The sequence below is a fragment of the Nitrospira sp. genome, from assembly GCA_029194675.1.
GTDB lineage: Bacteria > Nitrospirota > Nitrospiria > Nitrospirales > Nitrospiraceae > Nitrospira_D.
On the sequence record JARFXP010000002.1, the window covers coordinates 288,019 to 345,689 of the forward strand.

A 57,671-nucleotide genomic window follows, 5' to 3' on the forward strand; every position below is an offset into this window, starting at 1 on the left:
GCAATGGATGCAGGAATATTTCGGCCTGACGCCGGCCGACCGCGTGTTGCAGAAGACGCCGTTCAGCTTCGACGTGTCGGTGTGGGAGTTGTTCTGGCCCTTGATGACCGGCGCGGAGTTAGTGCTGGCTCTGCCGGAGGAACACAAGGACGGACTGCGACTCAAAGAGCGGATCCTCAAGCAGCAGATCACGACGCTGCACTTCGTACCGCCGATGCTGCAGGCGTTTCTGGAGACACCAGGGGTGGAGGTTTGTGCCGGAACGTTGCGGCGAGTGGTCTGCAGCGGGGAAGCGCTGAGCGAAGCGGTCCAGCGGCAGTGTTGGGCGCGGCTGCCGGGGGTGGAACTGCACAATCTCTATGGCCCGACGGAAGCGGCGATCGATGTGACGGTATGGTCGTGTGATCCGACAGTTCCAGCCGATCCAGTCCCGATCGGGCGACCGATCGCCAACACCCAAATTTATATCTTGGATGATCGAGGCGAGCCGATCCCAATCGGCGTCCCGGGGGAAGTGCATATCGGGGGCGTGAACGTGGCGCGTGGCTATCACCGGCGACCGGCGTTGACAGCGGAGCGGTTCGTGCCGGATGCGTTCAGCGCGGAGCCGGGTCGGCGCATGTACCGGACGGGTGATCTGGCGCGGTACCGGCCGGATGGCGCGATCGAGTATCTGGGCCGGCTGGACCATCAGGTGAAGATCCGAGGCGTACGCATCGAACTGGGCGAGGTCGACAGCTGCCTGCTCCAACATTCGGCGGTGCAAGAGGCAATCGTCGTGGCGCAGGACACAGTGGCGGGGAACAAACGGTTGGTCGGCTATGTGGTTCTCCGATCGGGTCACGAGGTGTCGGTCGAGGTTTTACGGCAATGGGTCGGGGAGCGGCTGCCGGATGCGTTCGTCCCAAGCGTCGTGCTGGCGCTCGCAGCTCTGCCGCTAACGCCCAACGGCAAGGTCGATCGCAAGACGTTGCCGGTTCCGGATCTGCTGGCACGGCGGACGCAGGCCTATGAAGAGCCGATCACAGAATTTGAACGAAATCTGGCTGCTATTTGGGCCGAAGTGCTTGGACAGCCGCGTGTGAGCCGGTTCGACAACTTCTTCGAGCTCGGCGGTGATTCGATCAACACGCTGCAAGTATTGGCACGCGCCCATCAGCGCGGCTTGAAACTGACTCCCAAGCAATTGTTCGAGCATCCGACGGTGGCGGCAGCCGCCGCAGTGGCGGTGCCGATAGAGGCGACTTCCGAAGTGGAGATATCGGGAAAAGACACAGAAATCGGCGGGCTCGTGGGCATTGGGCTGTCCGACGAAGACATGAGTAATCTGTTGGAAGAATTGAAATAGGAGACGGAGTGACGAAGTCCGCATTACCCGATCACATCGACTCGATCTATCCTCTCTCTCCGATGCAGGAGGGGATGCTGTTTCATACGCTCATGAATCCCGGCACCGGGATTTATCTGATGCAGAACCGGTATCTCCTCGAGGGCGACCTGAATTATGACGCGTTCGTGCGAGCGTGGAATGTCGTGCTCGACCGACATCCGGTGCTCCGAACCTCGTTCGTGTGGAAGAACCAAAAGCGTCCGCTGCAAGCGGTGCACAAACGGGTGGATGTGCCGATCGTCTCGCTGGATTGGAGAGGTCAGACCCGCCGCGAGCAGATCGCGCGGTTGGACGCCGAGCTGGAAGCCGAACTCCGGGAAGGATTCGATTTCGCAAAGGCGCCGCTTATGCGGCTGTGGCTGATCCGGCTGGCGGATGACCGTTACCAGTTCGTGCACAGCTTCCACCATATTCTCCTCGACGAATGGTGCATCTCTCTCCTCTTAATGGATTTCCTCGGTCACTATGGATCGCTTGTGCGGGGTGAGCGACTCACGCGCGAGAAACCGCGTCCCTATCGCGATTACATCGCGTGGTTGCAGAAACAGGACATCACTGCTTCGGAATCCTTCTGGCGGGGGTACCTCAAAAACTTCCCCACGCCGACGCCGCTGCCTTATGACCGGTTGCCGGAAGGCCTCGCCGACCAAAACGAAGACGCGGCGGATCACTGTTTGTACCTGAGTGCCGACACCTCGGCGACGCTCGTGGATCTGGCCCAGCGGCATCGTCTGACGGTAAACACGTTCTTTCAGGGCGCGTGGGCGCTATTGCTCAGCTACTACAGCAGCGAACGCGAGGTCCTCTTCGGGGTTACGGTGGCCGGCCGTCCGACCGAATTGCTGGGCGTCGAGTCGATCCTTGGTCTGTTCATCAATACTCTGCCGCTTCGAATCTCCATGCAGCCGGACCGTCCCCTGACGGATTGGTTGAAGGACCTGTTGGCGGAGAACGTGCGCGTGCGGCAGTACGACTATGCACCGCTCGTCCAGATGCAGCGATGGAGTGAGGTGCCGCGGGGGGAGGCGCTATTCCACAGTCTGTTCGTCTTTGAAAACGCACCGGTGGATCGGGAACTTAGCGAGGGACGGATCATTTTCAAGGGCGAAGAGGAACAGTACCGAGTCCACACGAACTATCCCCTTACCGTCATGGGATGGCCGGGACGAGAATTGGGGCTGAAGATTTCCTACGACAAGCGGCTGTTCGACCCCGATACGACCGGCCGCATGATCAGGCATTTCAAGACACTGCTCGAAGTGATGGCGGAACAGCCGACTGCTCGGCTCGCCGACCTATCGCCGCTCAAACAGGATGAGCGGCTGCAACTGTTGACCGAATGGAATCCTGAAGCCGTGGCTGCCTGCGAGGAACAGTCCGAAAGCCTCCCGCGGCTGTTCGAAGCACAGGTCGAGCGTCGTCCGGATGCGGTGGCGGTTGAATGCCTCGAAGAGAAGGCGACGTATCGTGAATTGAATCGGCGGGTCAACCGAGTCGCGCATGCGTTGGCCGAAGCGGGGGTGCAGCCGGACACCGTCGTGGCGCTGCTGGACGATCGTGGCATCGATCTGCTCACGATGATGCTGGGAGTCTTCAAGGCAGGCGGCGCGTATTTGCCTCTCGACCCACATCATCCTGTGTCGCGTCTGATACAGGTTGTGAAATTGAGCCGCTCCTCAGTCGTGCTCACGTCGCAGAAGTATCTTGCGCGACTGCAGGAAGCGGTCGTGGTGATCGATGAAGCGTCACGTCCCAGGCTCATGGCGATCGAACGGATTCTCGATGAAGCCTGTCGTGAAGATAACCCAGGCGATCGAGGACAATCCGAACATCTGGCCTACGTCATCTATACCTCCGGTTCCACCGGAGTGCCGAAGGGAGCGATGGTCACAAGGCGCGGCATGCTCAACAATATCCGCAGCAAGGTATCGGGGTTGGCGCTTGGGCCTGCCGACGTTATCGCGCAGACCGCCTCGCAATGTTTCGACATTTCCGTCTGGCAGTTCCTGACGGCGCTCACATGCGGAGCCAGGACGAGCATCGTTCCTGACGATACATCACAAGATCCATTTCAGCTACTCACGCATCTTGAACGGGTGGACATCACAATTCTGGAAACCGTCCCGGCTCTCCTCCAGGGCCTGTTGGATGCGGCATCGGAAGTACGATCCGATGCCGCGCCTCGGCTTCAAAGGCTTCGATGGGTCCTGCCGACCGGCGAGGCCCTTCCGCCGCCGGTGTGTCGCCAGTGGCTGGCCCGCTATCCGACAATTCCATTGCTGAACGCCTACGGACCAGCGGAATGCGCGGACGATGTGGCCGTCCATCCCATCCTTGAGCCGCCGGCGGCCGACATGACGCATATGCCGATCGGATGCCCGATCGAAGGGACCCGCCTGCACATTTTGAACGCCTGGTTGGAGCCGGTGCCGCCGGGGGTTTGCGGTGAACTCTATGTGGCGGGGATCGGGGTCGGTCGTGGATATTTGCAAGATCCCGCCCGAACTGCCGAAGTCTTTCTGCCGGACCGGTTCGGATCCGAGCCGGGCGCACGGATGTATCGGACCGGTGATCTGGCCCGTTATCGGAGAGATGGAGCTATCGAATTCGTCGGACGCGTCGATCAGCAGATCAAGCTGCGCGGGTTTCGGATCGAATTGGGCGAAATCGAAACGCATCTGTTGTCGAGCCCGCTCGTCCGCGAAGCGGCCGTGTTGCTGCATACCGACGCACGAGGCGAGAAACGATTGGCGGCCTATCTCGTCGGTCATGAGGAGGGAGGCCTGAGCGTGCCCGCATTGCGCGAACTCTTACTGCCGCAGCTCCCCGAATACATGGTGCCGACGGCGTTTGTGCCGTTGCCGGTGCTTCCTCGTACGCCGAACGGCAAGATCGATCGCCTCGCGCTGGAGGCGTTGGATCTGGGCGATCAGTTCGCCCGTTCCTATACGGCGCCGCGCACGGCGACGGAGGAAATTCTGGCAGGCATCTGGTCTGATGTGCTGGGTGTCGAGCGGGTCGGCGTTCACGACGACTTCTTCGAGTTGGGAGGGCATTCGCTGCTGGCGACGCAGATCATGTCCCGGCTCCGCAGCACGTTCCACGTTGAGCTTTCGCTGCGGACCGTGTTCGAGTCCACCAGCGTCGCGGCCTTGGCTGCAGCCGTGGATCGTGCGCGGGAAGACGTCGCGGCCATCCAGGCACCACCATTAGTACCGGTCGACCGCACCGGCCCGCTGCCCGCGTCCTTCGCCCAACAGCGTCTTTGGTTCCTCGCGCAGCTGGAGCCGGACAGCCCCTTCTACAATCTTCCGGCCGGGTTCCGCCTGCTGGGCAGGTTGGATGTGGATCTGTTGACGGCCGGTCTCAATCAAGTGATCGGGCGGCACGAAGCCTTACGGACGGTGTTTCAGGAAACCGACGGACAACCGACGCAGGTCGTGCTGTCATCGATGATGGTCGAGATTCCCGTCGTCGATCTCCGCGAGATCCCTGAGGAAAAGCGGACGGACGAGTTGACCAAGCAGACCGAAGCGGAAGCACAGCGAATTTTCGATCTGACGCGCGGGCCGCTGGTGCGCGCGCGAGTCTGGCGCATCGGGGAAGAGGAGTACGTGTTGCTGATGACCCTTCATCACATCGTCTCCGACGGCTGGGCGATGGACGTCTTGATCAGGGAATTGGTGACGTACTATCAGGCCGGTTTCTCGGGACAACCGTCAGCGTTGCCGCCGTTGTCCATCCAGTATGCCGATTATGCGGTCTGGCAGCGTGACTGGATGCAGGGGGCCGTGCTGGAGACTCAGCTGGCCTATTGGAAAGACCGCTTGGGGGATGCGCCGGCCGCCTTGGAGTTACCGACCGATCGACCTCGTCCCACGGTGCAGACCTATCGTGGCGCATGCTGCGAGTTTGCGGTACCGGGCGAGTTGGTGCAGCAGATCACAGGCTTTAGCCGACGGCAGGGCCTCACCCTCTATATGACCCTGCTCACGGCGTTCACGGCGTTGCTGCACCATTATAGTGGCCGAACCAGCATTCTGGTCGGCAGTCCTGTCGCGAACCGGCTCCGAATCGAGGTGGAAGAGCTGATCGGACTCTTCGTCAACACGCTCGTGTTGCGAACGGATATTCCGGACAACCCGCGCTGGATCGATCTGTTAGATCGTGTCAGAAAGGAAGTACTGGATGCCCAGACCCATCAAGATCTTCCCTTCGAACATCTGGTGGACGCGCTGCGGCCGGAGCGGAATTTGAGCCATTCTCCGCTCTTTCAGGTCATGTTCACCGTGCAGACGCCGGCGGAACAATCCATGGAACCCCCGGGACTTCGGGTGGACAACATGGAGATCGATCCAGGTACCGCGCTGTTCGACCTGTCACTGGACATGGTCGTCGAGCCGGACCGGCTGTCCGGGTCCTTCGAATACAATACGGATCTTTTCGATGAAAGCACCGTCCGAGAGTTTGCGGACGGCTTCCTGAAGATTCTGGCTTCCATAATCGCCAAGCCGGAAGGACGACTACACGATACGTCTCCCTTGACGGAACGCGAGCGTCACCTACAACTCGTCGAGTGGAACAATGTTCCGGGTCCGGATTTGACGCTCGACTATGTCGCGCGGTTCGCCGCGCAAGTTGAGCGCACGCCCGAATCTACGGCAGTCGTATGTCGGGAACAGAGTTGGACCTATCGGGAGCTCCATCAACGGGCGAGCAAGACGGCGGACGCGTTGGCGGCAGCCGGAGTCGGTCCGGACTCGGTCGTGGCCTTGCTCGGAGAACGGGGCCCTGGGCTGCTGGCGATGATCCTCGGAGTCCTGGAGGCGGGGGGCGCCTATCTGCCGTTGGATCCGCGGCACCCCAAACAGCGCATGGCGCAGATCGGGGAACTCAGCCGTCCGCTCGTTCTGTTGGTGACGCGGGAATGGGAGGCTCGAGCCACCGACCTGGTGAACGAACTTCCGGCGGACAGGCGGCCGCGGATGCTGACGATCGAACAGGTGATGGAGCGGGATATTGATCCGGCCGGTCTCAGACCGATCCGCGCAGCCGGACGCTTGGCCTATCTCATCTATACATCGGGCTCGACCGGCACGCCCAAAGGGGTGATGGTCGCGCAGGAGGGCATGCTCAACAATATCTTGTACAAGCTGGACAGTCTGGAGATGAGCGCCGACGATGTCGTCGCGCAGACCGCCTCGCAATGTTTCGACATCTCCGTCTGGCAGTTTCTGGCGGCCCTGTTGTGCGGCGCGAGGGTACACATCGTTCTGGACGACGTGGCCCATGATCCAACGGCGTTGTTGTATCACTTGGACGAGGCCGGCATCACCATCGTCGAGCCGGTTCCTGCGGTGCTGCAGGGGCTTCTTGCCGTTGATGGGAGCGTGCCTGCTTTGGCAAGAGTACGGTGGGTCCTGCCGACGGGGGAGGCCCTATCCTCGGCCCTCTGTCGTCGATGGTTCGCGCGCTACCCGACTATTCCATTGATGAACGTGTACGGACCGGCCGAATGTTCGGACGACGTCGCCACTCACGCGATGTATGCGCCTCCGGACGATGGGGACCGTCCGGTGCCGATCGGTCGGCCCGTTCCAGGCCTGCGTCTCTACATTCTGAATCGCCATCTGTCCCCTGTGCCGGTCGGCACAGCCGGAGAACTCTGTGTCGGAGGTGTGGGAGTGGGACGCGGCTATCTCCACGATTCCAAGCGGACGGCGGCGGCTTTCGTACCGGATCCCTTTGGACCGGATGCGGGAGCGAGGCTGTATCGCACAGGGGACCTCGCCCGCTATCGGCCGGACGGGGCCATCGAGTTTGTAGGACGCGTGGATCACCAGGTCAAGATACGCGGCTACCGCATCGAGCCGGGTGAGATCGAGGCCAGAGTGCTGGAGCAGCCGGGGGTTCTGGAAGCTGTGGTGATGGCGCGTGAAGATCAGCCCGGACAGCGGCGGCTGGTCGCATACGTGATACCGGATGGCCCGGAAGCGTTGGATCTCCAAGAAGTGCGGCGTCGGCTCCAAGACAGGTTGCCGGACTATATGATTCCGAGTTCGTTCGTCCTCATGGATACCTTGCCGCGGAGCTCAAACGGAAAGATCGACCGCCGAGCGCTGCCGGCTCCGGACCTCGCCGGACAGGCGGAACGCTCCTACCGGCCTCCGGCTACGCCGGCAGAGGCGGCACTCACGAAAATTTGGGAAGAAGTATTGGGGTTGGCGCAGGTCGGCACGCAGGACAATTTTTTCGAACTGGGCGGCGATTCCATCGTAAGCCTACAAGTGATTGCCCGGGCCAAACAGGTTGGATTGTTGCTCAGCCCCCGCCAGATCTTTCAACACCAAACGGTGGCCGAGCTTGCGGCGGTGGCCGGACGGGAAGCAGTGGTCGCGCTGGAAGCGGAGCAGGGAGCGGTCACGGGAGAGGCGCCATTGACGCCTATTCAACGCGCGTTCTTCGAATTGCCGCTGGTCAATCCTCACCACTGGAATCAATCGGTCTTGCTGGAAGCGAAAGAGCCGCTCGCGGAGTCGGCCTTGGAGACCGCGGTGGCGGCGCTCATCGCACACCATGACGCGCTACGGCTTCGATTCGTGCAGACGGATGGCGGTTGGCGCCAATCGCACGCGCCGATTCCGCAGGGGCCGCTTGTCCGCCGTGTGAATCTTGCCGCGCTCTCCGACTCGGAACGCTGTGCGTCGTTCGAAGCGCAGGCCACGCAGTGGCAGGGGAGTTTAAATATCTCGGAAGGGCCGCTCTTGCACGTAGTCTGGTTCGAGATGGGGGACGGTTCGTCTGATCGGTTGTTGATTGCGGTGCATCATCTTGCGGTGGACGGTGTTTCCTGGAGAATCTTCTTGGAGGATCTGCAGACCCTCTACCGGCAGGCCGTGGAAAACCGTCCGATACCATTGGCGCCCAAAACGACTTCTTTCCGCCAGTGGGCCGAACGGTTACGGCGGTATGCCGAAACCGAAGTCACGAAAGATCCGTCTTCCGCCGTCTGGCTGACGACAGAGGGAGAGCGATCGATCGTGCTGCCCGTCGACGATCCAACCGGCAGTGATCGGGAGGCCGCCTCCGAGACGCTGACTGTGTCATTGGACGAACGGGATACGCAGGCGCTGTTACATGATATCTCTGCCGCGTACGGAACGCAGATCAACGATGCGCTGTTGACGGCGTTGGTCCAGACGCTTGGTCGATGGATCGGTCTCGATCGTGTGACGATCGATCTCGAAGGGCACGGGCGGGAGGATTTGTTTCCAGAACTGGATATCTCGCGCACGGTCGGGTGGTTCACCAGCGTCTTCCCAGTGACCTTGGACTTGACACACTCGGATTCGCCCGGAGAAGCGCTCAAGACGGTGAAAGAACAACTGCGGAAAATTCCAGGCCGCGGTGTCGGTTACGGGATCGTTCGATATCTGACGAAGCACGGTCTCGAGGCAGCCGGGGCGCGCCCTGCCCCGCGGGTTCCGGTGGGATTCAACTATCTCGGACAGTTCGATGCGGTCGCCACGGAAGAGTCGTCCTTCGTTCTGTCTACAGAATCGGTCGGCAAGGAGCACGATCCCCGCAATCCGATGGAATATGAACTGGATATCAATGCGTCAGTCGTGAACGGATGCCTGGAGGTCATGTGGACATACAGCCGCGAACGCTATCGTTCTGGCACGATCACGTCCCTGGCGACGGCATATCAAAGAGATTTGCGAAGGTTGATCGCCCATTGTCTGTCCACCGACGCAGGCGGTTACACGCCGTCCGATTTTCCAAATGTGGATTTGGAACAGGACGCGCTGGACGCGATCTTAGAGCAAATGAACTGACTTGGAGCAGGCATGAGTAAGAAAAAGGATATCGAGTCGATTCATTATCTCTCTCCACTGCAAGAAGGACTGCTCTTCCATGCCGTGTCCGACGCGGATGCGGATCCATATTTCACGCAGACCGGCTTCATCATCGACGGAGAGCTGGACATCAAGCCGTTCGAGCAGGCCTGGCAAAAGGTGGTGGAGCGTCATCCCATTCTCAGGACCGGCTTCGTTTGGGACGGCCTCAAGAAACCCATGCAGGTTGCGCGGCGTGGCGTGCGGGTTCCGCTGCAACTCCTCGACTGGCGGGCCCATCACAGCCGCCGGCGGGACGAAGCGCTGGCGATGTTTCTACGCGAAGATCGCCGGAAACCGTTCGATTTGCTGACGCCGCCCATGATGCGGCTCACGCTGATCCAGATGGAGAATAATCGCTGGTATTTCATCAACAGCCACCACCACATTCTATTGGATGGTTGGAGCGTGGCGCTGCTCCTGCGCGAGGTGCTGAACTGTTACGACGCGCTGGCGCACGGGCGACAGCCGGTGCTACCACCCGTGAGACCCTATGCGGAGTATTTAACTTGGCTGAGGAGCCGCAATCTGGAGTCCGCCGAGATATTCTGGCGGAACGGCCTGGCGGAATTTTCGACACCGACCGCGTTGCCGCTGGAGATGCCGCAACGCGTGGCTTCCGACGAACTGAAATCCCTGCCGTACGCGGAGCAGGAAGTGCGCCTGTCGAAGGCGGAAGTCGAAACATTGACCGCCGCCGCCAAACGCCGCCGCCTTACGTTGAACACTTTGGCGCAAGGGGCATGGTCGATCCTATTGCACCGGTGCACCGGGGCGCGCGAGGTGCTGTTCGGTGCGACCGTCTCGGGCAGACCGGCGGAACTTCCCGGGTCGGACGTCATGGTCGGACTGTTCATCAACACGCTGCCGGTTCGGGTCACCCTGCCCCCTGATGTAAAACTGGAAGACTGGCTTGCTTCGCTACAGGAACAGAATAGCCTGCTGCGGCAATACGAGTGGACGCCTTTGTCACGGATTCAACGCTGGAGCGACACACCGGGCGGGCGGCCGTTGTTCGACAGTATCATCGTTTTTGAAAGCTACCCGGAAGATGGGAGCGACAGGGATCAGCTCGGTTTGCGGATCACTCCCTTGGCTTCTCACCGGCAAGATGCCGAGTATGTCCTGACGGCCGGTCGCAACAACTATCCGCTGTCACTGATGGTGGAGCCGGCCGCGGAGCTACGGTTGATTCTCTCCTATGCGCGCGAGCGGTTTGCACATGGAGACATTGCGCGCCTCCTTGGTTATTACCGCACGCTCCTGATGGCGATGGCGGAACGGCCGGAGGTCCGCCTGGGCGAACTGTCTCCGCTGAACGAGGCGGAGCGTGGCCGTCTTCTGATGGACTGGAACCGCACCATGGTTCCCGTGAAGAGCGAACGTATCCATGAACGGATTGCACGAGTTGCGCACGAACGATCCGATGCCGTGGCCGTCGTCTATGAGGGGCAGTCCTTGACCTATGGAGAACTGGACGCCCGGGCGAACCGGCTTGCGCAGTACTTGCAAAAACTCGGTATCGGTCCGGACATGAGGGTCGGTCTCTGTGTGGAACGATCGCTCGACTTGATCGTCGGATTGCTCGGGGTGCTCAAAGCAGGCGGCGCGTATGTGGCGCTCGATCCCAAGCTTCCGAAAGAACGGCTGGCTTTTATGCTGTCGGACAGCGGCGCACGGGTAGTCCTCACGCAGGCCGCATCCGGTGACCTGTCCAGCGATTCGATGTTGCGGCAAGTTTATCTTGACCGCGATTGGCCGGAAATCGTGGCTGGGACCGATGAGCCGCTGCGGCGTCACGTGCGACCGGAAAACTTGGCCTACGTCATCTACACTTCCGGTTCGACCGGGCGGCCGAAGGGAGTCACCGTCGAGCATCGTCAGGTCGTCAACTACGTTTCCGGACTCCTGTCGCGCCTCTCGCTCGATGAAGCGACCAGTTTCGCGACCCTGTCCACGGTGGCGGCAGATCTCGGCAACACCTCGATCTTCGGTGCACTCTGTTCCGGTCGCACACTGCACATGCTGTCGGTCGATCGGGGATTCGATCCCGACGCCGTCGCGGACTACATGGCCGGCCACCGGATCGACGTGCTGAAAATCGTGCCGAGCCATCTGACCGGCCTACTTGAAGCGGGACGGCCGGAGCATGTGCTTCCGCGGCGTTGCCTGATCCTGGGCGGTGAGGCAGTTCATAGCAGCCTTGTCGAACGGATCCGGACGCTCGCACCGGACTTGGAGATCATCAATCACTATGGACCTACGGAAACGACGGTCGGAGTCCTCACCCATCGAATCGATGCGGAACCGGACCGGCATGCGGCTATTCCAATCGGACGACCCTTGGCAAACAGCCAAGTCTTCATTTTGAATCCTGACGGTCAGCCGACGCCGGTGGGAGTCTCCGGCGAATTGTATGTTGGCGGTGACGGGCTGGCGAGAGGTTATCTCGCTCGTCCGGACCTGACTGCGGAGCGGTTTGTGCCGAATCCCTTCAGCGGGCGGGGCGGGCGTCTGTACCGCACCGGTGACCGGGCACGGTATCGACCGGACGGCACCGTTGAGTTCCACGGCCGCTTGGACAATCAAGTAAAGGTGCGCGGATTTCGGATCGAGTTGGGAGAAATCGAAACGCAGTTGCGGGGAGACGGCAGATTGAAGGACGCCGTCGTGATCGTGCGAGAAGCAGCCGACGGCACGAAGCAGCTTGCAGCCTATGTCGCGGGGCCGGCCGATCTCGACCTAGACTCAGTTCGGTCCCATCTGGCGGTTCATTTGCCGGATTATATGATTCCTTCCACCCTTACCGTACTGGATGCGCTTCCCCTGACCGCCAACGGCAAGATCGATCGAGCGGCGCTTCCTGACCCCGAGCAGGCACAGACGCCGCAGCGTGACGCCTACGCCGCTCCACGGAACGACGTCGAAACGACGCTTGCGCAAATCTGGGCCGATGTCTTGCATGTTGATCGGGTCGGAATTCACGACAACTTCTTTGCGATCGGCGGCGATTCCATCCTCTGTCTACAGATTGTTGCCAAGGCTCACCGCGCGGGCATCAAGCTAACGCCCAAACTGGTGTTTCAACATCATACGATCGCCGCTCTGGTGGCTTCTCTCGATGAACAAGTTCCCCTCACGGGAGCAGAAGAACCGCGCCCGGATACCGCGTCGATCGAACCGTTTGCTCTTGCGAGGGTCGATAAAAGTCAGTTGGACTCCATCCTTGCCCGATTCGGAGCGGATGTCGAAGACGTGTACCCGAGTTCTCCAATGCAACAGGGCATGCTGCTTCATTCCTTTCAAGGGGATAAGACGGGCGTTTATCACAACCAGCTGACATATACGTTCTCTGCTGACTTTGACGACCGTGCCTTCACGCAAGCCTGGCAACGGATGATCGAAGACCATGCCATTCTGCGGACCGGATTTCTGTGGAACGTCGCACCGGAACCACTGCAAATAGTTTTTCGCAGCATCCCTGTTCCGATCGAACGTCGTGATTGGCGAGGATTGTCAGATGAGAGGGAACGGGAAACTGCATTGCGTGAATACTTGGCGCAGGACCGGATACGCGGATTTGACGTTGCGAAACCACCGCTCATGCGGTTGTGTATCATCCGCATGAGGGAACAGCTATGGTGCATCGTGTGGAGCCTCCATCATGCAATCCTCGATGGATGGTGCCAGGCCCTGTTGCTTAAGGAAGTGCTGGAAACTTATTACCTGCTTCGGAGTGGGCAGGTCCCCAGGAAGCACTCCACATCATCCTACCGAAACTATATTCAGTGGCTCCTGCGGCAGGACATGACAGCGGCGGAAGCGTTCTGGAGGCAGTTTCTACATTCCTTCCACACGCCAACTAGATTGATTTACTCGACGAAGCCTGTTCGGCCTCTTGATCGCCGCTATGGAGAGCACCGAGTCGAGTTTTCACAAGGGCGCACCGCTGGAATCCATCGGCTCGCTCAATCCCTGCACGTGACGGTGAACACGGTGATTCAGGGGGCCTGGGCGATCCTCCTGTCTCGCTACAGCGGTGAGCAGGATGTCCTCTTCGGTATTACAGTTTCCGGTCGTCCTCCCGATCTACCAGGTGGACAGGCGATCATCGGGCTGTTCATCAATACGCTGCCTCTTCGGGTGCAGGTCGCCCCAGAGGCCAACTTGGAGAATTGGCTGCGCGACATTCAGGCAACTAATGTGGAGTTGCGAGGATACGAATACAGTCCCTTGCTCCGGGTGCAGGGATGGAGCGGGATCAAACGAGGAGTTCCACTTTTTGATAGCGTGCTCGTTTTTCAGAACTATGTGATCGACGATGCTATCGAGAAGCACAGTCAAGAGCTCGGCATTGATCTACTCGATGGCGAAGAAGGGTGGACCGACTTTCCACTGACCGTCACAGTCGTTCCAGATCAGCAATTATCACTGATCTTTTCGTATGACAGGCAGTGCATAGACGATCGATCGGTGGAATGCATAGCGGAGCATTGGGGACTATTGCTCGACAGCATGGTCGCAAATTCCGCATCCAGACTGACCGAGTTGTCGATTGTCTCGACTGGCGATCAGCAGCGACTGTTGGTCGACTGGAATGCGACCGAGCGGTCTTATCCTTCCCGTTGCCTGCACGAAATATTCGAATCCCAGGTTGAACACACACCAGATGCCATTGCGGTAATCTCCGAAGAGATTGCTTTAACGTACCGAGAACTGAACACCCGCGCCAACCAGCTGGCTCGGGTATTACGAGAAGAAGGTGTTGGGTCGGATGTCCTGATAGCCCTATGCCTTGAACGTTCTCATGACCTGCTTGTCGCGATGCTTGGGATCCTGAAGGCAGGAGGTGCTTATGTGCCGCTCGATCCGACGTATCCTAAGGAACGTTTGAAATACATGCTAAGGGATTCCATGGCACCAATAGCGCTAACGCACAGGAAACTGCTTGAGGGGATGAAGCTGGACGGCGTTCAGTTAATCGACATGGATGATTGGGGTCGAATGGTCGGTCAATCCGATCAGAACTTGCCGGTAACGCAATCGCCTGATCACTTAGCTTATGTCATCTACACCTCCGGATCGACAGGCAAGCCGAAAGGGGTCATGGTCCGGCATTGCAGCGTGGTGAACTTCCTCCTGTCAATGATCGAGGCTCTGCGTCCGTGCAATGACGAAGTTGTTGCGGCCACAACATCGGTTTCCTTCGACATTGCGGTCTTGGAATTGTTCTTGCCCTTGGTGATCGGAGCTAAAACGGTCATTGTAAGCCGCGACGTGGTGGTCGAAGGTCCTAGATTGGTTGCGGAACTCGAGCGGGTCGGCGCAACCTTCATGCAGGCGACCCCATCGGGATGGAGGTTGTTGCTCAGTGCCAAGCGTCTTCCAAAGCTGAAAGTATTGTGCGGTGGCGAGGTGTTTCCGCGGGAACTGGCTCGTGAATTCCTAGCCAATCAATTGAATCCCTACAATCTATATGGCCCAACCGAAACAACTGTCTGGTCAATGATAGCTTCTGTGACCCATGCCGATGATACCGTCCCAATCGGTCTTCCAATTGGCAATACTCAGGTGTACTTACTCGATGCTTCGTTCTGCCTAGTTCCGATAGGTGTTCCCGGTGAAGTCTATATCGGTGGTGATGGCTTAGCCAGAGGTTATTGGCAGAGACCAGAACTAACGGCGGAACGATTTATTCCGAATCCGTTCAGTCGGCAACCTGGTGGCCGGCTCTATAGAACCGGTGATCAGGCCCGTTATCGTCCGGATGGGACAGTGGAATTCCTTGGGCGTGTCGACCATCAGGTCAAGATCCGAGGGTATCGAATTGAATTGGGAGAAATCGAAGCGCGGATGATGCAGCATCCACACGTTCGGGAAGCCGTCGTGGTCGTCAGGGAAGACCGTCCGGGAGACAAGCGGCTGATTGCCTACATCGTGAGCGAGAGTCCCGCATGCGACGCAGCAGCCATCCGATCATTCACGGCCGAAACGCTGCCGGACTACATGGTCCCTTCCGTGGTGATGTTCCTGGATACATTGCCATTGACGCCGAACGGAAAGGTTGATCGGAAGGCCTTGCCGGTGCCGGATGACGATCAACTGTCGCCGCGCGACGGAGCCCCGGGCACCGCGACCGAAGAGATTCTGGCCGGGATCTGGGCCGAGATCCTCGGCCTCAAGCACCTCGGCGTCCACGATAACTTTTTCGAGCTGGGCGGCCATTCGCTCCTCGCGACACAGGTGGTATCACGGGTTCGCTCGGTCTTTCATATTGAATTGCCGTTGCGCGCTTTATTCGATCATCCCACCGTTGAAGAGTTTGCCGCTGCTGTCGACCGTTCTGTGGCAGCAGAAGGAGGTAGACAACTTCCGCCGCTTGTGCTTACGCCGAGAATCGAATCCATGCCGTTATCATTTGCGCAGCAGCGGCTCTGGTTTCTATGGCAACTCGCCCCGGACAGTCCGATGTATAACGTTCCCGTGGCTCTGCGAATCACCGGCTCCTTGGATGAAGCGGCGCTGGCAAACAGTTTCTATCAATTGGCGTGCCGCCATGAGGTAGTACGTACAACGTTTCCCATGAGCGGAGGTCAGCCGATACAGGTCATCGCCCCGGAACCCATACATTCGATGTCCGTATCCGACCTCAGGGATGTGTCGACGGACGAACGCGAGGCAATCGTTCAATCGCTGACGCGGGAAGAAGCACTAAAGCTATTTGATCTGTCGAGCGGACCATTACTGCGCGTGCACTTGTTGCGAATAGACGACCAAGAACAGGTCCTGCTCGTCACCATGCACCATATTATTTCAGATGCTTGGTCAATGACTGTACTTATTGATGAGATAACGAAGTTATACGCCGCATCTGTGACCGGACAGGCATGCTCGTTGTCGCCGCTGTCGGCGCAATACGCAGATTATGCGGTATGGCAGCGGACATGGCTGGCGGGAGATGTACTGGACAGACAATTGGCGTATTGGAAACAACAGTTGAAAGATGTTCCCGTGATTGCCTTGCCGACGGATCGGCCGAGACCAACTGTCCAGACCTACCGAGGTGCCATTCATTCTATGAGCATATCCAATGGTGTGGTGGACCGGCTCAGAACCTTGGGGCGAAGGCGTGGGGCGACGTTGTTTATGACCCTCCTGACTGTGCTGAAGGTGCTGCTTAGATATGAGACCGGTCAGCGGGACATCGTGGTGGGGACCGACGTGACCAATCGCAACCTGCTAGAAGTTGAAAACCTCATAGGCTTCTTTGTCAATCAAATCGTACTGCGTGTGGCTGTCGATTCTACGCTCTCATTCCAAGAGCTGCTTGATCGGGTTCGTGATGTGACGCTGGCGGGGCATGCTCATCAGGATGTACCGTTTGAAATGCTGGTCGCTTCCCTCAAGGTGAAGCGCGAGCTTCAGTACTCGCCCTTGTTTCAAATCAAACTGATTCTGCAACAAGCCCCTCCACCGGCAGACGAGCCTCCGGGCTTGTCGCTCAGCGTCATGGACAATGAAAAGACAACCGCCGAATTGGATATGTTACTCAATTTTGAAGAGAGCGCCGATGGATTGAGTGGATGGGTTGAGTACAACATCGATCTCTTCGATGCCGGGAGCATCGCTCGGCTTGCGAGATATTTCTCAGTGATTGTCGAGCAGGTTGCAACGAATCCCCACGTCACGGTTGAAGAACTCGAACGCATGCTGGCGGAGCACGACAATCTCCAGCGAACCAGATTCCGGCAAGAACATCACCAAGCGACCAGTAGGAATCTCAAGAGCATCCGGCGAAGGGCAATGAGCCCGCCCCCTATAAACCTCTCAAGCATGAGGACCGATCGATGAACGATTCAAATCAGAAAACCGAGACCATGCCAAGATTGAGAGGCATACGCCGGAAGGCCATCAGCTTATCCCAGGAGCACCTTGTGACGGCGGAACCGCTTCTCCCCGGGAAAGTGCTTCCCTTGCTGGTTCAGCCAACTGTAACAGGACTCAGCATAGTGGGTTGGGCCGAGCAACAACGAGAATGGGTGCAGACGCGGCTTCTGTATCACGGTGCCATCTTGTTTCGAAACTTTCAGGTCAACGGGGTCACAGATTTTGAGCAGTGTGTGACGGCCCTATCCGGAGGTGCGCTGGAGTATCGTTTCCGGGCCTCACCGCGCACGCAAGTGGGTGCGAATGTGTATACGGCTACCGATTATCCGCCGGACCAGAGCATTTTCCCCCACAACGAGCACGCGTACTCTCCGGTCTTCCCGCTTCAGCTGTTCTTTTATTGCGCTGTTCCGGCGCAAAACGGCGGAGAAACTCCGATTGGGGATACGCGCGAGGTTCATCGGAGTATCGATCCAGAAATCAAGCGACGATTCCTCAAGAAGCAAATCATGTATGTGCGTAATTATGGCGACGGTTTCGGCCTTCCATGGCCGACGGTCTTTCAGACTGAGGATAGATCTCAAGTGGAGGCATACTGCCGAAGCGTGGGAATAGAAGTGGAATGGAAGACAGGGAACCGACTGAGGACCAGGCAAGTGGGGCCGGCCGTCATGCGTCATCCACGAACCCAGGAGCCCATTTGGTTCAACCATGGAACATTCTTTCACGTCTCAACATTGGAACCAACCATACGAGAAGCGCTTCTGAAAGAATTCACTGAAGAGGATTTGCCTCAGAACACATACTACGGAGATGGGCAGCCAATCGAGCCGGACGTTCTTGAACATCTTCGGTCGATCTATCAGGAAGCCATGGTTGTGTTTCCATGGCAACAGGGGGATGTGTTGCTATTGGACAACATGCTGGCCCTTCACGGGCGCAGGCCGTTCAGCGGACCGCGCAAAATCTTGGTGGCGATGGCAGAAGCCTGCCGCGGAGCCGATTTTCGCCTAGTGGCGGAGGAGATGTGATCATGTCAGGGAGCGACGCACCGAATAGTATGGTCCAAGGGTATCGCCTGTCACCCCAACAAGAACGTGTGTGGTTGTTAGAGCGCGGTGCGCAGTCAATACGTCTTTTCGCCCGATGCCGCGTGATGCTCGAGGGCTCGCTTGATGCAGCGGTGTTGAAAATGGCGCTTGAGGATATCCTGCAACGTCATGAGATTCTCCGCACCACACTCCAATGTATTCCGGGCATGACGTTGCCTGTGCAGGTGATCGCAGAACAGAGTGCGTTGTCGCATCAGGAGTATGATTTGACGGGACGGATGCCTAGCGACCAGGAGTGTCAGATCGAAACGCTCCTGCAAGGATTGCAAGAGGAACGGGCCGATTCGATGAGCAGTTCGTCGATGCATACGATCTTGATAAAGCTCAGTGACGTCAAGCATCTGTTGATGATCGACTTGCCCGGCTATTGTGTAGATGGGGTGACATTCAAGAATCTCATCCGCGAACTCGAAGCAACCCACGAGGCCTATGCTCAAGGCGTCAGTGCTGTTCTCGATGATCCGTTGCAGTACGCGGACTTTGCAGAATGGCAGCACTCGTTATTGTCGGATGAAGCGGGGCAGGTTGGGCGTACGCATTGGCGCAAGCAGGCAGAGGGGATCGTCGGTCCGCTTGGAAATCGGTTGCCCTTCGAGCGGGCGCTCAGCGACGGTGTGAATCTCACTCTCAAGCGAATACCCATTGCCATATCGAAGAAGTGCTTGGCTCAAGTCAATTCCCTTGTCGAACAGAAGGCGAGTGCAAGCTCGACGTTTTTCTTGGCATGTTGGCGCATCTTGCTCCAACGGCTCATCGGACGAGAAGACATCGTGGTTGGTGTGGCCTGTGACGGCCGGACGCATGACGAAATGCGGAATGCCTTCGGGCCTTTTGCAAGATATCTCCCAGTACTGACCACTCTCGATCAGAACCTCCCATTTAGCACGGCTCTCGAGCGGCTCCAACAAGCTGTGGCTGAGGCTCATGAATGGCAAGAGTATTTCGCGTGGGAGGACATCCAGAACGCGCCAATACGCGGCGATGGTTCTTACTTTCCATTTTGTTTCGAATTCGAGGAAGAACAATCATCCTGCTCGAATGCCACGCTTTCATTCAGAATCGAGAGCAAAGAAACGTACCTCGATCGATTCAAAATTCGACTCGTCTGTCATCGAAAAGACGGTTTCATCGATGCCATATTGCAATACGACGAATCGTGCTATCCGGATGAAGTGATGGCATGCCTTGCGAAACAGTTGGAGACGCTTGTGAGTCAAGCTGCATGCCAACCAGAGGCAGCCATCGGTGACATCGAGACATTGGGCGAGCTGGAATGCCACCAAGTGTTGCACACCTTCAATGTCTGTCCCCCTCAAGAGCGGTGCGATCAATGCCTACATCACTTATTTGAGGCACAGTCCGCGCATGCACCGGACAATATTGCTCTGGTATATGAGGAGCAATCAGTCACGTATCGCGAGCTTGATAGGCGGGCCAACCAATTGGCCCACTATCTGAAAAGTCAGGGAGTTGGACCTGAAACAGCGGTTGGGATTTGTGTGGAGCGCTCCCCGGAATTGATCGTGGGGCTACTGGGGATTCTCAAGGCAGGCGGAGCCTATGTACCGATTGATCCATCGTATCCGAAGGATCGAAGGGACTATCTCCTCCACGATTCACGAGCTCCCATTCTGTTGATTCAGAATCGGTTTCGGGAGGAATTCCTCGGAACGCCGGTCTCCATCGTGAGTATTGATTCGGAGACTCAGCCATTCGAGGAATACAGCGAGCTGAAACCATCGACTCATGAGACTCCGGCCGGAGTGGCCTATATCATCTACACTTCGGGTTCGACCGGTCGCCCCAAAGGTGTGCTGGTCACTCATCGTAATGCGGTTCACTCTACAAAGGCACGGCGAGCTTACTACAAGAAGCCCGTGACCAGCTTTCTCTTATTGTCTTCGTTTGCGTTCGATAGCTCGGTGGCGGGAATTTTTTGGACGTTGAGCCAGGGTGGCAGGCTCTGTCTTGTCCGGGAGGGAGTTCAGAAGGCTCCATCTGAACTTGGGGCGTTGATCGAACAGGCGCAAGTGACCCATTTGTTGTGTTTGCCCTCGCTGTATTCCGTATTGCTCGAACAAGTACCTGTCGCACAGCTGAACTCGCTCCACACCATCATTGTCGCGGGAGAATCCTGTCCGAAGGACTTGGTGGCTAGACACCAGGCGAATCTACCTCTTGCGCTGCTTTTTAATGAGTATGGGCCAACTGAGGGGACCGTTTGGAGCACAGTGCATCGGACCAGTGTTTCAGATGAGGGGGCAACCGTATCGATCGGCCGACCGATTGCCGGTGTGAGGATCTACATTTTGGATGCCCACATGAGACCTGTGTCTATCGGCATGCTGGGTGAATTGTTCATAGCCGGAGAGGGACTGGCTCGTGCGTATCACGACCGGCCGGACCTGACTGCGATGAAATTTATTCCAGACCCCTTTTCTCCAGTAGAGGGTGGCCGGTTGTATCGAACCGGTGATCTGGCTCGCTATAGACCAGACGGCACTATCGAGTTCGCGGGCCGAGGTGACCAGCAAGTAAAAATTCGCGGCTACCGCATCGAGCCGGGTGAGATCGAAGCACGACTTCTCGAACATCCTGCTGTACAGGACGCCATCGTTCTAGCGCGGGAAGCTGTTACAGGGGACATGCTCATGGTGGCGTACGTCGTCCAGCGGGAAAACGCCCAGGACACGACTGCATTGCGAGAATTCCTCAAGGAGCGTCTGCCTGAATACATGATTCCGTCAGCGACGATCGTGTTGACAGGGTTTCCGCTGACGCCAAACGGGAAGGTCGATCGTAAGGCGTTGCCGATGCCGGATGTGACCGGGCAATTGGCGCATCAATATGTCGCGCCTCGATCGCCGACAGAAGAACTATTATGTGGGATTTGGGCGAATGTGTTGCAGGTGGCGCAGGTGGGTGTTCACGATAACTTCTTTGATTTAGGCGGACACTCCTTGCTGGCGACACAGGTGATGGTGAGGTTGCGTGATGTGTTTCGCGTAGATCTGCCGATGCGAGTCTTGTTCGAGACCGCAACGGTGGCCAAACTGGCCGAAGCAGTGGAATCGGCCCGTCTTCTGGACGGAAGCATGGACGCGCCGTCGATCTCGCGAGTGGAACGTGACGGACCGGTTCCGTTGTCCTTCGCCCAGCAGCGTCTATGGGTATTGACGCAACTGGAACCGCATGGAGCTTCCTACAATCTTCCGATTGCGCTGCGGCTATCGGGAAGGCTCGATGTAGCGGCCCTGGAACGGAGTGTCAACGAACTGGTCCGTCGGCATGAAGTGCTGCAGACTATAGTGTCTCTGTCGGACGGACAACCGGTACAAACCGTGACGCCGGCATCGACGATGTCAGTGCCTCTTGTCGCACTCGATCATTTGTCTGGATCGGAGCGGGAGGCGGCTGTATTGCGGCTTGCGACGGACGAAGCTCAGCGTCCATTCGAGCTGGCCTATGGCCCCATGCTGCGTGTCACGCTGCTTAAACTCGACGCGGAGGAACACGTTCTGCTCTTGACGATGCACCACATCGTGTCCGACGCGTGGTCCTCACACATTCTGGTGCGGGAAATGACCGAGCTGTATATCGCTCAGGTTCAAGGCAGACCGGCGTCCCTGCCCGAACTGCCGGCTCAATACGCGGATTTCGCGATATGGCAACGACAATGGTTGTCCGGCGCGCGCTTGGATCGCCAAGTCGATTACTGGAAGGAGCGGCTGGCCGGTGCGCTCGAGCCGTTGAATCTTCCGATGGATCGTGCGCGATCACCGGTTCAGACTTCCCGCGGCGCGTCGCTGACGCTTTTGTTGTCCTCTGAATTGTCCGCAGCCATGACCGAGCTCAGCCGGCGCGAGGGTGTGACCATGTTCATGACCCTACTGGCGGGGTTCTATACGTTGCTGTTCAGGTATACGGGCCGGACGGACCTTATCGTCGGGTCTCCGATCGCCAACCGCACCCGTAGCGAGATCGAAGGGCTCATCGGGTTCTTCGTGAACACGCTGGCGTTGCGGGCCGATCTGTCGGGAAGACAGACCGTTCGCGAGCTCCTCGCGCTGGTTCGGCAGGTGTGCCTCGGCGCCTACACACATCAGGACGTGCCGTTCGAAAAACTGGTAGAAGTGCTGCAGCCAGTGCGCGACGTCAGCTACTCGCCGATCTTCCAGGTCATGTTCGAGCTGCAAAACGCCCCTGCATCGGAACTGGACATACCCGGACTTCGCATCGATACAGTGGATGTAGAATCGCTGACAGCCAAGTTCGATCTGACCCTGACGCTGTGCGAAACCGACAGTGGGCTGACCGCATCGATGGAATACAACACCGACCTGTTTTCCGCTGATCGCGTCATGCGTATGCTTCGGCACTATGAATTGATTCTTCAGAATATGGCTGCGAGGCCCGATGCGGCGATCGAGGAATTGCGCCTGTTGACCGGTGAGGAAGAGCAGCGCTTGTTGACGGACTGGAACGTGGGACCCAGCCTTCCGGTGCCGGATCGGTCATTTTCCCGGTTGTTCGAAGCGCAGACGTCGGCGACACCGGACAGCGTGGCGGCCGTCTGGTTGGATCGGCGTGTGACCTATCACGAATTGAATCGCCGGGCCAACCGAGTCGCCCACGCGTTGCTGCTCAAAGGAGTGGGGCCCGAAACGGCCGTGGCGCTTTTAGGCGACCGAGATTTGGACTTTCTCACGATGCTGCTGGGAATTCTCAAGGCAGGGGGTATTTATCTACCGCTCGACGCGGGGCACCCGGATCATCGGCTGGCGCATATGCTCGGCGAAAGCCGCGCGCCTGTGCTGTTGACCACGGAGGCCTATCGGCAGCGTGTGAAGCCACTGACGGAAGGGCTTGCAGAGAACTCAAAGCAGATCCTGCTGACGATGGAGGAAATTCAGTCGTCGGTGGAGCAGGACAGCAATCCCAGTACGCCGTGGCATGCCGCGCAGACCGTCTATGTGATCTATACCTCCGGCTCCACGGGACTGCCCAAAGGCGCGATGGTCGAACATCGAGGGATGCTCAATCACCTGTGGGGAAAAGTGACGACGCTTCGGCTGACCGCCACTGACGTGATTGCTCAGACGGCGTCCCAGTGCTTCGATATTTCCGTCTGGCAATTTTTGGCCCCGCTCTTGTGCGGGGGACGCGTCTGCATCGTTCCCGACGACATCGCTCATGACCCAGCGCGGCTATTGCGCCACGTGGAAGCGGCTGGCGTCACGGTTTTCGAGACCGTGCCAGCGTTGCTGCAGGGCATGCTCGATATGGCGGCCGATGCGGACGATCGTGAGCCTGAACTCAAACGGCTGCGGATGGTTCTGCCGACTGGAGAGGCGCTGTCCGGGCAACTGTGCCGCCGCTGGCTCGGCCGCTATCCGTCGATTCCGCTGGTCAATGCCTATGGCCCGGCGGAATGTGCGGACGACGTGGCTCTGCATCAGATTATCGAGAGTCCGGACGGGGAGGCCGCCTTTATGCCGATCGGCATGCCGGTGCCCAATCTCGATCTCTATGTGTTGTCGCCGTCTCTCAAGCCGCTGCCGGTCGGAGTGGCGGGAGAATTATGCGTGGCGGGAGTCGGCGTTGGGCGGGGATACCTGTTGAATCCGGCCAAGACGGCCGAAGTATTTGTGCCCCATCCCTTCGCGAAAGAGCCGGGCGCCCGTCTGTACCGGACCGGGGATATGGCCCACTATCTGCCGAACGGTGTCATCCAATTCATCGGCCGGATGGATCATCAGGTCAAAGTGCGGGGGTTCAGGATGGAACTGGGAGAAATCGAGTCACAACTCCTGGCCCATCCGGACGTGCATGAGGCCGCGGTCGTCACCAGGGAAGATGCCAGGGGAGATAAACGGCTCGTCGCCTATGCGGCTGGAGGCGCGTCCAGCGAAGCACTTCGCGAGTTCTTGCGCGGACGATTGCCGGACTATATGGTGCCGTCCGTCCTTGTCGTGTTGGAATCCCTGCCCCGCAATGGCAACGGCAAGCTCGATCGCCGCTCGTTGCCTGAACCAGCCGGCCGGGATCCGCAACAGACGTTCGTGGCGCCCCGTACGGACATGGAAACGAGGCTTGCGCGCGAATGGGCAGAGGTGCTCGGCCTGCCGCAAGTGGGAATTCACGACAATTTTTTTGATCTCGGCGGCCACTCGTTGACCGCAGTCCAGCTTGTGTCTCGCATCCAACGGATGATCGGGAATCCCGTCGCACTGCTCGATCTTTTCCAGGCTCCGACGGTCGCGGGCTTGGCGCACCGGATTTCCGGTCAAGCCGAGGCGGCGTCTTCTCCGTTTGTGGTACTTCAGGTCGGACGTGGGGGCGCGCCGCTCTTCTGTTTTGATCCGACGGGAACGCATGTCTCGGCCTATCAATCACTCGCCTATGCGTTGGGTGAAGACCGGCCCGTCTACGGATTGACGTTGAGCTGGATCTTCTCGGAACCATGGAATGCGCTGTCGATGGATAGGATTGCCGAACACTACGCCACTATCATCCGCGAGCGGCAGCCGGATGGGCCGTATCATCTGCTCGGATGGTCCAACGGAGGGGCCGTCGCCTTGGCTGTGGGGCGACTGCTCGAACAGCAGGGGCGATCACTCGCATTTCTGGGCATTCTGGATACACAACCCCAGACGGCATCGGAATCTAGGGCTTCGGTCGGCGAGGAACTTAATCATTATATACAGGGCGATCGCAGGGAGGCCTTCCTGGCTTTGCCCGAGACCGAGCGGAAGGCGCTGAAGGACGGGCTGGCGCAGTTGAACGAGGAAGAGCGGGTGGAACATGCGATCGGATGGGCTCAAGCCCGCAACCTGCTGTCTCGCGAGGAGTCCGACGCGTCCGTCGCCGCACTGAAGGTCGCCTATGCCTTGGACCGGGAGACGGTCAGGATTCTGAACGCTGTTACGCAGAATCCCTTGCGGGCGTCGATTCATGCCTGGTGGACCAGCGCAACCCTAGACAAGTGCGGAGGAGCGCCGATCGATTGGTCACGATGCACGAGAGGTCCCGTGGAAACCGGAACGGTACTCGGCGAACACACGGATGCGGTCCGAAGTATTCAAGTCCATCAGCAGATCGGTGAAATTCTATCGCGATTCGAGAGGGTCCCGCAGCGTCGCTGACGGCAGGTCCGTTGCGTAACAACGAGTCGACGGCAAAGGCACGATGGCGCCGCGGGAGCACGAAAGGAGCCATATGCAGTACGAGCCAAATACCAACGAGAAATTCAAGATTGTGATGAACACCTACCAGGTATTCGGATTCTGGGAAACAGTCAAGGAGGTCATCCTGTACCTTCTCAGCCAAAAGCCGGCCGATGATTTCGACCGGAAGTACGGGGTCGCGACCTCGGGAGTCACCGAATCCTCAGAGGCCGGCATCGCCGATGAAACGGCAAGGAGCTTGGCGGTCGGGTATGTGCCGACGAGAGAGGTCGTGATCCGGCATATTCTGGAGAACACGACGAAGGGATTCGATCTCAAGGAATATTCCTTCGTGGACCTGGGATGTGGAAAGGGCCGTGCGTTGATCGTAGCCGCTCAATTGCCGTTCAAAGAAGTGATCGGTGTCGAGCTGTCTCCATTGCATTGCGAGGTGGCGACGGCCAATGTCGAGGGATATGTGTCGAACGGAAGACATCCCGTGTTGTGCCGGAATATCAGGGTAGACTGCATCAATGCGGCGGAGTTCAAGTTTCCGGACACTGATCTGCTCATTTACATGTACCGACCTTTCCTCGGGCCCGTGTTTAAAGAGGTCGCCGATAACATGCGCCGGTTCCAAGCCGTGACCGGACACCGCGTCTTGATCGCCTACTCCTGTCCGGTCGAGGAGCTGATGCTTCAGGAATACTCGGGGTTTGTAAAAAGAACCGAGTATCAAGTGATCTCAATGGACTACTCGTGGAGTCTGTGGGAATGCCAGGCTGAACAAACGCAGGCTGTGCTTATCTGATTCGGGCATCGCTGCCTCTCATGTAATTTGTGCCCAGATTTTCTACGCGCATACTTCCTGCCACGCCGTACGAGTTCCAGCGAAAAGGGTTGCCTCCGAAGTGGCTACCCACACCCAGTCTGAAAACCCTTCTGCGTATGCCGTCACGCCATTTAGCCTCGATCCGGCAGGTGAGGTTTCGCGCGGTTCATCCGTCATATATACGTCTGGGGTCAGTGTACCAACCTGAACAGTATGGGACTCTGTCAGGTGGCGAGAAACAATCTTGCGTATGAGATCGAAAAACCTCGTGGCAGTGGTCGCAATTTGTGCCTTGCTTGCCGCCATAGGTGCCAAACTCGGAGGTTGGTCGACGAGTGAGTCTTCGACGGGAGTACCGGCATCAGAACCGAACGTTATGGTGGAAGTCGCACCCGTCATCGTCGGTTCAGTTACAGAATCGATCCAGGCCGTGGGGACGCTGGAAGCAATCGCCTCGATCACGGTGAGACCAGAGATCGCCGGTGTGATTCGCCGGATCCATTTTCAGGACGGACAGGTTATCGAACGCGCGGCTCCGCTGTTGGAATTGGAGCCGGAAGAGCTCCAATCACAGGTCAATCAGGCGACGGCGCAGGAAAAAATGGCACTGCTGACGTACGAGCGACTGAAGCGGCTGAACGATCAGCAAGATGTCATTGTGCCGACCCAACAGATCGATGAAGCGAGAATGGCCTGGCACGCGGCGGCGGCGAACAGCCTTCTTTACACGACGCGCCTGAAGAAAACCGTCATCCGCGCGCCGTTCGGTGGAACGCTGGGACTTCGTCGCGTCTCGGTCGGGGATTACGTGCAGCCCGGACAAAATATCGTTAATTTGGAGGATTTGAGTACCCTGCATGTGGATTTCAAGGTGGCGGAAGTATGGTTGAGTCGCATCCATGTCGGCCAAAAACTGATTGTGATGACCGATGCGTTCCCGCACACGACGTTTGACGGACAGGTGACGGCAATCGATCCGAGAGTCGATGCGACCAACCGGACGGTCGCGGTTCGCGCCGCGATTCCGAATCCGGCCGGCACACTGCGTCCCGGTCTCTTTGTCACCGTGCGGTTGCACCTGGGCGAGAATACCCATGCGCTCCTAATCCCGGAAGAGGCCGGGTTGCTTCGGCAAGACAAGGCGATGGTGTTTCGGCTGGAGGAACGAACCGCCCGACTTACTGAAGTCACCCTAGGTCTGCGTGAGCGGGGGCTGGTCCAGGTTCGATCCGGATTGAAGGAGGGCGACCATGTGGTCCGAACCGGCACCCACAAATTGCACGACGGCGAACGTGTTTCGATCAAATCATCCGAGTAGAAAGGGATAATCTTTCCCCCTATGAACGTCAGCTGCCGCTCCCATCGAGTGTGGACGTGAGTTTGTCCGAGACCTGTCTCCATCGGCCGGTGTTCGCCGTCGTCATGACGCTCCTGCTGATGTTATTCGGCCTCCTGAGTTTTTTCCGGTTGCCGGTTCGTGAGTACCCCGACATCAAGCCACCGATTGTCTCGGTCCAAACGGTGTATCCGGGGGCCGGCGCATCCGTCATCGAGTCGGATGTGACGACACCGCTCGAGGACTCGCTCAGCGGCATTCAGGGGCTCAGGACGATCACGTCGTCCAGCCGCGAAGAAGTGTCATTGATCACGCTCGAATTTGAATTGGGGCGTGACCTGGATGGAGCGACCAACGATGTCCGCGATCGGGTTTCTCAGATTCGTCCATTGCTGCCGCTGGGCATTCTTGAGCCCTATGTCGAGAAGGCCGCGGCGGAGAACACCGAAATTCTATGGATTGCCGTATCCAGCGACCGTCATTCCGAATTGGAACTCACCGACGTCGCCGATCGATTTATCAGGGCACGGCTGGCCATGATCCCCGGAGTATCCGAAACCTACCTCGACGGCGAACGTCGCTATGCCATGCGGATTTGGTTGGATCCAGACCGACTCGCTGCTCGCCGCCTGACCGTTGAGGACGTGGAAGACGCTATCCGAAATCAGAACGCCTCGATCCCGACCGGTCGGATCGAGAGCAATCACATGGAATTCGGCGTCTCGCTGAAGGGCACCTTAGAGACGTCGAAGCAATTCGAATCGCTCATCGTGGCCTACCGCGACGGCTATCCGGTGCGCCTGGAGGATATTGCTCGCGTCGAACTCGGCGCGGAGGATATCCGAAAGCTTGGACGTTTCGACGGCAAGCCGTCCTTGGGCATTTCCGTGTCCCGGCAGTCCAGAGCCAATACGCTGGCAGTGGCACGCACGGTGAAGGAGCAACTTCCTGCTATTGCGGCGGGACTGCCCGGCGGCATGCAGATGACGCTCGCGTGGGACAGTTCGACGCCGATCGAACAGTCGCTGCACGAAGTGTATGTAGCCTTGGGGCTTTCGTTGGCCCTCGTCGTGCTGGTGATCTTCTGTTTCTTGGGGAGCGTACGCGCGACGCTCGTGCCCGCTGTCGCCATCCCGGCATCGATCATCGGGGCCTTCACGGTCATGGCGGTGACCGGGTGCTCGCTGAACGTGCTGACCTTGCTCGGGCTCGTACTCGCCATGGGGCTTGTGGTGGATGACGCGATCATCGTGCTGGAGAACATTCATCGCCGGATCGTCGCCGGTGTGCCGCCCATACGGGCGGCGATCGAGGGCACGAACGAAATCGCCTTTGCCGTCATCGCAACGACCATCTCGCTGGTGGCGGTCTTCGTCCCGATCGCCTTTCTAACCGGAATCGTGGGTCAACTGTTCGCCGAATTGGCCATCGCCGTCACGTCCGCCGTGCTGCTGTCGGGCTTCGTTGCGCTGACATTGACACCGATCATGTGCGGCTGGTTGCTACGCCAAGAAATTAGCTTCACCCGGTTTCGATCAGCCGCCCGAACCGCAGAAGGCGTGGCCCGACGCTATCGCCATGGGCTCGTATGGGCGCTTCATGCTAGGACGGCGGTTGTCGTCGTGGCGATCGGAGCTAGCCTGGTCGGCCTCTCCATCCTGACGCGGCTCCCGTCCGAATTGGCTCCCCTCGAAGACGCTGGGTGGTTCTCCGGCTTCCTCACCGCGCCTCAGGGCGCCACCCTTCGCTATACCGATACCTACGCCAAAGAATTGGAATCGTTGTTCAAGACGGTCCCTGAGATTACACACATTTATACAGTGGTGGCGCGAGGAGAGCGTCCGACGAGGGTTAACCGCGCCGAGAGTTGGGTCACGTTGAAGGATTGGAACGATCGCGCCAGGAGTCAGCAGGAAATTGTGGCAGGCTTGAATCAACAACTCGGCAAGTTGACCGGTGTGAAGGCCTATTTGTTGAATCCTCCCTCTATTGGAGACTGGTCAGATAAGACGCCCGTACAGTTTGTCCTCGGAGGATTGGACTATCAGGGGTTGCAGCAGGCCGCTGAAAGGTTGATGGCACGACTGGCCGACCATCCCGGCTTCGTCACGCCGGAAATAGATTTAGCGTTGAATACGCCGCATCTTGTCGTCGAAACACATCGCGACAAGGTTGCGGATCTCGGCCTGTCCGTCACCACCATTGGGCGAACGCTGGAGACGTTGCTCAGCGGAAGGCCGGTCGGCACGTTCGTACAGAACGGGCGTCAGTATAAGGTGATTGTGAAAGTGGACGATCGACATCGAGAAAAACCCTCGGATATCAGTCGGCTCTATGTGCGTGGGAATAAAGGTGAATTCGTGCAACTCAACAATGTCGTGACAGTCAAGGAAGTGCCGGCCCCGGAAGCATTGAACCATTTCGATCGCATGCGCGCCATCACCGTCAGCGCGGGGCTGACGGACGGGTTCACGCTGGGGCAGGCCTTGACCTATTTGGACGAGACCGCAAAAGACCTGATCGAGCCTGGCATGCGGACGGCCTATGCGGGAGAAACCAAGACGTTCGCCGAAAGCAATCGAAACCTCTATCTGACGTTCGGGCTGGCCTTGGCAGTGATCTTCTTGGTGCTTGCAGCCCAGTTCGAGAGTTTCCGGCATCCCTGGACGATCCTACTCACGGTGCCTCCGGCTCTGTCGGGATCATTGTTGTCTTTGGCCGTGATCAATGGAACTCTCACCATCTATAGCCAAATCGGTTTGGTGATTTTGATCGGGCTCGTGACAAAGAACGCCATTCTGATTGTGGAGTTCGCCAATCAGCTTCGCGAACGGGGGTTCGACGTGTCCCAGGCGGTGACTGAAGCGGCGACGTTGCGCCTTCGTCCAATTCTCATGACGACCTGCGCGACGATCCTCGGGGCCCTGCCGCTTGCGCTGGCCACCGGGGCGGGAGCAGCCGGCCGCCGTCAGATCGGTGTCGTGCTCATCGGAGGGCTGCTGGTTTCAACGCTCGTGACGCTCGTATTGGTTCCAGCCGGCTATGCCATTCTGTCGAAACGCATGAGGATTTCCGATGATCATGGAGCGAAGCAGCCATATGGCCTTCATGGCACACAGCTCATGATGGACTCGCGGTCCGCTGATCACAACTGACGGTCTGCTGAAGACGATCAGCGATCAGAATCGAGCAGGTCACAGCTGGCTCACAGCTGTATGTGAGGAACAAGTAGGGTTGTCTCGTCATAATAACTGGATGATCTCTATCTGGAGATAGCGGTCTATCCATCCTCGTTCTGTTAATAGCATGGCAGCTCTTGTCGGAGACTCTGTCTATGGAAGGAATGTTATGGATTGCAGACAGTCGGCTCACGACAGAGTCGTAGCTATGATGCTCATCGGTTTGTGGTGCCTCTCGTCACCGGCTGAGGGCTGGAGCTTGGATGCGACACAACCGATCTCCATGGAACGGCGAGAGGCTATCTCGATGGCGGACGCAGCGATTCGCGCGCTGCAGAACAACCTCGACATCACTATCAGCCGCTATGCCAAAGAGGGTCGGTTAGCCGACATCGTCGTCGAACAAGCCAAGTTCGATCCGACCCTGAGCGTGGACGGTCGATTAGCTCGGACCGTGGATCCGCTCAATCAACCCCTGTTCGGCGGAACGGGACCGAATCTTAATCAGATCACGATTTTCGACCAGCGACATTATTCCTTTGCCATCGACGCGACCAAGAACTTGATGACCGGGGGCATGCTCGACGTGAGGTACAACCCCGCAAGGAACAATTACAATCAGGCAGTCTCCCAAGGCTTTCTCTTCAATCCGGAGTGGACCGGCGGGCTGACCTTCACCCTGACCCAGCCGTTGCTCAAGAACGCGGGGATCGCCCTCAATAAAACCTTCATCAAGGTGGCTCAAAACAATGCGGAAGTCGAACAGCATGTCTTTCGAGACCGGGTCATGACCGTCATCGCCACGGTCGAACAAACCTACTGGGAACTGGTATTTACGATTGAGAACTTGATGGTGGCACAAGCCGCCTTGAAGGCAGCCGAAGAACTCTTGGCGAGCAACCGTGCCAAGGCCAAAGCCGGCGTGATGTCCACCGTCGATGTGCTCCAAGCCGAGGCTGCCGTTGCATCCAGGGTCGAGCAGGTCTTGGTGGCCGAGAAAGCCATTCGCGACCAGGAAGATCAACTGCGACGTCTGTTGAATCCTGGTGAAGCGGCCCTGAGGAAGGATATGCATCTCACACCCCTCGATGCTCCCGTCACGGTTCTTGAACCCATCAGCCTGGAGGCAGCGATCGATACCGCGATTGAGTTGCGTCCTGAAATCGTCCAGGCGAAAAAGCATGTCGAGTCCGGCGAACTGAATACACAATATGCCCGCAACCAATTACTTCCCACCCTATCGTTTCAAGGGACCATGGGGCTCACCGGGATAGGAAGCGATTTTAACAGTTCTTTCAACAGAAACTTCAGCGGCGATTTCTACAATTATGGGGCGGGCCTGCTGTTCAGCTATCCGATCGGGAACCGCTCTGCCATCAGCACCTACAACAAGCGCCGACTCGAGGCCAGAAGTGCAGAAGCGGCACTCGCCAGCGTCCGCCACGAGATTATTGTCGGCGTCCGTGAAGCGGTGCGCCGGGTCCAGACAGACTTTAAACGTATCGAGACCACGCAGTCGGCGCGCATTTTGGCGGAAAAACAGTTGAAGACGGAGCAGGAACGGTTGAAGGTGGGACTCAGCACGACTCGTTTTGTGCTCGATTTTCAGCGCGACCTTGCAACTGCGCAGGGAAACGAGTTACGGGCCATTATTGATTACAACAAGTCGCTCTCAAACCTTTCACGTCATAAAGCCACGACGTTGGACCGTTATCATCTCGAACTGTCGTAGATCTTGTCTGGTCCACGACCGCTCACCCCCTAGGCAATGCTGGACCTGTCGGTTTTGTCGGCAATTCCCCGTGCCATCGGCCTTGTCTCGGCATGGTTGTGAGAGGGCCTATGGACATGCGCTCATTGATCGCATCTGCTGCTCCACCAAGGTCGACTGCTGTCCGCATCGTGACGGTTTCATGGGGCGTAGTCGTGCCGCCGCCAGACGAGCCTGTTGAGATGTCTCAGGAGGGAAAGCGTTTCAGCCAAGCTTTGAGCCGTCGTGTGCGAATCGATCGCACCAGTCCCCTGGCCTGCCCTCGTTGACGCTGGAACCGTTGACACTTTGGACACCAGAGCAGGGGACTCTGGTGACCTGTAGGTCGGTTGCAGCGCATGCAGGTCGTCACACCTGTTTCGGAAGTGGAGCATGAGACGTGAGACTCTGCTTGTTGCATGGGTACACAGTTTCTCATCTCAGTACCAGACGGTCGACTATTGATAGTCCTCATTCAACGACTTGAGGAATGCCACCAGGGAGGCGATGTCGTCGGGCTTCATCGCGATACCTCGAAGTTGGATATCTCCGTTACGGAGTGTTCCAGCACGAGATTGATCCGAAACCTCGATGTAAAAATCGATGATGTTATCCAAGGTGTCAAATTGCCCATTGTGCATGTAGGGTGCCGAATGTCCGAGGTCACGGAGGCCGGGTGTCTTGAATCGCGCGATGGCACGGTCAAGTAAGATCGAATCGGATAAGGGGCATGGGACCTGGTCATCGCACAAGATGGCTCGGATTTTTGCTTGCGGGTTCGGCATATCGAGGTTGGCGAAGACGTTCCACAGGCCCAGATCGGTCAAGGTAGGGTCGGCAAGCAGGGGGATGGCTCGGAAGCGTCCTGAGGCGTTGGGATGGTTTTCTGTGGCAGGGAGGAAGGCATCGTAGTTTCCGTCGCGAACGGCAAGGCTTGGGATCACGAGAGCGCCGAATGCAGCGGCACCGTGAATGGCGTCGTACGCTTTTTGCGTCGTGCCGGTATTATGCAACTTGAAATCGGTAAAGTTGGGTGCGGCATGGCAGGCAATGCAATTGCCGATCTTGCCTGCGGTGAGCTCGGCGGGCGACGCGGGCAGCGCAGTCGGCTCCGCCAGGAACATCCTCAATCCGGCCAGCTCGGTTGCGCCGAACGCGAACGCCTGAGAGTGGAACTGAAACTGTCCATTCGATCGGTTGGGGTTGGAGGTCACAAATTGCGGAGAGAAGCTTGGCGCATTGATCAGCGTCCGAAGCCGTCGGCTATAGGAGAGCGGAGGCTCATTCGGATTTGGCTGCTGAGGTAAGCCGTTGATCGCCAGGAACACATCAAACGGCGAGCGAATCGGTATCCCATTGTCGTCGGTCTTAGAAAACCGGAGACCGTTCACGTACGCCGTGACGACTTTCACGACTGCGTCAAAGATCTCTTGGTCGGTGCCAGAACCGATAAGGGCGCGAAATTGAGGCGGCAGGCGCAGTTCGTCAGGAATATTCGGGCTGGTGCCGGTAAATAACTCTCTGTAAGCCAAGCCGGTGTCGGTCAGATCAAAGGAACCATCGTCTTCCCGAACCACTTTTGCGATATGTGAAATCGCCTGAGCCTTTTCGCCGGGAAGCCAGCCAAAGTTTCGACCGGTAAAGGTCCCAACGACCAGGTCCTCCATGGAATTGAACTCGGCGTCGAAGTGGAACAAGACGCCGCCGGGCCGATTCAGGGTGGAATTGACCAGCGGAGGAGAATTTCTTGGTGTGCTGGTATTGCCGTCGGCTCTTGTTGGAACAGGACTTCGGCGCGCGAAGTCGGCATAGGACCGCATGCCGCCGCCTGGAGATGAGAGGGCATCATCCACCAAGTGACAGGTCCGGCAGTTCATCGACATGCCTTTGAATGGCCCCGGGTTGATCGGGGCTCCCAAGGTTTCGAGGGTAGCGACAACCACATCGCCGGAGTTGGGATCGTTGACCTTGCCGCCGTTGTCCATGAACACCTTGAACGACTGGGTAAATCTGGTGTCAAGGAACAGCCGTTCGCCGACCGCCTCTTCGGCGCCTGGCGTACCTGTCGAAACGGGAGATGGGGCCGGAGGCGAGCTCTCACCGCCCGAACAGGCAACCAGGCCGATGAGGAGAAGGACGGAGCCTAGAAGGGCTAGGTACGTCGGTGTTTGAGGAGGCACATAGGCATGGCTCATGGCGCATCATTCCTTCCATTAATCGAACCTCCGGGGGAGGCGAGGGTCCTCGGGAGGTGAGGGCCCTCGCCTGCAAAGTGGGAGAGGTGGGTTCCCACTTCACGGGCTGGCGTAGGCGGGGCACCGGCTGTGTCACCGAGGAGGTGTTTCTTCTAAATAGGTGGTTTCTGTTTCTCCCATCGGTTGGACCAAGAGATCGACGACAAGGGGATCGAATTGGGTTCCGGAGGCCACCCGCAGGATTCGGAGCGCGATACGATCACGCAAAGATCGGTCGTGGACATGGGGAACCTGAATAGCCTCGAATGCGTCGGCGACGGCGAGAATCCTCGCGCCCAGTGGGATGAAGTGTCCCCTCAGGCCGTAGGGATAGCCTGACCCATCCCATCGCTCATGGTGATGGGCGATCAGGATCGTCGCGTGACGAAGGAATGAAAAGGGCTCGAGCAAGGTCGCTCCGAGTCGCGGATGATTCTGAATGGCCACGTACGAGTCCGGATCTCTGGCCTCTCGTCCGGTTTGGAGGTGAGGCGGAAGCATCAGGAGACCGATGTCGTGAAGCAAGGCGGCCAGTTTCAATTGATGTAACAGCTCGTCGCCGAGGTTCGCAGCATGCCCCATACGAACCGCAACAGCTGCCGTCTCTTGGCCATGCCCTGCTTGCCACGGCAGAAGCCGATCCAGTTCCTGCGTCACTTGCCGAACCAGAATACTCTCCAGATCACATCGCGATGTCGCTGGAATATGAAGGCGGTCGATCTTCTGCAGCATGCCTTGAATCTTCAGCACGGCTGGTTCAACCTGATCTGCCATGTGAACTTGCATCGCATCACCTCCGTACAAACGAAGAGCCCAAGACACTGATGTGACCCTGGGCTCTGGGTGAATAACCGCTGGCCGCTGGAAAAGTTCTGTAGACGATCTGAGTCCTATGATTCTTGCGGTCCTTTCCCTCCCATCAGCGGCTGTCCAAGCACCCACATCTCATACAGTGGGACAATCAGCATCACTAGAAAACTGAGGGTCATCAGCGTATCACCGGTCAACATCGAGATGACGAAAATAGGGGAGACATAGTTGATCAACCATGGCGACAGAAGGTCGAGAATCACACCGCCGAAGCCGGCCCAGGTAAGGACCGCTTTCAGTCTATGGCTCGCACTCGTCAGATACATCACGTGGATCAAAATCATGAACACGACCGGCATCGTAAAAAGATGGAAGTGAGTAATTTCCGCCAGTTCTCGAAACGACATCGGCTCCCCGAACGTCGTATCAGACCCTCGATAGTGATCGGCGATCCCTTGAGGTGACAAGCCCGTCATGCTATGCGCCCAAAAGAAAGAGAAGGCAAAGCCGGCCAACATCAGGAGCAAGAACAAGGTATAGAGCAACCGAATATGTCGATCAGTATCACGGAGCCTGAATTTCTGGTTAAAGTTCCGCATGCAGGGACGCGCGGTCCGCTCGAAGTTAGTTCCCGAATATGGACGAGAAGAATCCTCTATTTTTTTTCGCCATTGTGTCGCTGCCGATTCCGGCCGGTTTCAAGTAAAACTCGTCGATCAATACCAATACTCGTTTGACCCCGGCGCTCATCGAGCGAACGGACATCGTGGCGCCGGTGATGTTGGTGATGTCGCTTTTGATCCGGATCGGATCGAGAACGGTCTTGCCTTCGTACTGGGCGTTAAACCGCTTTTTCCCAACATCGCTCCCGCGCGATTCGCGGAACACAAGGAGCTCAACGTCCGATACGGAACCCTCATTATCGACGCCGACCAGGTAGGTCATCGGCTTGTGCTTACCGATCGTGTGTTGGACAACCGCATAGCCGTCAACCTGGCTGCCGGACTCTCCGATATAGACCTCGAACGATTCTTCCGGGAATTTCCAGCCGATCCGTTCCTGAATGTGGGCTTTCTTTTCCTGGCTGAGCGTGATCACCTCCTTGCGAACTCGTTCGGATTTCGGGAGCATGATCCTGACCCCCTCTTCCTCGCTCATGAACTCTTCGGCGGCGGTCATTTCCTGCTGCGTCAGAAAACGCTTGAGGTCGTTATCCCAAATTCGCTCAGCTCTCGCATGGGTGAGTGGCATCATGAGGATGGTGATGAACACAGCAGACAGACGCGTTATCATGATGAGGCCTCACAACCTTTCTCCTTGAGTCGAAGATGGAGTTTCTCGGTAACCGCTTTCGTCACTTCCTCGGATGGTTCGACAGCCCACCATTTCATGGCCTGCTGGGACGCACCGCCCCTAGCATGCCAACGCTGACGCGTTTCCAACACGTTGACAGAAGTGACGTCGTCCATTTTCTTGACGGCCACCGTCAAGCGGGCCCGCTCGATGTTGCCGAACCCCTCGCGCCGGAACACCCCATACGGCCGCCTCTCACCCTCCATTTCAATCCACGCGGTTTCGATGGTCCCATCGGTCTTGTTGAGCGCGGTGATTGAGTAGCCTTTCGTCGATTCCACCGCTGCCTCCCAGACGGTGTCATAGGAGCAGACGAAGTAAGAATCTCGTCCGCCGCTGAAGCCGGCACAGGCGGTCAACGCCAGCAGTGGCACAATGAGCATAAGGCCCATAGGTCGTGTTCCGTACATCAAATTATCTTTTGCGGAGAGACCTCCTCTAGGAGAAACCTCCCCGTCAACTCCCTAGAAATAGGTGGCAGCCGAAATCACGAAGGCACTATCGTGAATCCGTTGTTCCGTATTGGGATTAAATGCCATAGGCTGATATTGATAGCTCATCTTGAAGACTGTGTCCTGGATGGGTCGATAGTTCAAACCGAAGGAAAATTGCTGCAGATTACCCCAGCCTCCTGTGCCATTGAAGTTATCCAGATCCGTGTTCACCCTGTCGTACCGGAATACAGCTGTGAAGGTGGAACCCTCACCAAACCGCTTCGGGGCAAGTTTCGTCAAGAACGCCGGCATGAAGTGATAGTTGCCCTGGATATAGAAGCCACTTCCGCGCTGCGGCGGGATTCCAGGGCCGCTATTGCCGGGTATCCCCGTCAGGAGTGAGCCTGGGGCAAATCCAATCGTGTTGCCGTTAATCGCTCGCGAGTTTCCCCTTGCATAGGACCAGGCGGCTTCGCCGATCAGTTCAAATGGTCCCCGCTGAAGCGTCCAGTCGAACGCGAAAATGCTGAGAGGGTTGTAACTTGAGTTGGGTGCTCCGTTGCCATAATATCCAGACCCCGCCACTTCGACTCCAAGCATAGGACTGAAGGCCACACGTCCGACAACGGCCTTACCGTTGTTGATATCCAGTCCATCGTCCGACGGGCACTTCCGCTGCCGTGCCCCTCGTGTGCCATCTTGCTCGTTGATTCTAGGAGTTCCGTTGCTGTCGTATGAGCATGGTCCCGTCGTGAAATAGAACTCGTAGTCCATTTTGCCGGTTCTTCCTGGATAAAAGGTTCCGTAGAATCCGGCTCCGGTTTCAGACATGGTGCTAGGAATAACCAGCCGACTGACCAAGGGACGATCGGTGAGGTCGTTGAGCGGGGAATCATGAAGCAGGTTAAACTTGCCGACCGGAAGCAGCAAAATTCCGGCGCGAAGGTTGATAGGTTCCGCGATGAGATAATCGATCGTGGCAAATTCTATCCCGACTTCTATTCCTTGCGTGGAATCCTCACGAATGCCGTGCTCAAACTCAATTTCAGACGCGAACTTCACGTACTCTGTGATGTCCGCATAGATAAACGGGACGAACCTCTGCTGATCGAAAGTGTTCGTTGTGCCACCATAACCGTTCTCGATGCTTGCTTGTCGTTGGCTGCGGAATTGGATATCCGCGTAGCCGCCAAGAATCGCCTTTGGCGACGACACGAAGGGCTTGGCATACACCAAGCGGCCAGATCCGGTTGATCCAAAGGAAAGAGGCGCTTGCTGCTTCGTTCGACGCTCCTTCGCGACCTCCTCCAGAGAGCCGATCCCTGGCTGGGTATCTTCTACCGGAGGACCTTCCTTCTGTTCGCCAAGTCCCTCGTGGCGGTCGCGTTCTTGCAGGCGTTTTTCCACTGCTTCATCGACCATCTTCTTGATCTCCTCAGGGGTCATCTCTGCAGCCCACGCCGGCAGGACTGCTAGGCTGGCGATGACGAGAGCCCCGAGGATTGACCGCATCTTCATCGGTATCCTCCCTTATGAGTAAGGTTGTGGTCTGACTCGGGACTCGATGGTCTCTGGCCTTTAAGCGAACAAAAGAGATGTACTCATGTAATTGAGGTGCGGTCGCTTCGCCTCCCTTCGCACAATGGATCATCATGTTCCGGTCCCCCAGCCTTCAATCGAGGAAAAGGGAATCACGACGATGCGCTTGCACCGTTTGCACTTCAGCTCCAGCCCTTGCTCGCACACCTTGGCGATTAATTGTCCGCACTCACAGCGCGTTTCCTGCCCCTTGGCCCGATGGCGTTCGGGCACGTGCGTCATAATCATTGTGACGGTTGATCCGCTTTGGAATTGAGAACAGTTATTAATATCGGCGGCGAATCTATCCTACTCTGTGCTCGGTGTCAAGGGGAGAGCAATCGGCCACATCACGCCGAATGAGCGGAGGGCGCTGCTCTGCGGATAGCGTATAATGACCGCATGTCGGCGGGATGGAATTCATTTCTCACGGGACTAGCAACGACGACCTTACTCCTCCAGGGCTGTGCGTCGTATCTACCGGCCATTCCCGATCCCGAGCTTGTTCACGGGACGGTGGTGGTTGGCCGAGCCGCAGTGGTGATTACAGGAGAACGCGCTCGTTTGTACATGCCTGAAATCCGTTTCTTCGAGATTCAGAACCGCCGGACGCACGAACGGTTTATCGTTGAGATGAACTCGAAAAACGAGCGATTTGTCCTGCCGCTTCACCCGGGGGAGTACGAGTTAGATCGTGTTCAGATCAGTGAAGGGCCGTTTCTGTCTATGGCTCAGTTGACCGTGACCTTCCTCGTGAGGAATGACCCCATCACCTACGTCGGGTTTTGGCGGTTTGGGGCGGATTCCCCCAGATATGGGCGCATGCTCAGCCTGTCAATGGAAGATGAAGAGGACGATCGCGCCTGTGCAACCGAATTCTTGATGAGGACCTACCCATCGTTGGACAAACAAACCGTCGTGAGTGTCCTGCCAAATCCTCCCATTCTTCAAGCACGTCTGTTCGAAGTAATGCCGTACCCGCGCTATCCCACCTATTTTCGCCGGCAGTGGTGGTAAGGACATTCTGCCGCTATGAGGTTGCCTGGCGGGGATGATCTCAGGAAGGCGATGGTCAGCCTGGTACTAACCGGTTTGGTCGGCTGTGTGGAGGTGTCACCCGTTCCCGAGTCTGTCGTTGTCAAGCGGACCCAGATGCACATGGGGACGCTGGTTTCCATCACGGCAGTGGCGTCCGATGACAAGGTGGCGCATAGGGCGATTCAGGCGGGGTTCGATGAAATCAAACGTCTCGAACGGTTGTTGAGTACCTGGATTTCCTCAAGTGAGCTATCCCACGTCAATGCTGAAGCTGGTCGTCATCCTGTCGAAGTCAGCCGAGAGACCTTAGACATCGTGGCGCGATCCATCGAGATAGCTCGTCTGACGCAAGGGGGGTTCAATATCGCTCTCGGTCCTGCCGTCGACTTGTGGAGCGTTACCGAGCGACAGTACATTCCGAGCGATGCTGAGTTGGATCAGCTGAAGGCTCTGGTCGATTGGACGAGCATTGAGCTCAATCGGGATGGCCGGACTATCTTTCTTCCTCACGAGGGAATGCGGATCGATGTGGGCGGAATCGGAAAGGGCTATGCCGCAGATCGTGCGGTCGACGAAATGAAACGGGCCGGCGCACAGGGAGGAGTTGTCGCCTTGTCTGGCGATATCAAAACGTTCGGCGCGCTCCCGGACGCAGGAGGATTCCCGGTAGGTATCAAGCATCCGCGTGAAGAAGGGGCGCTGATTGCCGTCATCGACCTGAAGGACGAGGCCATTTCAACGGCCGGAGATTACGAACGGTTCTTTGAACGGAACGGCGTCCGCTACCATCACATCCTGGACCCCCAAACCTTGCGACCTGCTCGTGGTTGTCAAAGTGTCACGGTCATCGCCAAGGATGGCACGATGGCTGATGGTTTGGACACAGGGATCTTTGTGTTGGGACCTGAGCGCGGGATGGCCTTGGTGGAACGCTTGCCGCATGTTGAGGCGATCATCATCGACAACGAAGGAAAGATGACCGTTTCATCCGGGCTCCGTGATCGGCTGCGTGTACCATAACAGGGTTTTCAACGTCCACCGGTAGCGTGTGAACACAAAGAAGAGGTATGCCGCAATGATGGCGACTCTACGATTCTCGCGATACGTGTTGATGATCGGATTTGGGGTGATGTCCGCTTGTGGCCTGATCGGGACAGAATATCTCCAAACCAAGGTGGACTAAGTTATTTAGAATGCGGTGGTGCGCCGGTATGGTGAGCCACACAAGGTGGACAAGTTGCCGGAGGAACGAGCAGTCTGGGTCTATTTCGATCGAGGCAGCAGAACAGCAGCTTATGGCGGTTATGCTTCTCCGGAGCCATGCAAAGCGTATCTCCTAACGTTTGATCAGGCTGGCGTACTGCGTGATCGACAGCAACAGGACTATACATCTCGGAAAACGACTACCGAGCCTCCTTCAAACCATAACTGATTGAAAACCTCACCGACATGTGGGGCGTTCCAGTGGACACCACCTATCCAGCGTCATCGGGCTGGTACGACGGTCCCGCAGTAGCATCGAACGTTCATCACAGCCGAACGACCTCCAAGCTGACCTGCTGAAAGCCTAAGCCACGAATCTCATCGACCAACGCGACGAACTTTTCGAGCAATGTGACCTTGTCCGCTCGCACGACCACGGCCGATTCGCGAGCCCTGATGCCCAAGACCGATGGGAGACCCCCGGAGGGAACCGGAGCATCATTTAAGAACAAGTTTCCATCCGCAGTCAATGAAATCACGATGGGAACGTCCTTGTGGTCGCTTACCTCTTTGGCCTTGGCCAAGTTGACGGGAATCTGCCCCGTGCTGATGAAGGTGGCCGTGGTCAGCACGATGACGAGGAGGACCAACATGACATCCACGAGCGGGATGACGTTGATTTGATCAATGTTCCGTTCCATGTTGCACTCCATACTCAGTCAGAAGTTCGGTGACGCGACGACGAAGCACATTGTTCATCACGACGCAGGGAATGGCGACTAATAGACCGATGGCAGTCGCCTTCAAGGCCAGGCTCAAGCCGATCATGATGGTGTTGACCGCCATCGTTCCCGACGTTCCCATTGTATGGAACGTCAACATGATCCCAAGGACAGTTCCGAGCAGGCCGATATATGGGGCATTGGCGGCCACGGTACCGATAATCACCAGTCGCTTGGTCAGCGTGATTTCCAGCAGCCGGGCATTTGAAAACTGTGAGAAATTGACCCGCCGGTAGTAGAGCCAGCGTTCGACGGCGACCGCGACAGACCAGAGGCTCAAGACCAGCAAGAGCCCGACGACCCCATAATCAATGGTATTTTTCAGCGCATCCATCATAACTCCTTACGACATGAAAATGTGGTGCTATCCGGTAGGCTGGGAACCAGCGTATCTGTCTATCCATGCCAGACCGAGGGGGAAGCTGTCAATCCGCACACTCGTTCGTTCCCACCCGGTTTCTAGGAGCGAGGAGGCTGTTCGGCAGGAAAAAGTACGGTGTGCGTGGCAGAGACGCGGAGTTCCACTGCGGTTCCTTCCTGGTAGACGCTGGTCGAGCTCTCGCTGCTGTGGACCATTTGTCCTGAGGGCAGGCGGATCGTATAGAGGTTCTCCGAACCCCGGAACAGGCGAGCCGCAATCCTCGGCTTCGCCGATTTGTTGGGCACCAGCTGGATGTCGTCAGGGCGAATCATCACGACGACTTCGCTTTCCTCAGGGCGATTGAGGGTATTGGGGAACTCTCCCAGTTCAGTATGGACCAGGCCCTGTCGGACCTGTCCGGTGATAAAGTCGGCTTGGCCCACAAAATCGGCCACGAACCTGGTAGCCGGAAGATGGTAAATGAGCTCCGGCGAATCCAGCTGTTCGAGCATTCCCTGATTCAGTACGGCGATGCGGTCGGCCATGGCAAAGGCTTCGTCGTGATCGTGCGTCACTAGAATCGTCGTGGTTTTCATTCGATGCAACAGGGCATGGAGCTCTTGCCGCATGCGGCCGGCCATATCGGGATCCAGGTTGCTGAACGGCTCATCCAGGAGGAGCAAGACGGGATGCTGCACGAGTGCGCGTGAAAGGGCCACTCGTTGCTGTTGCCCTCCCGATAACTCATGCGGGTAACGTCGGTCGAATCCTTCGAGGCCGGTCAGCCGCAGCATTTCTTGGACACGACATCTCCGTTCCGCCCGCGACAGGTGGCGGAGCCCGAAGGCGATGTTATCGGCGACGCGCAGGTGAGGAAAAAGCGCATACTCCTGAAAGACCATGCCCACACGGCGTTCCTCCGTCGGAATCGTCTCCGAGGAGGAGGAGACCAATCGGCCCGATAAAAATATTTGTCCGGCCCGCACCGGTTCGAAACCCGCGATCGCCCGCAAGATGGTCGTCTTGCCGCAGCCTGACGGTCCCAGCAGACAGAGAATTTCACCTTCCCGGGCGGAAAATGAAATATCGCGGATCGCAGGCCTGCTTGGATCATAGGCACAGGACACAGAACGAAGCTCCAAGATGGAAGAGGCCGGCTGGTAGAGATTCACTTGGCCGTCGAGCTGCTCGGCATCCACCTGTGTGCTGTGCGATGGTGTGTTCATGGTAGTTTTATGCTGCCCGCCAATCACGGGAGAGCAATAAGACCAGCGCCGGCAAGCCTACGAGCACAATCAATAAGGCGGATGGAGCCGCCAGCTGATAGTACTCTTCGCTTGCTTCCAGCCAAACACGAATTGCCAAGGTGTCGAATCCCACCGGTCGCAGCAGCAACGTTGCCGGGAGTTCCTTCATCGTCTGCAAAAAGATCAAGACCCACGCCACGATGACCCCGTTGCGGATGAGGGGTAATGTCACGCGACGCCAGGTCTCTCGAACGGTAAGACCCAGGGTGCGGGCGACTTCCTCCAGATTAGGCGTGATTTGTTGAATCGACGGTTCGAGCGACTGGAGACCGGCTGGGAGAAAATGTAGAACATAGGCGATGATCAATACGATCACCGTACCATACAAGAACGGCAGGACTTTTAGAAAGAGGACCAACACCGCGAGCGCAGCGACTGGTCCGGGTAGGACGTACCCGGCGTAAGCAGCCTGCAAACAGCCGACATTGAGCCAGGTCGGTTTGCGGCTGGCCAGGTAGGCGAGGGGCAGTCCGACGAATACTCCTCCCGTGGCGGCCAGGGTGGAAAGTAAGGCGCTGTTCCACACAAACCCGAAAAAGCGGGCGTCGAGGATCGTCTGAGCCTCCGGGGACAGGCTCCATATCACCAGTAGACAGGCCGGGATTCCGAAGGCCAAGCCGATGACGGTGGCCAAGCATGCCGTCAAAGCGGCAGCGTGCAACCATCCGCACCGGATTCGTTGCGGTGTCCGAAAGCGTCCGGAGGTCTGGTAAAACCGGCTCTTTCGACGAAACCATCGTTCGGTCAATAAGAACAGAAGCGCCAGGAAGACCAATAAGATGCTCAGGATGCTCGCGGCCTGATTGTCGGACCGGCCGGTCATTTGCTGAAACACGGCGTAGGTCAGTGTTTGGTAGCGGAGTAGAGAGACGGCACCGAAGTCTGAGACGACATACAGGAGGACAAGGGCGAGACCGGCGACGATGGAGGGGCGTAGTAATGGGAGGGTGACGAACAGCATTCTGTGAAGTGGTGAAGCGCCACAGGTACGGGCCACTTCTTCAAAGGACACATTAAAGCTCAGGAGCGCACTACGTGTGAGCAGGTAGACGAAAGGAAACGTGTCGAGTGCCATCACGACAGTGACGCCCCAAAAACTTTGAGGTGAGATGATTCTGGCTTGAGAACCTGCGATCGTCTGCCAGAGCTGTTCTACTGGACCGCCGAATCCCAAGAGATAGTTGTACACATAGGCCAAGACATACGTCGGCATGGCCAACGGAAGCACCAGGGCGAGTTCCCAGATACGGCGACCGGTGAATTCGAATCGCGTGACCATCCAGGCGGTTGATACGCCGAGCACGAATGTGAGCAAGGCCACGGCACCGGCCAGGGAAACCGTATTCAACAGCAGTTCAGGGACACGGGTGGCCCAGAGACGATGCCAAATCGCAACATCGGCCGACAAGGCGAGGGCAGTGACATAGCCCAATGGCAGGAGGACCAGTGTGGCGCCGGCGAGGGCCGCGAGTTGCAGGGGAGAGACAGATGATCGGTGTATGGCAATCACTGGGAGCTCGCGGAGTTACCGCATCCCTACCTGTTCGATGAGCAGCAGGGTAGGTTCTCGGAGTTCTGCGAGTTTCGCCAACGGGACGAGGGCCGCTCGGAAGCTTGTCCGTTCGGTAAGCGCGGGATCAGCCTTGACCTCAGGATGGAGTGGGTATTCCTTGTCGAGGTCGGCGAACAGCTTCTGGCCGGCCTGCGCAACGAGAAATTCCACGAGCAATTTGGCGTTTTCCAAGCGTGGAGTGTGTTTCAGGATGCCGATGCCGGCTACGTTCATAATGGCGCCCATGCCTCCTTCTTGTTGGTCGGGCATCAATACCGCCAACGGAGCAGTGGGTTGTGTCGCGAGATGTCGGTACACGTAGTAGTGATTCACGATGCCCAACGCGACCTGACCCTTGGCGACGGCGTCGACGATCTGCGAGCTCTTCTGATAAACCTGGGTGCCGGCATTATCCCGAAGGCCTTCAAGAAACTTCCTGGTTTGATCGTCACCGACGCTCGCGCGGATAACCGACACACCCGCTTGCAAATATTCGCTGCCGGCATTGGGGATGGCGATCTTGCCTTTCCATTGTGGCTCGGCCAAATCCAGCAGCGATTTGACCTGGTTGGGCTTGACCATCGTCGTGTTGTACACAACGATCCAAAACCGTCCTGACAAACCGATCCAACTGTTGTCCGCTGCGCGAAATTGAGGAGGAATGGCCCGTTCGACCTCCCGCATATTCAACGGGCGAAGGAGTCCCGCAGCGCGGGCCATTTCCAGACTGCCGGCATCATTGGTAATAAAGACATCGGCGGGGCTGCGCTTCCCTTCTGCCTTCATTCGATTCACCAACTCCGTGGTGCCGGAGGAGAGCAACTCTATTTGAATACCGGTCTTCGCGGTAAACGCATCGAGTACCGGCTTGATCAGCCGTTCGGCTCGACCGGAATAGACGGTCAACTTGTCGGCAGCCGATCCGACAGGCGGCATGATCAGCCAAAAGAGCGTGAGAATGCCGGCAACTGAAACACCGAGGAGCTTGAGTTGAGAGGCAATAGCCGTGGCGCGAGGTGAACGTCGGCAAAATAAGTGCATGACCAACCCTTCTGTCTAGGTGGAGGGGAGTTGAACCCGGCAAGCCGCCTTAAAAAAAACGAATACCAGAAACAGCAACAGGGGTCAATGACGGCAGCGAGAGCAGAGTCCGTACAGCTCGAGGCGGTGAGTTTGGATGGTAAAACCGTTCCGCGATGCCACTTCTTCCTGAAGACGCTCAATGTCGCAGTTCTCGAATTCCACTATTTTCCCACAGCCTGTGCAAATAAGATGATCATGATGGCCCTTATGCGACACATTGTCGTACTGGGTTTGCGTACCGAAGTGCCTGGCCTGGGCCAGACCCGCGTCGCAGAAGAGATTGAGCGTGCGGTAAATGGTCGCGAGGCCCAGGTGTGGATCTTTGCGCGCCAGCTGGTGGTACATCGCTTCGGCCGTGATGTGTTCCTGCTTCAGAAAGGCATCGAGGATCAATTCACGCTGCCGCGTAAATTTGAGCTGGTGCTTTCCAAGATGCTCCTTCAGGACCCCCATTTCTTTGACATGTTTCGACATCATGATCAGACCGAGCCTCCTAGATGGAGAATTAAAGACGAAACTGAGCAGCCGGTCAAGAGTGTCTTCGTCGAATGGATAGCCATCTCTAATTCCCTTTGACGGCTGCTTCTCCGGCTGTCTATAGTGGAGCCCCACGGCTTGATAACCGTGGTTCCCTGGTGATTCTGCGGCGACACCTCGCCGAAGCGTGTTCGCCTTCGCCAAGGCTTCGGCGGACACCCGCTGCGCATTAGTTAACAGCCGTGGCTTCTTGCGCAGGCGGGTGAAGCGCCGACGCACGTCGCGAGGAGACCTTGAGAACACCCAGCCAGATCACAGTTGATCGTGCTCTTCTCTTGTATGTCCTGCAGCTCGCAGAGCCCTACGAGGGGATGAGCGATGTCAAGTTGCAGCAGCTGTGTTTTCTGTGCGAACTCCAAACCTTTGCCAAAGGCCTGAAAGCGTTCCATTTCGAATTCTTTCGCTTCGCCTATGGAGCCTTCAGCAAAGATCTCGATAACGACCTGACCTCTCTCCGTCGGAAAGGGCGGATCGAGAATTTCACGGTATCGGATCAGGTCAAGGAGGAGGCGATACCATTACTCCTGAACGCGATCGAAGGGGTGGAGGTCAATGAGAAGGCCAAAGACATTGTCGATGCCGTCGTCGCCGCCTATGGACATCAAGACAGCGGTACCATCACGAGTTCCGTCGAATCGGTTCAGCTGAGCACACCCCAGGACCCTGAACTCAAGATTCCCATTCGAGATATTGTGTTCCACACCACGCTGCTCGTGCCGCATCGGATCGAGGTGCAGGCTGAAGTTGCATTGTCTCCAACCATCCTGGCAAAGCTCAACGCCGCAATGGGCTATGAGAGCCGACCTGTCATCGATGCTCAAAGTTGGTAGATCTCGCCGTATTTCTTTTCTACATAGTTGAGAAAGGGCTCGGGACTTATGGTCGAACCGGTCACGCGTTGCGCGAGATGGGCCGGCGTAAACATGCGGCCCCACCGGTGAATTTTCTGTTCCAGCCACCGGCGCAAGACCATTAAGTGACCGGCGGCAATCGCATCCTCCAAGCGTGGAATCTCCAGCTTAGCCTGCTCGAAGAATTGCACGGAGTAGAGGTTGCCTAAGGTATAGGTGGGGAAGTACCCGAATGCGCCGAACGACCAGTGCACATCTTGCAGCACTCCTTCTGCGTCGGAAGTCGGAATGATGCCCAAGTAGTCCTTCATCTTCTGATTCCAGATCGCCGGCAAGTCGTCGGGCTGAGTCCTGTTCTCCACGAGCGCTTGCTCGATCTCGAACCGCAGCATGATATGGAGATTGTAGGTCAGCTCGTCGGCTTCCACGCGGATCAGCGACGGCTTCACGCGATTGATGGCGGCATAGAACCGGTCGATATCCACGCCGCGTAGTTGATGGTGAAAGGTCTGCTGCAAAATCGGGTAGAAAAAGCGCCAAAAAGATCGCGAACGTCCGACGCAATTTTCCCAGAGGCGAGACTGGCTTTCATGGATGCCCAGGGAGACCGAATCGCCCAACGGCGTGCCGAAATACCGTTGATCCAATCCCTGGTCATACAGCCCATGCCCTCCTTCATGGATGCAACTGAAGAGGCAGGATTGTAATTCATGTTCATGAACGCGGGTGGTCACGCGCACGTCGGTCGGATGAAACGATGTGGTGAAGGGATGGGCTGAGAGATCCAGTCGTCCGCGCTCGAAGTCATACCCCATCGCGATCAAGACCAATCGACCGAACTCCAGCTGTCGAGCCTGATCGTAAGAGTGGTGCAGCATACCGTCGTCGATCCGGGTCCGGCACTCCGTGATTGTTTTGAGCAACGGTACCAAGCGAGCCTTGAGCGCAGCAAAGAGGGGCTGCAAGTCCGCGATGGTCGCGCCCGGTTCATAGACGTCCAACAGGGCGTTGTAGGGTGAATCGTGATAGCCGAGATACTCGGCTTCTTCTCGCTTGAGCTGCAGCACCGTCCGGAGATTCGGCAGAAACATGTCAAACTTGTTTTGCTCCTTCGCCTCGGCCCACACTTGCTGGGCGAGCGAGCATTCGCGGCTGAGCTTCACGACGAAATCCGACGGCAGCTTCTTCGCGCGGCTGAAATCCCGCCACACTTCGCGCAAGAGCGAGCGTGAGGGCTCATCCCATGTCTCACCTGGTTGGTCGGCTGCCTGGCCGGTGGCAGGATCGACCCATTGTGACAAGAGATGCTGAACCTCCGACGAGACCAATTTCTGATGGGCCAGGCCCTGAAGCACGGCGATCTGCTCGGCTCGCGCTTCCCCCCCGCCGGCCGGCATGTAGGTTTCTTGATCCCATGAGAGCACTGATGCGGCGCTATTGATGCGCTGAATTTCCAGCAGTCTGGTGGTGAGGGGTTCTAACGTCGCAAAGGTTTTCAACCAGGCCTCCTTCTCATGCTCACTATGCTAAGATCGGCACGGCGCCTCGCAGTGTACGCAGGACGATGGGCTTTTTCAAACCACGAAAGGAATTCCATGAACCGGTTGGTTTCGTCCGACATTGAAACGTACGCCGAAGCCCATTCCACGCCGGAGTCGTCGGTCTGTTGCGCATTGCGCGAAGAGACCCATCGGACCATGGAGTACCCCCAGATGCTGGTCGGTCCCTTGGAAGGGGCGTTTCTGAAAATGATGACGCAGTTGGTGGGCGCGAAACGGGTGCTCGAGATTGGGATGTTTACGGGCTACAGCGCGTTGTGCTTTGCGGAAGCCTTGCCGGAAAACGGAACGGTGATCACCTGCGAAATCGATGAGAAGTCAGCGGCGGTCGCCCGGCGCTATGTTGCGAAGTCGCCATTTGGCGGCAAGATCAGCATCCGAATGGGACCGGCTCTTGATACCATGAAAACACTGAATGGCCCCTTTGATCTGATCTTCATCGATGCCGACAAAACCAATTACCTTAATTATTACCGCCATTCGCTCGACCTGCTCGCCCAGAACGGGGTGATCTTGATCGACAATGTGCTCTGGAGCGGCGAGGTCTTGAAACAGCCGCCGCCGGATGCTTCCACTGCCGCCATTCAGGAACTCAACCGGACCGTAGCCGCTGATCCCCGCGTCACCGCCGTGCTGGTCACGATCCGGGACGGGATTCTGGTGGTGAGAAAAACGTAGAATTCTGCCTCACTTCGGCCACCCTTCGCTTTCCCTGCTTTTCCAATCTTTCTCTAGTGCTTTCCGCCATCGCTCTTTCCGGACTCCATAGCTTGACGAGCCTCTAGCTTATGGTGTCCAATGCCCTATGCCGAAGGGCAGATTGGTCCTCCATACCAAGTACATTGACGAGGTTGGAGGCATCACCGAACTGAAGGTCTATCAGGTCCCAAAACGGCGAGCACGCCGCGAGGTTACAAGTATTCTCTGGTGTACGTCTTCAATGGTCAGCGACTGGTTGGCTACGACAATCATGAACGAAAAGGAGATCACCGGCACCATCGGGATGAGACGGTCCCATATGCATTCACGTCTCTCGAGACGTTGGTGAAAGATTTTCTCGCGGACGCGGCGGCCATGAGAAAGGAGCTACGGAAATGAAGGTCAAAAGGCTCAAAGTCGGAGTACGGTCCCTTGAAGAGGGGCTGTCGGAATTCAAAGAGACACTCAAGGCCATTAAAGCCGGACGGAGGGTCACGAAGCGAACCGGTGTGTATTTTGTCAGCGTAGAAGCCATGCGTCAGGTACTCACGGAGCCTCGATTAGCCCTTCTCCATGTAATCCGTACACGACGACCGCAATCGCTCGCAGAACTCGCAAAACTGGTACATCGGGATTTCAAGAACGTACGTGCCGATGTCAAAGTGCTGAGCGATCTTGGGCTCGTGGAAGCCAAATCGGGACCTCGGCTGCGAGATGCGGTCATCCTATCGGTCCCCTATCAGCGCATCCAATTCGAGATCGCCGTCTAGCCGTCGACCACATGAGTACTGGTACGATTCGTGACGGGAGTTCGGTGGTGAGAAGGGCTCAGAACTAGGGTTTTGCCGCTAGCACTGCATTGCCCCTTCAATTCGTTACGTATAGATTTGGAGTCGCTGGAAGCAAGGCGACTCTTGTGGAGGCGGCTGCCGAACTCTGCAACGAGGCGATCGGACTTCAGCTATAGCTGAGCGCGCTTAAGCGATGTCGTATGTTATGACTGGATCATGAGTAGAATCCTTATTTCCTATCGCCGCGAGGATAGCGCCGACGTCACGGGGCGTATCCATGACCGGCTCATCAAAGTGTTTCCAAAGGCGGTCTTCAGGGATGTGGATAATATCCCCTATGGAGCTGACTTCCGCATTATTTTAGAACAGCAGGTGAGCAAGTGCGATGTGTTTCTCGCCGTGATCGGGCCAGGCTGGATGGAGGCGAAAGGCAGCGAGGGCCAGGTCAGACTTGAAGACCCGAAGGATTTCGTTCGGATTGAAATCGAGTCGGCACTGAAACGTCAGATCCCGGTGATTCCAGTGCTTGTCCGAGGGGCCAAGATCCCAGCCGCAGAACGGCTGCCGGCAAGCATCCAAGATTTGTCTTACCGTCACGGCATCGAGGTGCGACCAGACCCGGACTTTCATCGGGACATGGACCGGTTGATCGAAGCTCTGAAACAAAACATTGAGGCCCCGGTCGATCAGCGAACGGAACTCTCCATGGTTGGCAAGCCCGAGAGTACGAAGGGAAGGCCTGCCCTCAAAGCGGAAGAGAAACCCTCGCCAAAGCCAGTGAGGGCCAAGAAACAAACTGCCCGCCAGTCAAGCATCCGGAGTTCCGAAAAGCCGCGACAGGAAGCGCCCTTTGAGATGGTCAAGGTGCCGAAGGGGCCATTCTTGTATGGCGAGCAGAAGACACGTGAGGTGATCGACTACGACTATTGGATCGATCAGTATCCGGTGACCAACCAAAAGTATGCAGCCTTCATCGCGGCTGGAGGCTACGCAAACCAGCAATACTGGTCAGAAGAAGGGTGGAATTGGAAAGCAGATAAGAACCTTTCTGTTCCGGAATCTTGGAACGACGCGGAATCGAAGAGAGCGGACCACCCTGTCGTTGGTGTCAGCTATTACGAAGCAGAGGCCTATGCAAAATGGGCAGGAAAACGTCTGCCGACCGAGCGAGAGTGGGAAAAGGCTGCACGTGGCACGGATGGGAGGGTGTATCCCTGGGGGGACCAGTTCGATGAGAGCGCATGCAACAGTGCGAAATCAGTTTTGGGAGGAATATGGAAGGCATTTACAGCCAGCATTCAGACCACACCAGTTACCCAATATCCGAACGGAGTCAGCCCCTATGGATGCTATGACATGGCTGGGAATGTCGGTGAGTGGTGCGCAGACTGGTATGACTGGAACAAAGATACACGCGTGCTCCGTGGTGGCTCCTGGTACGATGAGGCGGCCCTCGTTCGATCCGCGTTCCGGAACAGGCTCATTCCCTCGAAACGGTTCGACGCTATCGGGTTCCGTTGCGCCCGGGACATTCCGTGATCCGATACCCTTTTCGCTTTAACCCTTTTCCCTTTTCTCCGAATTCTTTCTTGCGAGGTGACCATGCTGAAGAAACCAAAAGATCCTGAGCAGATGCGGTCGGAGATGGCCAAGCTCATTGAGGCGTTGGAGCTGCCGGAGCTGAACAGGCAGTTCCTGCGCGCGCGGTGGTTGGAGCAGGTCATTTGGATGGACGAGAAGGCGCAGGAGTCTGTGTGGTGGTATCGTGTGCTGCCCCTGATGAAGCCAGCCTAACCAGCACCCAGACCTACACAGCGTTCGCTCGATCTGCTTACTCCCAAGGGCGTGATCTTGATCGACAACGTGCTGTGGAGTGGCGAAGTCTTGAAACAACCACTGCCGGACGCCTCCACCGCCGCCATTCAGGAACTCAATCGGGTGGTGGCAAAAAAACCGCGAGTGACTGCCGTGCTCGTTACGATTCGTGATGGGATTCTGGTGGTGAAGAGAGCGATCTAGATCAGTTCGACCATGGCGGTGCGGAACGCACGCAGATCATCAAGACGCGTTGCAACGATCTCATACACCTGTCCGTAGTCGATTTTCCAGTAGACATGGACCAGCATGTTTCGGAAGCGTGCCATCTGCTGCAGGCGGCTGGAAAGCTCCGGGGAGATCAGTCCGGCCCGTTCAAGTGTGCTGAAGCAGCCTGCATATTCCTCCGGCACCTGATGCAGTTGTTTGGCAGACACATGAAAACAGAGCGCCAGCGCGGCCTCAATCGCAATGAGTAGGCGATAACAGGCCACATCAAGAGTGTCTTGGCTGGAGAGGAATATCTCGCGAGACAGACGACGCAACCCTTCAAGTCGGCCCAACGAAACATCGATTTCAGTGCAACGCGCCCGGATGAGATCCGGATTGAGGCTCATGCAGCGAAGGCATCCTTCGTGCTGATGCGGAGGAGCGGAGCGAGATCGAGATAGCGTCGTGCCACGTCTTCCATCATGTCGGTCAAAAAGGCCTCGTCTCGACAGAGCAGAAGGTGTCCCCGTAGCACGTGATACAGAAATGACAGCGGCGCGTCATTGATCACCCGGACATCGACGGGCAACCCGAATGTAGCGGTAAGCTTCGCTGAGAGCGTATCGGTAACCCCGGCTTTTTGTGTAACCGCCGCGTCCTCGAGAAAGATTCCGACGTCCACATCATGGATTCTGTCGGACTCAAGCAAGGACCCATAGAGATAGGCAAACCGTACGTCTGGTTCTCGCTCCAGCTCCACACGAAGCCGAGCGAACAAATCCTCCCGCTTTTCCGGGTGAACGGTGTAGGTAACAGCTTTCATGCGCTTCTCAACAAGGCTGATTAAGCACGCGATAACCAGCCTCATCTTACCTCGACCGACGGCGGAGAACAAGAAAGGCGGGCTTGACCGCCGGATACCGCCACGGCCACCCGTTGGCACCGCGTTGACCCCCCATCTCGTTAAGTATAGATTTGCGTCGAGCGAAGGCTGGAAAACATCTGCATTCTGGAGTGCCGAGCAGTTGAAGGGGTAACGGCACTTCACGAAGCTCGGTGCCTTTGCGGTGGCTAGGTCATGAGCACAATCCTGATTTCCTACCGACGCGAGGATAGCGCCGATGTCACGGGGCGCATCTACGACCGGCTCGTCCAACAGTTTGGCGCAGGGTCAATCTTCCAGGACGTCGATTCTATTCCCTTCGGTGTCGATTTTCGAAAGTATCTCGATGAGCAGGTAGGCAAGTGCGATGTATTTCTCGCCGTTATCGGGCCAGGCTGGGTGGAGGCGAAAAACAGCGAGGGCCAGGCAAGACTTGAAGACCCGAAGGATCACGTTCGGATTGAAATCGAGTGGGCGCTGAAACGTAAGATCCCGGTGATTCCAGTGCTTGTCCGAGACGCCAAGATCCCAGCCGCAGAACGGCTGCCAGCAGCCATCCAAGATTTGTCCTACCGTAACGGCATCGAGGTGCGACCAGATCCGGACTTTCATCGAGACCTGGATCGGTTAATTAAATTTCTGAAGCAAGAGATCAAGGGACTGGTCGACCAACCTCCGGAACCATCCGTGGCTGGTAAGGCTGTGGTCGAGGATCTGTCAAGGCGGCCCTCTTCTGTGTCGGAGGAGCGATTCTCGCCGGTTTCAAAAGAGAAGCCCGGGCCGGGGCCGAAAGAGAAACCCAAGAGGGTCACTCAAGAGGGTCACTCAAGAGAAACTCTCGCCAAAGCCAGCGAGGGCCAAGAAACAAACTGCCCGCCAGTCAAGCGTTAGGAGTCTAGAAAAACCGCGACAGGAAGCGCCCTTTGAGATGGTGAAGGTGCCGAAAGGGCCCTTCTTGTACGGTGACAACAAAGTTCGAGAGGTGATCGACTACGACTATTGGATCGATCAGTATCCCATGACCAACAAAAAGTATGCAGTCTTCATCGCGCTGGAGGTTACACAAACCAGCAATACTGGTCAGAAGAAGGGTGGACGTGGAAGATGGAAGATAACATTACTATCCCATTTGATTGGGAAGGCGCGGAATGGAAACGAGCGGATCACCCTGTTTTCGTCAGTTATTACGAAGCCGAGGCCTATGCAAAATGGGCAGAGAAACGGTTGCCGACCGAGCGGGAGTGGGAAAAGGCTGCCCGTGGCACGGATGGGAGAAAATATCCCTGGGGGGATCAGTTCAATAAGAACGCATGCAATTATGGCAAATCTTTTTGGAGATGGCTACGGAAGGCACTTGCATTTGGAAGCAACGTTGATGGAAGGAGCATTGACACCACACTGGTCAACCAGTATCGCAAGGGAGTGAGTCCTTATGGGTGCTATGACATGGCTGGGAATGTCTGGGAGTGGTGCGCGGGCTGGTATGACGCGGACAAAGATGGACGCGTGGTCCACGGTGGGTCCTGGATCAATGTACCGGCCGACGTGCGGTCTGCGGCTCGGGCCGGGCTTCCTCCCACGGATCGGAGCGGCCATGTCGGCTTCCGTCTTGCCCAGGACATTCCCTAACCCTTTGCCCTTTGCTCTTTGACCCTTTGTGTTCTGAATTGAAATGCTTTCTTATGAGGTGACCATGGTGAAGAAACCAAAAGATCCTGAGCAGATGCGGTCGGAAATGGGCAAGCTCATTGAGGCGTTGGAGCTGCCGGAGCTGAACAAGCAGTTCCTGCGCGCGCGGTGGTTGGAGCAGGTCATTTGGATGGACGAGAAGGCGTGGGAGTCCGTGCGGTGGTCTCGCAGGAGTTCCGGATGGTGCTGGCCTAACCAGCGCCCAAACCTACGCAGCCCTCGCTCGACCTGCTTGCCCCGAAAGGCGTCATCCTGATCGACAACGTGCTGTGGAGCGGCGAAGTCTTGAAACAACCGCCGTTGGATGAATCCACTGTAGCCATTCAGGAGCTGAACCGTGTCGTCTCAAACGATCCGCGCGTCACCGCCGTCCTGGTCACGATCCGGGACGGGATTTTGGTGGTGAGAAGAGCGGAGAGTTTCGAATCGCGGTGATTGAGAGCACTCTGTCAATCAACCCCGCGGCAAGACACTAAAACCTTCACGATGGCCAGCCTCTCGCAATCGTTGGTCGAGGCACACAAACTCTCGGTGAGATGGAGCACCTTGGCACCATACCATCGCTGCCGCTAATTGCAGAGAATCGGCAGCTCGTAAGGGATGCAGCCGCAAGACGCGAGCAGCCTGTTCTCGAACAGCTTCACTCGGTTCCACCTCTGTCCAAGCGGCCACCAGTGCTCGCAAGATAATTTGTGCCTGCCTTTCTTCTTCGATGCCGAGAACCGCCTCTCTTCTAAGCCTTGAGAGAGCCGAGAGGCACTCAATCGGCGAAGCCCACCACGCGATGATGGATTGGTCTGTCTGAAGCAGTTTTCTTAAGGAAGGGCTTTCGCGTTCCTGAAGGCACAGAGGGATCAGCGCGGAAGCGTCCCAAAACCTCATCGCCCCTCTGACCGATCAGTCAAAATGGCTTTAAGCCCTCGACCCTTTCGATCCTTGGGTCGTGGTAGTTTCCAGAAGCCAGCCGGTAATTTACCGGTTCCCAAGCGAACCAGCCCGGCACGAGCAAGATCGCGCAGGGTGTCACTCTCATGACTGTCTTTCGACAAGGGCACGAGCTTCGCGATAGGCTTCCCTCGCTCGACCACCAGTACCTCGTCACCGGCTTTGACCTTGGCAAGACAGGCACTCAGGGTGGCTTTCAGCGTAGAAACTGCAGCACGTTTCATGACGACTCCTTAGTGCATGTACATGTGACCAATATAGTCCATTCAGAAGAACGGTGCAAGGAAAGCGAGGATAGATCAACTGCGTGGGCCGCGGTCTCAGGCTGTCCTCAAACTCGCCGAACCGAAGAAACGACCGTAGGCCTAATCATAGCTCGATATCAAGAAGCACAAGAAGGCCGGATTGACCACCGGATATCGCCACAGATGGCGGTTTGTACCACATTGACCCATCAATTCGTTAAGTATAGATTTGAAGTCGCTGAAAGCCAGGCGAGTGATGGAGCCGTTCTGTGGGCTGTGGCTAAGCTATGCATAGAGGCGAACGGACCTCAGCTATGCCTAAGCGAGCTTCAGCGATGTCCGATGTGATGACTGGATCATGAGCAGGATTCTGATCTGTTACGGCCGCGATGACAGCGCCGATGTCACCGGGGCGGATCTACGACCGTTTGGTTCAGCAGGTTGGCCGGGATACGGACTACAAGGATATCGATTCCATTCCCTTCGGTGTCGACTTTCGGAAAGATCTCGATGAACAGCTAGTCAAGTGCACTGTGTCCCTCGCGATGATTGGGCGGGACTGGATGAAAAAACTGAGCAGTAAGGGTAAATCCAGGCTCGATGATCCGAGGGATTTCGTCCGCATTGAGATCGAGATTGTGTAACCCTGTGGCCTTTGTTCTTTGACCCTTTGCTCTTGACGACAAGGGCCATGAGAGACGATCAACCTTTCTGTTGCAATGAACGACTCGATGGAGGAGCCTATGAATAGTATAAGCAAGACGACAGACCATGAGTCTATGCGGGCCGAGATGGACAAGCTCATCTCATCCCTAGAGTTACCGGAGCTGAACAAGGAGTTCATGCGGGCGCGATGGTTGGAGCTGGTCATTTGGATGGATGGGAAGGCACAGGAGTCCGTCTGGTGGTATCGCAGGCTACGTCTGGCGACGATCATCGGCGGCGTGATTGTACCGGCGTTGGTCAGTTTGAATGTCGGCAGCGAGATGCAAGGACTGATTCAAGCGATCACGTTCATCGTCAGCCTTGCGGTGGCGATGAGTGCGGCCGTGGAGGAATTCTTTCGCTACGGCGAGCGATGGCGACACTATCGGCGGATGACCGAGTCACTCAAGAGCGAAGGATGGCAGTTTTTGCAACTGAGCGGAAGCTACGCCAACCA

Annotated in this window: 40 protein-coding genes and 1 pseudogene (2 of these 41 only partly in view); 23 read left to right on the forward strand and 18 right to left on the reverse strand. The window is 57.2% G+C overall.

Annotated features, from left to right (window positions below; all coding sequences use genetic code 11):
* From P0120_10310 to P0120_10350, 9 genes are all read left to right on the forward strand, one after another.
* Window positions 1-1,348, forward strand: partial view of an amino acid adenylation domain-containing protein gene (locus P0120_10310; GenBank protein MDF0674710.1) — the 3' portion only. It extends 5,222 nt beyond the left edge of the window; 1,348 of the gene's 6,570 nt are visible here — the last part of the coding sequence; its start codon lies beyond the left edge, outside the window; it ends in the stop codon at window positions 1,346-1,348.
* 8 nt (window positions 1,349-1,356) lie between these two features.
* On the forward strand, window positions 1,357-9,228 hold the full coding sequence (locus tag P0120_10315) for an amino acid adenylation domain-containing protein (protein MDF0674711.1): 7,872 nt from the start codon (window positions 1,357-1,359) through the stop codon (window positions 9,226-9,228).
* A gap of 12 nt (window positions 9,229-9,240) precedes the next feature.
* The gene (locus P0120_10320) at window positions 9,241-17,139 is read left to right on the forward strand and encodes an amino acid adenylation domain-containing protein (protein ID MDF0674712.1); all 7,899 of its coding nucleotides are present in this window, start codon (window positions 9,241-9,243) and stop codon (window positions 17,137-17,139) included.
* Complete coding sequence (locus P0120_10325) at window positions 17,136-18,206, forward strand: TauD/TfdA family dioxygenase (protein ID MDF0674713.1); 1,071 nt, start codon at window positions 17,136-17,138, stop codon at window positions 18,204-18,206. The genes P0120_10320 and P0120_10325 overlap by 4 nt, the downstream gene beginning before the upstream one ends.
* A 2-nt stretch (window positions 18,207-18,208) precedes the next feature.
* Window positions 18,209-25,432, forward strand: a complete 7,224-nt coding sequence (locus tag P0120_10330) for an amino acid adenylation domain-containing protein (GenBank protein ID MDF0674714.1) — start codon at window positions 18,209-18,211, stop codon at window positions 25,430-25,432.
* 73 nt (window positions 25,433-25,505) lie between these two features.
* Window positions 25,506-26,264 carry a class I SAM-dependent methyltransferase gene (locus P0120_10335; protein MDF0674715.1) on the forward strand — a complete coding sequence of 253 codons (759 nt, stop codon included), beginning with the start codon at window positions 25,506-25,508 and terminating at the stop codon, window positions 26,262-26,264.
* A 271-nt stretch (window positions 26,265-26,535) separates the two neighbouring features.
* Window positions 26,536-27,603 (forward strand): efflux RND transporter periplasmic adaptor subunit, encoded by a 1,068-nt coding sequence (locus P0120_10340; GenBank protein MDF0674716.1) that lies wholly within the window; start codon window positions 26,536-26,538, stop codon window positions 27,601-27,603.
* A gap of 56 nt (window positions 27,604-27,659) precedes the next feature.
* Window positions 27,660-30,776 (forward strand): efflux RND transporter permease subunit, encoded by a 3,117-nt coding sequence (locus P0120_10345; GenBank protein MDF0674717.1) that lies wholly within the window; start codon window positions 27,660-27,662, stop codon window positions 30,774-30,776.
* 232 nt (window positions 30,777-31,008) lie between these two features.
* Window positions 31,009-32,532 carry a TolC family protein gene (locus tag P0120_10350; GenBank protein MDF0674718.1) on the forward strand — a complete coding sequence of 508 codons (1,524 nt, stop codon included), beginning with the start codon at window positions 31,009-31,011 and terminating at the stop codon, window positions 32,530-32,532.
* Between the two features lie 476 nt (window positions 32,533-33,008).
* Here P0120_10350 and P0120_10355 read toward each other — a convergent pair whose 3' ends face one another.
* From P0120_10355 to P0120_10385, 7 genes are all read right to left on the reverse strand, one after another.
* Window positions 33,009-34,745 carry a cytochrome c peroxidase gene (locus P0120_10355; GenBank protein MDF0674719.1) on the reverse strand — a complete coding sequence of 579 codons (1,737 nt, stop codon included), beginning with the start codon at window positions 34,743-34,745 and terminating at the stop codon, window positions 33,009-33,011.
* 132 nt (window positions 34,746-34,877) lie between these two features.
* The gene (locus P0120_10360; protein MDF0674720.1) at window positions 34,878-35,570 is read right to left on the reverse strand and encodes an HD domain-containing protein; all 693 of its coding nucleotides are present in this window, start codon (window positions 35,568-35,570) and stop codon (window positions 34,878-34,880) included.
* 104 nt (window positions 35,571-35,674) lie between these two features.
* Window positions 35,675-36,193 carry a hypothetical protein gene (locus tag P0120_10365; protein MDF0674721.1) on the reverse strand — a complete coding sequence of 173 codons (519 nt, stop codon included), beginning with the start codon at window positions 36,191-36,193 and terminating at the stop codon, window positions 35,675-35,677.
* 25 nt (window positions 36,194-36,218) lie between these two features.
* Entirely contained in the window at window positions 36,219-36,887 is a 669-nt protein-coding gene (locus P0120_10370; GenBank protein ID MDF0674722.1) for an FMN-binding protein, read from the reverse strand.
* Complete coding sequence (locus tag P0120_10375) at window positions 36,884-37,339, reverse strand: hypothetical protein (GenBank protein ID MDF0674723.1); 456 nt, start codon at window positions 37,337-37,339, stop codon at window positions 36,884-36,886. The genes P0120_10370 and P0120_10375 overlap by 4 nt, the downstream gene beginning before the upstream one ends.
* 72 nt (window positions 37,340-37,411) lie before the next feature.
* Window positions 37,412-38,899: a TonB-dependent receptor gene (locus tag P0120_10380; protein MDF0674724.1), complete on the reverse strand. Its 1,488-nt coding sequence runs from the start codon at window positions 38,897-38,899 to the stop codon at window positions 37,412-37,414.
* 132 nt (window positions 38,900-39,031) lie between these two features.
* On the reverse strand, window positions 39,032-39,208 hold the full coding sequence (locus tag P0120_10385; GenBank protein MDF0674725.1) for a hypothetical protein: 177 nt from the start codon (window positions 39,206-39,208) through the stop codon (window positions 39,032-39,034).
* 153 nt (window positions 39,209-39,361) lie between these two features.
* Here P0120_10385 and P0120_10390 point away from each other — a divergent pair, with 153 nt between their 5' ends.
* Both P0120_10390 and P0120_10395 read left to right on the forward strand, forming a co-directional pair.
* Window positions 39,362-39,976, forward strand: a complete 615-nt coding sequence (locus P0120_10390; protein ID MDF0674726.1) for a hypothetical protein — start codon at window positions 39,362-39,364, stop codon at window positions 39,974-39,976.
* 15 nt (window positions 39,977-39,991) lie between these two features.
* Window positions 39,992-41,017, forward strand: a complete 1,026-nt coding sequence (locus P0120_10395; protein MDF0674727.1) for an FAD:protein FMN transferase — start codon at window positions 39,992-39,994, stop codon at window positions 41,015-41,017.
* A 509-nt stretch (window positions 41,018-41,526) separates the two neighbouring features.
* Here the strand turns inward: P0120_10395 and P0120_10400 are convergent.
* The 6 genes from P0120_10400 to P0120_10425 all read right to left on the reverse strand — a co-directional run bounded on the left by P0120_10400 (window position 41,527) and on the right by P0120_10425 (window position 46,738).
* Window positions 41,527-41,901: a biopolymer transporter ExbD gene (locus P0120_10400; GenBank protein MDF0674728.1), complete on the reverse strand. Its 375-nt coding sequence runs from the start codon at window positions 41,899-41,901 to the stop codon at window positions 41,527-41,529.
* Window positions 41,885-42,319, reverse strand: coding sequence for a TonB-system energizer ExbB (exbB, locus tag P0120_10405; protein MDF0674729.1), 435 nt, complete (start codon window positions 42,317-42,319; stop codon window positions 41,885-41,887). The genes P0120_10400 and exbB overlap by 17 nt, the downstream gene beginning before the upstream one ends.
* 122 nt (window positions 42,320-42,441) lie before the next feature.
* A complete protein-coding gene (locus P0120_10410) occupies window positions 42,442-43,569 on the reverse strand; it encodes an ABC transporter ATP-binding protein (GenBank protein ID MDF0674730.1) in 1,128 nt (375 codons plus the stop codon).
* 7 nt (window positions 43,570-43,576) lie between these two features.
* The gene (locus P0120_10415) at window positions 43,577-45,160 is read right to left on the reverse strand and encodes an iron ABC transporter permease (protein ID MDF0674731.1); all 1,584 of its coding nucleotides are present in this window, start codon (window positions 45,158-45,160) and stop codon (window positions 43,577-43,579) included.
* A 15-nt stretch (window positions 45,161-45,175) separates the two neighbouring features.
* Window positions 45,176-46,243, reverse strand: a complete 1,068-nt coding sequence (locus P0120_10420) for an extracellular solute-binding protein (protein MDF0674732.1) — start codon at window positions 46,241-46,243, stop codon at window positions 45,176-45,178.
* Between the two features lie 84 nt (window positions 46,244-46,327).
* Window positions 46,328-46,738, reverse strand: a complete 411-nt coding sequence (locus P0120_10425) for a Fur family transcriptional regulator (protein ID MDF0674733.1) — start codon at window positions 46,736-46,738, stop codon at window positions 46,328-46,330.
* 317 nt (window positions 46,739-47,055) lie between these two features.
* Here P0120_10425 and P0120_10430 point away from each other — a divergent pair, with 317 nt between their 5' ends.
* Complete coding sequence (locus P0120_10430) at window positions 47,056-47,652, forward strand: hypothetical protein (GenBank protein MDF0674734.1); 597 nt, start codon at window positions 47,056-47,058, stop codon at window positions 47,650-47,652.
* Here P0120_10430 and P0120_10435 read toward each other — a convergent pair.
* Window positions 47,640-49,172 (reverse strand): carboxypeptidase M32, encoded by a 1,533-nt coding sequence (locus P0120_10435; GenBank protein MDF0674735.1) that lies wholly within the window; start codon window positions 49,170-49,172, stop codon window positions 47,640-47,642. The genes P0120_10430 and P0120_10435 overlap by 13 nt on opposite strands.
* 96 nt (window positions 49,173-49,268) lie before the next feature.
* On the opposite strand from P0120_10435, the gene P0120_10440 reads away from it, so the two are divergent.
* From P0120_10440 to P0120_10460, 5 genes and pseudogenes are all read left to right on the forward strand, one after another.
* A complete protein-coding gene (locus tag P0120_10440) occupies window positions 49,269-49,910 on the forward strand; it encodes a class I SAM-dependent methyltransferase (protein MDF0674736.1) in 642 nt (213 codons plus the stop codon).
* A 416-nt stretch (window positions 49,911-50,326) separates the two neighbouring features.
* A complete protein-coding gene (locus P0120_10445) occupies window positions 50,327-50,701 on the forward strand; it encodes a hypothetical protein (protein ID MDF0674737.1) in 375 nt (124 codons plus the stop codon).
* A 237-nt stretch (window positions 50,702-50,938) separates the two neighbouring features.
* On the forward strand, window positions 50,939-52,261 hold the full coding sequence (locus P0120_10450) for an SUMF1/EgtB/PvdO family nonheme iron enzyme (GenBank protein MDF0674738.1): 1,323 nt from the start codon (window positions 50,939-50,941) through the stop codon (window positions 52,259-52,261).
* A gap of 63 nt (window positions 52,262-52,324) precedes the next feature.
* Window positions 52,325-52,516, forward strand: a complete 192-nt coding sequence (locus P0120_10455; GenBank protein MDF0674739.1) for a hypothetical protein — start codon at window positions 52,325-52,327, stop codon at window positions 52,514-52,516.
* Window positions 52,517-52,546: 30 nt separating this feature from the next.
* Window positions 52,547-52,741, forward strand: a pseudogene (locus tag P0120_10460) (methyltransferase).
* Here P0120_10460 and P0120_10465 read toward each other — a convergent pair.
* Both P0120_10465 and P0120_10470 read right to left on the reverse strand, forming a co-directional pair.
* Entirely contained in the window at window positions 52,738-53,154 is a 417-nt protein-coding gene (locus P0120_10465) for a DUF86 domain-containing protein (GenBank protein ID MDF0674740.1), read from the reverse strand. The pseudogene P0120_10460 and the gene P0120_10465 overlap by 4 nt on opposite strands.
* Complete coding sequence (locus tag P0120_10470; protein ID MDF0674741.1) at window positions 53,151-53,570, reverse strand: nucleotidyltransferase domain-containing protein; 420 nt, start codon at window positions 53,568-53,570, stop codon at window positions 53,151-53,153. Before P0120_10470 ends, P0120_10465 begins: the two co-directional genes overlap by 4 nt.
* Window positions 53,571-53,825: 255 nt before the next feature.
* On the opposite strand from P0120_10470, the gene P0120_10475 reads away from it, so the two are divergent.
* The 4 genes from P0120_10475 to P0120_10490 all read left to right on the forward strand — a co-directional run bounded on the left by P0120_10475 (window position 53,826) and on the right by P0120_10490 (window position 55,754).
* On the forward strand, window positions 53,826-54,521 hold the full coding sequence (locus P0120_10475) for a toll/interleukin-1 receptor domain-containing protein (GenBank protein ID MDF0674742.1): 696 nt from the start codon (window positions 53,826-53,828) through the stop codon (window positions 54,519-54,521).
* 108 nt (window positions 54,522-54,629) lie between these two features.
* Window positions 54,630-55,259 (forward strand): formylglycine-generating enzyme family protein, encoded by a 630-nt coding sequence (locus P0120_10480; protein ID MDF0674743.1) that lies wholly within the window; start codon window positions 54,630-54,632, stop codon window positions 55,257-55,259.
* Window positions 55,260-55,323: 64 nt separating this feature from the next.
* Complete coding sequence (locus P0120_10485; protein MDF0674744.1) at window positions 55,324-55,575, forward strand: hypothetical protein; 252 nt, start codon at window positions 55,324-55,326, stop codon at window positions 55,573-55,575.
* 8 nt (window positions 55,576-55,583) lie between these two features.
* Window positions 55,584-55,754 carry a hypothetical protein gene (locus tag P0120_10490; protein ID MDF0674745.1) on the forward strand — a complete coding sequence of 57 codons (171 nt, stop codon included), beginning with the start codon at window positions 55,584-55,586 and terminating at the stop codon, window positions 55,752-55,754.
* Window positions 55,755-55,772: 18 nt separating this feature from the next.
* Here the strand turns inward: P0120_10490 and P0120_10495 are convergent, their stop codons facing one another.
* Both P0120_10495 and P0120_10500 read right to left on the reverse strand, forming a co-directional pair.
* Window positions 55,773-56,201, reverse strand: coding sequence for a type II toxin-antitoxin system VapC family toxin (locus tag P0120_10495; GenBank protein MDF0674746.1), 429 nt, complete (start codon window positions 56,199-56,201; stop codon window positions 55,773-55,775).
* Window positions 56,198-56,488 (reverse strand): type II toxin-antitoxin system prevent-host-death family antitoxin, encoded by a 291-nt coding sequence (locus P0120_10500; GenBank protein ID MDF0674747.1) that lies wholly within the window; start codon window positions 56,486-56,488, stop codon window positions 56,198-56,200. Before P0120_10500 ends, P0120_10495 begins: the two co-directional genes overlap by 4 nt.
* A gap of 422 nt (window positions 56,489-56,910) precedes the next feature.
* Here P0120_10500 and P0120_10505 point away from each other — a divergent pair, with 422 nt between their 5' ends.
* The gene (locus tag P0120_10505) at window positions 56,911-57,153 is read left to right on the forward strand and encodes a hypothetical protein (GenBank protein MDF0674748.1); all 243 of its coding nucleotides are present in this window, start codon (window positions 56,911-56,913) and stop codon (window positions 57,151-57,153) included.
* Window positions 57,154-57,252: 99 nt separating this feature from the next.
* Window positions 57,253-57,671 carry the 5' portion of a DUF4231 domain-containing protein gene (locus tag P0120_10510; protein MDF0674749.1) on the forward strand. It continues 139 nt past the right edge of the window, so the window shows 419 of its 558 coding nt (coding positions 1-419); it begins with the start codon at window positions 57,253-57,255; its stop codon lies off the right edge, out of view.

What these genes read in the sequence shown, in the direction of transcription:
- P0120_10320 (MDF0674712.1), top strand. Translation starts at nt 9,241, where the DNA reads ATGAGTAAGAAAAAGGATATCGAGTCGATTCATTATCTCTCTCCACTG.
- P0120_10325 (MDF0674713.1), top strand. Translation starts at nt 17,136, where the DNA reads ATGAACGATTCAAATCAGAAAACCGAGACCATGCCAAGATTGAGAGGC.
- P0120_10330 (MDF0674714.1), top strand. Translation starts at nt 18,209, where the DNA reads ATGTCAGGGAGCGACGCACCGAATAGTATGGTCCAAGGGTATCGCCTG.
- P0120_10335 (MDF0674715.1), top strand. Translation starts at nt 25,506, where the DNA reads ATGCAGTACGAGCCAAATACCAACGAGAAATTCAAGATTGTGATGAAC.
- P0120_10340 (MDF0674716.1), top strand. Translation starts at nt 26,536, where the DNA reads ATGAGATCGAAAAACCTCGTGGCAGTGGTCGCAATTTGTGCCTTGCTT.
- P0120_10350 (MDF0674718.1), top strand. Translation starts at nt 31,009, where the DNA reads ATGATGCTCATCGGTTTGTGGTGCCTCTCGTCACCGGCTGAGGGCTGG.
- P0120_10355 (MDF0674719.1), bottom strand. Translation starts at nt 34,745, where the DNA reads ATGAGCCATGCCTATGTGCCTCCTCAAACACCGACGTACCTAGCCCTT.
- P0120_10360 (MDF0674720.1), bottom strand. Translation starts at nt 35,570, where the DNA reads ATGCAAGTTCACATGGCAGATCAGGTTGAACCAGCCGTGCTGAAGATT.
- P0120_10365 (MDF0674721.1), bottom strand. Translation starts at nt 36,193, where the DNA reads ATGCGGAACTTTAACCAGAAATTCAGGCTCCGTGATACTGATCGACAT.
- P0120_10370 (MDF0674722.1), bottom strand. Translation starts at nt 36,887, where the DNA reads ATGATAACGCGTCTGTCTGCTGTGTTCATCACCATCCTCATGATGCCA.
- P0120_10375 (MDF0674723.1), bottom strand. Translation starts at nt 37,339, where the DNA reads ATGGGCCTTATGCTCATTGTGCCACTGCTGGCGTTGACCGCCTGTGCC.
- P0120_10380 (MDF0674724.1), bottom strand. Translation starts at nt 38,899, where the DNA reads ATGAAGATGCGGTCAATCCTCGGGGCTCTCGTCATCGCCAGCCTAGCA.
- P0120_10385 (MDF0674725.1), bottom strand. Translation starts at nt 39,208, where the DNA reads ATGATTATGACGCACGTGCCCGAACGCCATCGGGCCAAGGGGCAGGAA.
- P0120_10390 (MDF0674726.1), top strand. Translation starts at nt 39,362, where the DNA reads ATGTCGGCGGGATGGAATTCATTTCTCACGGGACTAGCAACGACGACC.
- P0120_10395 (MDF0674727.1), top strand. Translation starts at nt 39,992, where the DNA reads ATGAGGTTGCCTGGCGGGGATGATCTCAGGAAGGCGATGGTCAGCCTG.
- P0120_10400 (MDF0674728.1), bottom strand. Translation starts at nt 41,901, where the DNA reads ATGGAACGGAACATTGATCAAATCAACGTCATCCCGCTCGTGGATGTC.
- exbB (MDF0674729.1), bottom strand. Translation starts at nt 42,319, where the DNA reads ATGATGGATGCGCTGAAAAATACCATTGATTATGGGGTCGTCGGGCTC.
- P0120_10410 (MDF0674730.1), bottom strand. Translation starts at nt 43,569, where the DNA reads ATGAACACACCATCGCACAGCACACAGGTGGATGCCGAGCAGCTCGAC.
- P0120_10420 (MDF0674732.1), bottom strand. Translation starts at nt 46,243, where the DNA reads ATGCACTTATTTTGCCGACGTTCACCTCGCGCCACGGCTATTGCCTCT.
- P0120_10425 (MDF0674733.1), bottom strand. Translation starts at nt 46,738, where the DNA reads ATGGGGGTCCTGAAGGAGCATCTTGGAAAGCACCAGCTCAAATTTACG.
- P0120_10440 (MDF0674736.1), top strand. Translation starts at nt 49,269, where the DNA reads ATGAACCGGTTGGTTTCGTCCGACATTGAAACGTACGCCGAAGCCCAT.
- P0120_10445 (MDF0674737.1), top strand. Translation starts at nt 50,327, where the DNA reads ATGAAGGTCAAAAGGCTCAAAGTCGGAGTACGGTCCCTTGAAGAGGGG.
- P0120_10450 (MDF0674738.1), top strand. Translation starts at nt 50,939, where the DNA reads ATGAGTAGAATCCTTATTTCCTATCGCCGCGAGGATAGCGCCGACGTC.
- P0120_10455 (MDF0674739.1), top strand. Translation starts at nt 52,325, where the DNA reads ATGCTGAAGAAACCAAAAGATCCTGAGCAGATGCGGTCGGAGATGGCC.
- P0120_10465 (MDF0674740.1), bottom strand. Translation starts at nt 53,154, where the DNA reads ATGAGCCTCAATCCGGATCTCATCCGGGCGCGTTGCACTGAAATCGAT.
- P0120_10470 (MDF0674741.1), bottom strand. Translation starts at nt 53,570, where the DNA reads ATGAAAGCTGTTACCTACACCGTTCACCCGGAAAAGCGGGAGGATTTG.
- P0120_10475 (MDF0674742.1), top strand. Translation starts at nt 53,826, where the DNA reads ATGAGCACAATCCTGATTTCCTACCGACGCGAGGATAGCGCCGATGTC.
- P0120_10485 (MDF0674744.1), top strand. Translation starts at nt 55,324, where the DNA reads ATGGTGAAGAAACCAAAAGATCCTGAGCAGATGCGGTCGGAAATGGGC.
- P0120_10495 (MDF0674746.1), bottom strand. Translation starts at nt 56,201, where the DNA reads ATGAGGTTTTGGGACGCTTCCGCGCTGATCCCTCTGTGCCTTCAGGAA.
- P0120_10500 (MDF0674747.1), bottom strand. Translation starts at nt 56,488, where the DNA reads ATGAAACGTGCTGCAGTTTCTACGCTGAAAGCCACCCTGAGTGCCTGT.
- P0120_10505 (MDF0674748.1), top strand. Translation starts at nt 56,911, where the DNA reads ATGTCACCGGGGCGGATCTACGACCGTTTGGTTCAGCAGGTTGGCCGG.